43 protein-coding genes and 1 tRNA gene are annotated in these 46,698 nt (G+C 73.0%); 12 read left to right on the top strand and 32 right to left on the bottom strand.

The window, feature by feature from the left end; genetic code table 11:
• Positions 1–59: 59 nt before the first annotated feature.
• From thrC to argS, 8 genes are all read right to left on the bottom strand, one after another.
• Positions 60–1,463 (bottom strand): threonine synthase, encoded by a 1,404-nt coding sequence (gene thrC / locus NHL53_RS12640; protein WP_433777227.1) that lies wholly within the window; start codon positions 1,461–1,463, stop codon positions 60–62.
• A gap of 76 nt (positions 1,464–1,539) precedes the next feature.
• Positions 1,540–2,613 carry a peptide chain release factor 1 gene (gene prfA / locus NHL53_RS12635; protein WP_433777225.1) on the bottom strand — a complete coding sequence of 358 codons (1,074 nt, stop codon included), beginning with the start codon at positions 2,611–2,613 and terminating at the stop codon, positions 1,540–1,542.
• Positions 2,614–2,629: 16 nt separating this feature from the next.
• Positions 2,630–4,651, bottom strand: coding sequence for a transcription termination factor Rho (rho, locus tag NHL53_RS12630; protein ID WP_433777226.1), 2,022 nt, complete (start codon positions 4,649–4,651; stop codon positions 2,630–2,632).
• A gap of 425 nt (positions 4,652–5,076) precedes the next feature.
• Positions 5,077–6,024, bottom strand: coding sequence for a homoserine kinase (thrB, locus tag NHL53_RS12625; protein ID WP_433777224.1), 948 nt, complete (start codon positions 6,022–6,024; stop codon positions 5,077–5,079).
• Between the two features lie 40 nt (positions 6,025–6,064).
• Positions 6,065–7,375, bottom strand: a complete 1,311-nt coding sequence (locus tag NHL53_RS12620) for a homoserine dehydrogenase (RefSeq protein ID WP_433777223.1) — start codon at positions 7,373–7,375, stop codon at positions 6,065–6,067.
• Positions 7,372–8,814: a diaminopimelate decarboxylase gene (lysA, locus tag NHL53_RS12615; RefSeq protein ID WP_433777222.1), complete on the bottom strand. Its 1,443-nt coding sequence runs from the start codon at positions 8,812–8,814 to the stop codon at positions 7,372–7,374. Before lysA ends, NHL53_RS12620 begins: the two co-directional genes overlap by 4 nt.
• A 131-nt stretch (positions 8,815–8,945) precedes the next feature.
• On the bottom strand, positions 8,946–9,713 hold the full coding sequence (locus NHL53_RS12610; protein ID WP_433777221.1) for an LmeA family phospholipid-binding protein: 768 nt from the start codon (positions 9,711–9,713) through the stop codon (positions 8,946–8,948).
• An 11-nt stretch (positions 9,714–9,724) separates the two neighbouring features.
• Positions 9,725–11,380, bottom strand: a complete 1,656-nt coding sequence (gene argS, locus NHL53_RS12605; RefSeq protein ID WP_433777220.1) for an arginine--tRNA ligase — start codon at positions 11,378–11,380, stop codon at positions 9,725–9,727.
• Positions 11,381–11,578: 198 nt separating this feature from the next.
• Here argS and NHL53_RS12600 point away from each other — a divergent pair, with 198 nt between their 5' ends.
• Entirely contained in the window at positions 11,579–12,418 is an 840-nt protein-coding gene (locus tag NHL53_RS12600; protein ID WP_433777219.1) for an SGNH/GDSL hydrolase family protein, read from the top strand.
• 216 nt (positions 12,419–12,634) lie between these two features.
• Here the strand turns inward: NHL53_RS12600 and NHL53_RS12595 are convergent, their stop codons facing one another.
• Entirely contained in the window at positions 12,635–13,387 is a 753-nt protein-coding gene (locus tag NHL53_RS12595) for a class I SAM-dependent methyltransferase (RefSeq protein ID WP_433777218.1), read from the bottom strand.
• Between the two features lie 65 nt (positions 13,388–13,452).
• On the opposite strand from NHL53_RS12595, the gene NHL53_RS12590 reads away from it, so the two are divergent.
• Positions 13,453–14,568 carry a magnesium and cobalt transport protein CorA gene (locus NHL53_RS12590; protein ID WP_433777217.1) on the top strand — a complete coding sequence of 372 codons (1,116 nt, stop codon included), beginning with the start codon at positions 13,453–13,455 and terminating at the stop codon, positions 14,566–14,568.
• 53 nt (positions 14,569–14,621) lie between these two features.
• On the opposite strand, the gene NHL53_RS12585 is transcribed toward NHL53_RS12590, so the two are convergent.
• The 4 genes from NHL53_RS12585 to NHL53_RS12570 form a co-directional block, all read right to left on the bottom strand.
• The gene (locus tag NHL53_RS12585; RefSeq protein WP_433777216.1) at positions 14,622–15,281 is read right to left on the bottom strand and encodes a Pr6Pr family membrane protein; all 660 of its coding nucleotides are present in this window, start codon (positions 15,279–15,281) and stop codon (positions 14,622–14,624) included.
• An 88-nt stretch (positions 15,282–15,369) separates the two neighbouring features.
• Positions 15,370–15,445 (bottom strand) — tRNA-Arg (locus tag NHL53_RS12580).
• Between the two features lie 71 nt (positions 15,446–15,516).
• Positions 15,517–16,239, bottom strand: coding sequence for a tRNA (guanosine(46)-N7)-methyltransferase TrmB (trmB, locus tag NHL53_RS12575; RefSeq protein WP_433777215.1), 723 nt, complete (start codon positions 16,237–16,239; stop codon positions 15,517–15,519).
• 42 nt (positions 16,240–16,281) lie between these two features.
• Positions 16,282–17,121, bottom strand: a complete 840-nt coding sequence (locus tag NHL53_RS12570) for a DUF3097 family protein (RefSeq protein WP_433777214.1) — start codon at positions 17,119–17,121, stop codon at positions 16,282–16,284.
• A 135-nt stretch (positions 17,122–17,256) separates the two neighbouring features.
• Between NHL53_RS12570 and NHL53_RS12565 the strand changes: the two genes are divergently transcribed.
• The 3 genes from NHL53_RS12565 (at position 17,257) to NHL53_RS12555 (ending at position 20,992) form a co-directional block, all read left to right on the top strand.
• Positions 17,257–19,293: a TPM domain-containing protein gene (locus tag NHL53_RS12565; RefSeq protein WP_433777213.1), complete on the top strand. Its 2,037-nt coding sequence runs from the start codon at positions 17,257–17,259 to the stop codon at positions 19,291–19,293.
• A 57-nt stretch (positions 19,294–19,350) separates the two neighbouring features.
• A complete protein-coding gene (locus NHL53_RS12560; protein ID WP_433777212.1) occupies positions 19,351–20,091 on the top strand; it encodes a PspA/IM30 family protein in 741 nt (246 codons plus the stop codon).
• Positions 20,092–20,173: 82 nt separating this feature from the next.
• A complete protein-coding gene (locus NHL53_RS12555) occupies positions 20,174–20,992 on the top strand; it encodes an arginase family protein (RefSeq protein ID WP_433777211.1) in 819 nt (272 codons plus the stop codon).
• 17 nt (positions 20,993–21,009) lie between these two features.
• On the opposite strand, the gene NHL53_RS12550 is transcribed toward NHL53_RS12555, so the two are convergent.
• The gene (locus NHL53_RS12550) at positions 21,010–21,483 is read right to left on the bottom strand and encodes an SIP domain-containing protein (RefSeq protein ID WP_433777210.1); all 474 of its coding nucleotides are present in this window, start codon (positions 21,481–21,483) and stop codon (positions 21,010–21,012) included.
• 249 nt (positions 21,484–21,732) lie between these two features.
• Here NHL53_RS12550 and NHL53_RS12545 point away from each other — a divergent pair, with 249 nt between their 5' ends.
• The 6 genes from NHL53_RS12545 to NHL53_RS12520 are packed head-to-tail and all read left to right on the top strand — an operon-like array spanning position 21,733 to position 27,590.
• Positions 21,733–22,623, top strand: coding sequence for an alpha/beta fold hydrolase (locus NHL53_RS12545; RefSeq protein ID WP_433777209.1), 891 nt, complete (start codon positions 21,733–21,735; stop codon positions 22,621–22,623).
• A 23-nt stretch (positions 22,624–22,646) separates the two neighbouring features.
• The gene (locus NHL53_RS12540) at positions 22,647–24,173 is read left to right on the top strand and encodes an ABC transporter substrate-binding protein (RefSeq protein ID WP_433777208.1); all 1,527 of its coding nucleotides are present in this window, start codon (positions 22,647–22,649) and stop codon (positions 24,171–24,173) included.
• Between the two features lie 19 nt (positions 24,174–24,192).
• Positions 24,193–25,143: an ABC transporter permease gene (locus NHL53_RS12535; RefSeq protein ID WP_433777207.1), complete on the top strand. Its 951-nt coding sequence runs from the start codon at positions 24,193–24,195 to the stop codon at positions 25,141–25,143.
• Positions 25,140–26,018 carry an ABC transporter permease gene (locus NHL53_RS12530; RefSeq protein WP_433777206.1) on the top strand — a complete coding sequence of 293 codons (879 nt, stop codon included), beginning with the start codon at positions 25,140–25,142 and terminating at the stop codon, positions 26,016–26,018. Before NHL53_RS12535 ends, NHL53_RS12530 begins: the two co-directional genes overlap by 4 nt.
• Positions 26,015–26,806: an ABC transporter ATP-binding protein gene (locus tag NHL53_RS12525; RefSeq protein ID WP_433777205.1), complete on the top strand. Its 792-nt coding sequence runs from the start codon at positions 26,015–26,017 to the stop codon at positions 26,804–26,806. The genes NHL53_RS12530 and NHL53_RS12525 overlap by 4 nt, the downstream gene beginning before the upstream one ends.
• Entirely contained in the window at positions 26,799–27,590 is a 792-nt protein-coding gene (locus tag NHL53_RS12520) for an ABC transporter ATP-binding protein (RefSeq protein ID WP_433777204.1), read from the top strand. The genes NHL53_RS12525 and NHL53_RS12520 overlap by 8 nt, the downstream gene beginning before the upstream one ends.
• A 192-nt stretch (positions 27,591–27,782) precedes the next feature.
• Here NHL53_RS12520 and NHL53_RS12515 read toward each other — a convergent pair whose 3' ends face one another.
• The 18 genes from NHL53_RS12515 to NHL53_RS12430 all read right to left on the bottom strand — a co-directional run bounded on the left by NHL53_RS12515 (position 27,783) and on the right by NHL53_RS12430 (position 45,553).
• Positions 27,783–29,099 (bottom strand): LLM class flavin-dependent oxidoreductase, encoded by a 1,317-nt coding sequence (locus tag NHL53_RS12515; RefSeq protein WP_433777203.1) that lies wholly within the window; start codon positions 29,097–29,099, stop codon positions 27,783–27,785.
• Positions 29,096–30,424, bottom strand: a complete 1,329-nt coding sequence (locus NHL53_RS12510; RefSeq protein WP_433777202.1) for an O-acetylhomoserine aminocarboxypropyltransferase/cysteine synthase family protein — start codon at positions 30,422–30,424, stop codon at positions 29,096–29,098. The genes NHL53_RS12515 and NHL53_RS12510 overlap by 4 nt, the downstream gene beginning before the upstream one ends.
• A gap of 223 nt (positions 30,425–30,647) precedes the next feature.
• Positions 30,648–31,598 carry an endonuclease domain-containing protein gene (locus tag NHL53_RS12505; RefSeq protein WP_433777201.1) on the bottom strand — a complete coding sequence of 317 codons (951 nt, stop codon included), beginning with the start codon at positions 31,596–31,598 and terminating at the stop codon, positions 30,648–30,650.
• 127 nt (positions 31,599–31,725) lie between these two features.
• Complete coding sequence (gene phnN / locus NHL53_RS12500) at positions 31,726–32,274, bottom strand: phosphonate metabolism protein/1,5-bisphosphokinase (PRPP-forming) PhnN (protein WP_433777200.1); 549 nt, start codon at positions 32,272–32,274, stop codon at positions 31,726–31,728.
• A complete protein-coding gene (locus NHL53_RS12495) occupies positions 32,271–33,431 on the bottom strand; it encodes an alpha-D-ribose 1-methylphosphonate 5-triphosphate diphosphatase (protein WP_433777199.1) in 1,161 nt (386 codons plus the stop codon). The genes phnN and NHL53_RS12495 overlap by 4 nt, the downstream gene beginning before the upstream one ends.
• Positions 33,428–34,126, bottom strand: coding sequence for a DUF1045 domain-containing protein (locus NHL53_RS12490; protein ID WP_433777198.1), 699 nt, complete (start codon positions 34,124–34,126; stop codon positions 33,428–33,430). The genes NHL53_RS12495 and NHL53_RS12490 overlap by 4 nt, the downstream gene beginning before the upstream one ends.
• The gene (phnL, locus tag NHL53_RS12485; protein WP_433777197.1) at positions 34,123–34,854 is read right to left on the bottom strand and encodes a phosphonate C-P lyase system protein PhnL; all 732 of its coding nucleotides are present in this window, start codon (positions 34,852–34,854) and stop codon (positions 34,123–34,125) included. The genes NHL53_RS12490 and phnL overlap by 4 nt, the downstream gene beginning before the upstream one ends.
• Before the next feature lie 5 nt (positions 34,855–34,859).
• Positions 34,860–35,642: a phosphonate C-P lyase system protein PhnK gene (phnK, locus tag NHL53_RS12480; RefSeq protein WP_433777196.1), complete on the bottom strand. Its 783-nt coding sequence runs from the start codon at positions 35,640–35,642 to the stop codon at positions 34,860–34,862.
• On the bottom strand, positions 35,639–36,538 hold the full coding sequence (locus NHL53_RS12475; RefSeq protein ID WP_433777195.1) for an alpha-D-ribose 1-methylphosphonate 5-phosphate C-P-lyase PhnJ: 900 nt from the start codon (positions 36,536–36,538) through the stop codon (positions 35,639–35,641). The genes phnK and NHL53_RS12475 overlap by 4 nt, the downstream gene beginning before the upstream one ends.
• Positions 36,535–37,659, bottom strand: coding sequence for a carbon-phosphorus lyase complex subunit PhnI (locus tag NHL53_RS12470; protein WP_433777194.1), 1,125 nt, complete (start codon positions 37,657–37,659; stop codon positions 36,535–36,537). Before NHL53_RS12470 ends, NHL53_RS12475 begins: the two co-directional genes overlap by 4 nt.
• On the bottom strand, positions 37,659–38,267 hold the full coding sequence (gene phnH, locus NHL53_RS12465; protein ID WP_433777193.1) for a phosphonate C-P lyase system protein PhnH: 609 nt from the start codon (positions 38,265–38,267) through the stop codon (positions 37,659–37,661). Before phnH ends, NHL53_RS12470 begins: the two co-directional genes overlap by 1 nt.
• Positions 38,264–38,749, bottom strand: a complete 486-nt coding sequence (phnG, locus tag NHL53_RS12460; protein ID WP_433777192.1) for a phosphonate C-P lyase system protein PhnG — start codon at positions 38,747–38,749, stop codon at positions 38,264–38,266. The genes phnH and phnG overlap by 4 nt, the downstream gene beginning before the upstream one ends.
• Positions 38,750–39,116: 367 nt before the next feature.
• A complete protein-coding gene (locus NHL53_RS12455) occupies positions 39,117–39,776 on the bottom strand; it encodes a ribulose-phosphate 3-epimerase (protein ID WP_433777191.1) in 660 nt (219 codons plus the stop codon).
• Positions 39,777–39,786: 10 nt separating this feature from the next.
• Positions 39,787–41,268: a xylulokinase gene (xylB, locus tag NHL53_RS12450; protein WP_433777190.1), complete on the bottom strand. Its 1,482-nt coding sequence runs from the start codon at positions 41,266–41,268 to the stop codon at positions 39,787–39,789.
• Positions 41,265–41,888, bottom strand: a complete 624-nt coding sequence (locus tag NHL53_RS12445) for an SIS domain-containing protein (protein ID WP_433777189.1) — start codon at positions 41,886–41,888, stop codon at positions 41,265–41,267. Before NHL53_RS12445 ends, xylB begins: the two co-directional genes overlap by 4 nt.
• 25 nt (positions 41,889–41,913) lie before the next feature.
• Positions 41,914–43,452 (bottom strand): sugar ABC transporter ATP-binding protein, encoded by a 1,539-nt coding sequence (locus NHL53_RS12440; RefSeq protein ID WP_433777188.1) that lies wholly within the window; start codon positions 43,450–43,452, stop codon positions 41,914–41,916.
• 4 nt (positions 43,453–43,456) lie between these two features.
• On the bottom strand, positions 43,457–44,464 hold the full coding sequence (locus NHL53_RS12435; RefSeq protein WP_433777187.1) for a substrate-binding domain-containing protein: 1,008 nt from the start codon (positions 44,462–44,464) through the stop codon (positions 43,457–43,459).
• Positions 44,465–44,506: 42 nt separating this feature from the next.
• On the bottom strand, positions 44,507–45,553 hold the full coding sequence (locus NHL53_RS12430; protein WP_433777186.1) for an ABC transporter permease: 1,047 nt from the start codon (positions 45,551–45,553) through the stop codon (positions 44,507–44,509).
• A 178-nt stretch (positions 45,554–45,731) separates the two neighbouring features.
• Here NHL53_RS12430 and NHL53_RS12425 point away from each other — a divergent pair.
• Positions 45,732–46,698 (top strand): sugar-binding transcriptional regulator (locus NHL53_RS12425; protein WP_433777185.1); only part of this gene is annotated, 967 nt, incomplete at its 3' end.

Genomic DNA, 46,698 nt, shown 5'->3' with positions numbered 1-46,698 from the left:
AGGACGAGCCCGACCGAGGTCTGGACGCGCGATGCGTCCGGCCCCTCTCGCCTGCACGCTCAGCGCAGCGCGTTCGCCTCGATGAAGGCGCGGAGCGCGTCGGCGTCGTCCGCCATGTCGACGACGTGCTGCGGCGCGTCGAGCATCTCCCGCAGCTCGGGCGCGTACTCGAGCTCCACGCCGATCGCCTCGCGGATCGTCTCCGCGAACTTCTGCGGCTTCGCCGTCTCGAGCACGAGCATCGGCACGCCCTCCTCGAGGTGCTCGCGGGCGACCTTCACGCCGTCGGCCGTGTGCGGGTCGATGATCTCGCCCGCCGTCTCATGGACCGCGCGGATCGTCGCCAGGCGGTCGGCGTGCGTCGAGGATCCGCTGAGGAACCCGAACTCGTCGACGAACCGCGGCTGGTCGGCCGTGAAGTCGATCGCGCCCGTCTCGTCGAGCTCGCCGAACGCGCGGACGACGCGGGATGCGTCGCGCCCCACGAGCTCGAAGAGGAAGCGCTCGAGGTTGGAGGCCTTCGAGATGTCCATCGACGGGCTCGACGTCGCGAGCGTCTCCGCCGCGGCGCGCGGACGGTAGAGGCCCGTGCGGAAGAACTCGTCGAGCACGTTGTTCTCGTTGGTCGCCAGCACGAGGCGGCGGATCGGCAGGCCCATCTGCTTCGCGAAGAAGCCCGAGAGGATGTTGCCGAAGTTGCCAGAGGGCACCGTGACCGACACCTCGCGGGCGCCCTCGCGGTCCGTCGCGCGCAGCCAGGCCCAGAAGTAGTAGACGACCTGCGCGGTGATGCGGGCGAGGTTGATCGAGTTGACCGCGCCGAGGTGCTGCGCGCGCTTGAACTCCAGGTCGCCGGCCAGCCGCTTGACGAGGTTCTGGCAGTCGTCGAACACCCCGTCGATCGCGATGTTGTGGATGTTCGGGTCGTCGAGGGAGAACATCTGCGCGCGCTGGAACGTGCTCATCCGCCCCTGCGGCGAGAGCATGAACACCGAGATGCGCTCCTTGCCGACGAGCGCGTGCTCAGCCGCGGATCCCGTGTCGCCCGAGGTCGCGCCGAGCACGTTGAGCACGGATCCCGTGCGCGCGAGCGCGTACTCGACGACCTGGCCGAGGAACTGCATGGCCATGTCCTTGAAGGCGAGGGTCGGCCCCTCGCTCAGCCCCACGAGGGAGATCCCCCCGCCGATCGAGCGCAGAGGCACGACCTCGTCCGGGAAGGACGCGTACGCCGCGGCGCACATCCGGGCGAGGTCGTCGCGCGGGATGTCGGTCGCGAACAGCGCCAGCACCTCGGTCGCGAGCTCGGGGTACGTCAGACCGCGCCAGCTCTCGAGGAGATCGGCGCCGACCGCCGGCATCGTCTCGGGCACGGCGAGACCGCCGTCGGGAGCGAGCCCCTCGAGCAGCGCCTCGCAATACGTCAGCGGCTCCGCGCCGCCTCGCGTAGAGATGTACTGCACTTCGAGCTCCTCGGTTCGGGGGATCACACGGGCGGTTCGATTCTCGCACGGGAGGCCCGCCGCCCGCGCGGCGGCCTCAGTCGCCGAGGGCCGCGAGGCGCTCGGCCTCGTCGGCCTCGACGCAGCTCGCGATGACGGGCTCCAGAGCGCCGTCCATCACGGCGTCGAGGTTGTACGCCTTGAAGCCCGTGCGGTGATCGGCGATGCGGTTCTCGGGGAAGTTGTAGGTGCGGATCCGCTCCGAGCGGTCCATGCCCCGGATCTGCGAGCGGCGCGCGTCGGAGGCCGCCGCGGCGCGCTCCTCCTGCTGCCGCGCGAGCAGGCGCGCGCGGAGCACGCGCATCGCCGCCTCGCGGTTCTGCAGCTGCGACTTCTCGTTCTGCATCGACACGACGATGCCCGTCGGGACGTGCGTGATGCGCACGGCCGAGTCGGTCGTGTTCACCGACTGCCCTCCGGGCCCCGACGAGCGGTACACGTCGATCTTCAGGTCGTTCTGACTGATCTCGACCTCGTCGGGCTCGTCGACCTCGGGGAAGACGAGCACGCCCGTCGTCGACGTGTGGATCCGCCCCTGCGACTCGGTCGCCGGCACCCGCTGCACGCGGTGCACGCCGCCCTCGTACTTCAGGTGCGCCCAGACGCCCTGCGCGGGGTCGTTCGAGGATCCCTTGATCGCGACCTGCACGTTCTTGTAGCCGCCGAGATCCGAGGCGTCCGACTCGAGCAGCTCGGTCTTCCAGCCGCGCGACGCCGCGTAGTGGGTGTACATGCGCAGGAGGTCGGCCGCGAACAGCGCGCTCTCCGCGCCGCCCTCGCCCGCTTTGATCTCCATGATCACGTCGCGGGCGTCGTCGGGATCGCGCGGGATGAGGAGGCGGCGCAGGCGCTCCTGCGCCTCGGCGAGGCGCTCCTCGAGCGCGGGCACCTCCTCGGCGAACGCCTCGTCCTCGCGGGCGAGCTCGCGGGCCGCCTCCAGGTCATCCCCCGCCGCGGTCCACTCCTCGTGGGCGCGCACGATGCGGGACAGCTCGGCGAAGCGGCGGTTGACGCGCTTCGCACGCGCGGCGTCGGCGTGCACCGCCGGGTCGGAGAGCTCCTCCTGCACCCGGCGGTGCTCGTCGATCAGCGTGTGAACGGACTCGAACACTCGCGGTCCGTCCGGCTCAGCGGATCTCGTTGTCGCCGCGACCGCCCGTCGCGGGGCTGCTCTTCTGCATCTGCACGAGGAACTCGACGTTCGACGTCGTCTCCTTGAGCTTGTCGAGGATGACGCCGAGCGCGTGCTGCGGGTCGAGGCCGGCGAGGGCGCGACGCAGCTTCCACGTGATCTTGACCTCGTCGGACGACAGCAGCATCTCCTCGCGGCGCGTGGACGACGCGTTCACGTCGACGGCAGGGAAGATGCGCTTGTCGGCGAGCTGGCGCGACAGGCGCAGCTCCATGTTGCCCGTGCCCTTGAACTCCTCGAAGATGACCTCGTCCATCTTGGATCCGGTCTCGACGAGTGCCGTGGCGAGGATCGTGAGGGATCCGCCGTTCTCGATGTTGCGCGCCGCGCCGAAGAACTTCTTCGGCGGGTAGAGCGCCGCGGCGTCGACCCCGCCCGAGAGCACGCGGCCCGACGCGGGGGCCGACACGTTGTACGCGCGGCCGAGGCGGGTGATCGAGTCGAGCAGCACGACGACGTCGCGGCCCAGCTCGACGAGGCGCTTCGCGCGCTCGATCGCGAGCTCGGCGACTGTCGTGTGGTCCTCGGCGGGACGGTCGAAGGTCGAGGCGACGACCTCGCCCTTGACCGAGCGCTCCATGTCGGTGACCTCCTCGGGGCGCTCGTCGACGAGCACCACCATGAGGTGCGCCTCGGGGTTGTTCTGCGCGATCGCGTTCGCGATCTGCTGCAGCACGATCGTCTTGCCCGCCTTCGGGGGCGCGACGATGAGGCCCCGCTGTCCCTTGCCGATCGGCGCGACGAGGTCGATGATGCGCTGCGTCAGCTTCTCGGGAGCCGTCTCGAGGCGCAGGCGCTCCTGCGGGTAGAGCGGCGTGAGCTTCGAGAACTCGACGCGGTCGGCCGCGTCGTCGCTCGAGAGGCCGTTGACCGAGTCGACGCGCACGAGCGCGTTGTACTTCTGCCGGCCGGAGGACTCGCCCTCGCGCGGCTGCTTGATCGCGCCGACGATCGCGTCGCCCTTGCGCAGGTGGTACTTCTTCACCTGGCCGAGCGAGACGTAGACGTCCTGCTGACCGGGGAGGTAGCCCGTCGTGCGCACGAAGGCGTAGTTGTCGAGCACGTCGAGGATGCCGGCGACGGGGATGAGCACGTCGTCCTCGCCGATCTCCGGCTCGAACTCGTCGTCCGCGCCGCGGCCGCGGCCGCGCTTGCTGCGCCCGCGTCCGTTCTGCTGGTCCCGGCCGCCCTTCTGGTCGCGGCCGTTCTGCTGGCCGCCGCGCCCGGATCCGCCCTTGGCGTCGGAGGAGCCCTTCTGGCCCTGGTCGCCCTGATCGGCGTCCTGACCGCCCTGGTCGGCGTCGCCGCCCTTCTTGCGGCGTCCGCGCGAGCGGCTGCGGCGGCTGCGGCCCGACCCCTGCTCGGAGTCGTCGCCGTCCTGGCCGTCGCCGGAGTCCGAGGACGACGCGGCGTCGGAGGAGTCGCTCTTCGCCGCCTCGTCGGCCTTCCCTGCCTCATCCGCTGCCGCGGCGGCCGGGGCGTCGCCGCCCTTCTTCTCCTCCGGAGCGGACGACTTCTCGGCCGCCGCCTCGTCGGCGGGCTTCTCCTCCGCGGCCTTCGCCTTCGCCGCACGCGGGGCGCGCTTCTTCGCCGCCGGCTTCTCGTCGGCGGCGTCCGCTGCAGCGGCCTCGGCCGGAGCCGCCGCCTCGTCCGAGGCGCCCTCGGCCTTCTCGGCCTCGTCTGCGGCCTTCTTCGCCGGGGCGCGGCGCGCGCGGGTCGTCTTCTTCGCGGGCGCCTCCTCGGCGGGGGCGTCCGCCGAAGCCGTCTCCGCGGCCGGCGCGTCATCCGAGGCGGCGTCGGCCTTCTCGTCGGCGGCCTTCTTCGCCGGAGCCTTCCGGGCGCGCGGCGCACGCGCCGGCTTCTTCTCGGTCGCCTCGTCGGCCGCGCCGTCCGCGGCGGGCGCCGTCTCGCCGGACTCGGCCTTGGCGGCCTCCTCGGCGGCCCGGTCGGCCTCGATCTGCGCCTTGGTGCGGCGCGGGGCGCGCTTCTTCGGCGCCGGCTTCTCCTCGGCAGGCGCCTCCGCCTCCTGCTGCGGGGCGGCAGCCTCGGCGCTCTGCTCGGCCTGCGGGGCCGTCGACGCCGACGTCGCACGGCGCGGCGCGCGCTTGCGGGGCGCCTTCGCGCCCTTCGCCCGCTCGTCGGCGGCGGCGATCGCCGCGTCGATCTCGGCCTCGATGGTGCCCCGCTGCGAGGCGTCGGCGTTCTCGTTCGTGGATGCCACGAGCACTCCTTGTGTCGTTCAGTGGATCAGAGCCGATCCGCACACGGATGTCGGTGTCTCGCGCAGGGGCGCGATGATCGCCCGGTCTGCCGATGCGACCCGGAGGGCGCGCACGCGGCTGTCGGGATCAGTGCGGGGCTTCGCAGAATTGCGACGGAGATTCAGATGTCGTGCTCGAGAGCACCCTCCGCTGGTGCCTTCACTGTACCACCCTTGAAGTCGACGGCGGGCATGTGGGCGCGCCAGGATCCCTCGGCGCTCTCCTCCACCACGCGCGCGGCGTCGAGGCGTCCGCCGGGGCCGTCGACGAGCACGAGCACGCTCGGCCCCGCCCCCGACACGACGGCCGCGAACCCCGCGTCGCGCAGGACGCGGACGAGTCGGTAGGTCTCGGGCATCGCGATCGCGCGGCTGTCCTGGTGCAGCTTGTCCTCCGTCGCGGCCATGAGCAGCTCGGGGCTCTGCGTGAGCGCCGCGATGAGCAGCGCGGAGCGGGAGACGTTGAACACCGCGTCCTCGCGCGACACCTCCGGCAGCAGCACGCTCCGCGCGGCGGAGGTCGACATCGTGCGGTCGGGCACGAAGACGACGGGCGCGACGCCGCGGTGCACGAGCAGCTTCTTGTGCTGCGGGCCGCTCTCGTCCATCCAGGCGATCGTGAGGCCGCCGAACAGCGCCGGCGCGACGTTGTCGGGGTGCCCCTCGATCTCCGTGGCGAGGCGCAGCAGGTCGGCGTCGCCGAGCTCGGCCTCCCCGGCGAGCAGCCCCTTGGCCGCGAGCAGCCCCGCCGCCACCGCGGCGCCGGACGACCCGAGACCGCGCCCGTGGGGGATCCCGTTGCGCGCGCGGATCATCAGTCCGGGCGCGGGGCGGCCGACGGCCTCGTAGGCGTATCGGACGGTGCGGGCGATGAGGTTCGACGCATCGGTCGGGATCTCGTCCGCTCCCGTGCCCTCGACGCGAATGTCGAGCTCGCCCGGCGCGAGCGCGGCGACGGTCAGCTCGTCGTAGATGCTCAGGGCGAGGCCCAGGGTGTCGAACCCCGGCCCGAGGTTCGCGCTCGTCGCCGGCACGCGCACCTCGACGGCGCGCCCGCCCGGCGTCGTCACGCGCGTGCTCCGCTCGGCGCGGGACGGCGTCGCGCCATCGTCACTCCCCCTCGACGCGCAGCACCGAGGCCACGCGCTCCACGACGTCGCTCTCGGCGAGGCGCCGCACGGTGTCGCTCAGCGCCTGCTCCTTCGCGCGGTGGGTGCCGATCACGAGCTGCGCGCGTCCCGCGCCCTCGCCCGACTCGATCGTCGTCTGCTCGAGCGCGGCGACGGACACGCCGCCCTCCCTGACCACCCGGGCGACGGTCTCGAGCACGCCCGGCTGATCGGCGACCTCGAGGCGGATCTGATAGCGCGTCTCGATGCGCCCGATGGGGGCGACGGGGACCGTGCCGCGGGGCGACTCGCCCACGCCGACGCCGCCGGCGATGTGGCGCCTGGCGGCCGACACGACGTCGCCCATGATGGCGGAGGCCGTCTCGATGCCGCCTGCGCCCGCCCCGTAGAACATGAGCGCGCCCGCCGCCTCGGCCTCGACGAAGACCGCGTTGTTGCCGCCGTGCACGCTCGCGAGCGGGTGCTCGCGGCTGATGAGCGCCGGGTAGACGCGCACCGAGATCGACTCCTCGCCGTCCTCCTGCAGCCGCTCGCACACGGCGAGCAGCTTCACGACGTAGCCCGCGCGACGCGCGCTCTCGATCATCTCGGCGGTGACGCTCCCGATCCCCTCGCGGTGCACGTCGTCGATCGAGACCTTCGTGTGGAAGGCGAGGCTCGCGAGGATCGCGGCCTTCTGCGCGGCGTCGAAGCCCTCGACGTCGAGGGTCGGGTCGGCCTCGAGGTAGCCCAGCTCGGCCGCGATCCGCATCGCCTCGTCGGCGGCGAGGCCGTCGCGGTCCATGCGGTCGAGGATGTAGTTCGTCGAGCCGTTGACGATGCCGAAGATGCGCGTGACGCGATCGCCCGCGAGCGAGTCCTTGAGCGGCCGGATGATCGGGATCGCCCCCGCGACGGCCGCCTCGTACGACACCGACGCGCCGACCTGGTCGGCGACGTCGAAGATCTCCGCGCCGTGGGTCGCGAGGAGCGCCTTGTTGCCGGTGACGACGTCGGCGCCGGATCCCAGAGCCTCGAGGATGAAGGTGCGCGCCGGCTCGATGCCGCCCATCAGCTCGATCACGATGTCGCTGCCGACGATGAGCTCGCTCGCGTCGGTCGTGAGCAGCTCGCGCGGCAGCTCGACGTCGCGCGGCGCGTCGAGGTCGCGCACGGCGATCCCGGCGAGCTCGAGGCGGGCGCCCGTGCGCTCCGCGAGTTCGTCGGCGCGTTCGAGCAGCAGGTTCGCGACCTGGGATCCGACGGATCCGGCCCCCAGCAGAGCGACGCGCAGCGTGCGGTGATCGGTCATTCTTCTCCCTCGTTCGTGGCGGGGCGGGCGGGAGCGATCCCGGGGTCGCGGGCGAGGAGATCGTCGATCGTCTCCCCGCGCAGCACGACGCGGGCCTCTCCCTCGCGCACCGCCACGACGGGCGGGCGCGGGACGTGGTTGTAGTTGCTCGCCAGCGCGGCGGTGTAGGCGCCGCACGACGGCACCGCCAGCAGGTCGCCCGGCGTGACGTCGCCGGGCAGGAACTCGTGGTCGACGACGATGTCGCCCGACTCGCAGTGCATGCCCACGACCCGCACGAGGGCCGGCGCCTCGTCGCTCGTGCGGGAGGCGATCCGCGCCGAGAACTGCGCGCCGTAGAGCGCGGGGCGGGCGTTGTCGCTCATGCCGCCGTCGACCGACACGTACAGCCGGGTCGCGGCGCCGGTCTCGGTCTCGACCGAGACCGGCTTCGTGGTGCCGACCTCGTAGAGGGTGACGCCGGCGGGGCCGATGATGCTGCGTCCGGGCTCGAACGCGAGGACCGGCAGGGGGATCCCCCTGGCCTGGCACTCGTCGGCGACGGCGTCGACGATGCCGCGGGCGAGGTCGTCGATGTCGGCCGGGTCGTCGGCCCGCGTGTAGGCGATGCCGAACCCGCCGCCGAGGTTGAGCAGCGGCACGGGGCCGCCGTCGAGCAGGCGCTCGTGCAGCTCGAGCACGCGCGATGCCGACTCCCGGAACCCGTCGACGCCGAAGATCTGCGAGCCGATGTGGCAGTGCAGCCCGACGAAGTCGACGAGCTCGAGCTCGCGGATCCGCGCCACCGCGCTCTCGGCCTCGTCGAGCGAGAAGCCGAACTTCTGGTCCTCGTGCGCGGTCGCGAGGAAGTCGTGGGTGTCGGCGTGCACGCCGCTGCGCACCCGCACGAGCACGCGCTGGGACAGGCCGGAGCGCTGCGTGATGGCGGAGAGCCGCTCGATCTCGATGGCGGAATCGACGATGATCGTGCCGACGCGCGCGTCGACCGCCCGCTCCAGCTCGCTCACGCGCTTGCTGTTGCCGTGGTAGCCGATGAGGTCGGGGGCGACGCCGGCTGCGAGGGCCGTCTCGAGCTCGCCGCGGGAGCAGACGTCGATGCCGAGCCCTGCCGACGTCATCCAGCGGGCGACCTCGGTCGTGAGGAGCGCCTTGCCGGCGTAGTAGACGCGGGCGACGCCGTCGTGGCGGGCGGTCGCCTCGGCGAAGGCGCGGTGGGTGCGCGCCGCCCGGTCGCGGGCGTCCTGCTCGTCGAGGGCGAGCACCGGCGTGCCGAAGCGGGCGACGATCTCGTCGGCGCGCAGCCCGCCGATGACGAGCATGCCGTCGTCGTCGCGGAGCGCGGAGGAGGGCCAGACACGGTCGGCGAGGTCGTTCGCGTCGTCAGGCCGCGCCAGCCATGCGGGCGCCAGGGGGTGGGCGGAGGCGGACTCGGAGACCATCGGGCGTGCGGGACCTCGGGATCGGGGGCGGGGAGCACGGCGCGCTGCGGATTCTCCCGCGCGTCGCGTCGTGCGCTCGATGCCACCGAGTCTAGGCGAAACCCCGAGCGGCCCGCGGACGGGCGGATCCGTCAGGCGCAGCCGCCCTCGAGCGGCGCGGCCGGGTCGTCGACGAACCCGTCGTCGAGGCGCAGCTCGACCGCGAGATGCTCGGCGCGGATCCCCACGGAGGCGACGGAGATCCCCGCGGGCAGCGCGTCGCCGCGGCAGACCGTCACGGGCGCCGAGATGCCGCTCAGGTCGACGGGCGCCTGGGCGAGGTCGTCGGCCGTGAGCTCGAGCCCGCCCACCCGGAACGCCTCGGGCGTGACGACGACGTCTCCTCCGTCGAGGCTCGGGACCGCGTCGAGCTCGAGCGGCACGGTCTGCCCGAAGACCGAGAACCCGCCGGACAGCACGGCCTCCGGTCCCGGCAGCGCGATCTCGACGTCGACCAGCTCGCCCCAGGATCCGCTCGCCGCGGCGAGCAGCGTCTCGACGTCGCCGGCGTCCAGCCCGATGCGGGCGTCGCCGCCGAGGGCGCTCGTGTCGTCGCCGCGCGCGGGCACGCCGTGGAGGCGCACGGACGCGTCGCCCGTCAGCCCCGCGACGGCGAGGTCGGGCGCGTCGATCGCGACGTCGTCCAGCCGGCCCGCGATCAGCTGCGGGATGACGATGCCGCCGACGGCGACGTCGATCCGCTGCGTCTCGGGCAGGTCGAGCGCGTCGGCGACGATGCCGCGCACCCGGTCCTGCACGACGCCGCGCAGCACCGCCTCGGCCGCGATGAGCGCGCCGCCCGCGAGCACGAGGACGAGCGCCGCGATGATCAGCCCGCGGAACCGGCGGCGCCTCGCCATCTTCCGCTCCGTCACATCCGCTCGGGCGCGCTGACGCCGAGCAGCGTCAGCCCGTTGCGCAGCACCTGGCCGGTCGCGTCGTTCAGCCACAGGCGCGTGCCGTGCACGGGCTCGATCTGATCGTCGCCGCGCGGCGTGACGCGGCAGCTGTCGTACCAGCGGTGGTAGAGGCCCGCGAGCTCCTCGAGGTAGCGGGCGACGCGGTGCGGCTCGCGCTGCGCCGCGGCGAACGCGACGATACGGGGGAACTCCTGCAGCGCGCCGAGCAGGGCGGCCTCGGTCTCGTGATCCAGCAGCTCGGGCTGGAACGCGTCGCGCGTCACCCCGGCGTCGGCGGCGTTGCGCGCGACGTTGTGGGTGCGGGCGTGCGCGTACTGCACGTAGAAGACGGGGTTGTCGTTCGTGCGCTTGCGCAGCAGCTCGGGGTCGAGGTCGAGCGGCGAGTCGGCGGGCGAGCGTTCGAGCGAGTAGCGCAGGGCGTCGGTGCCGATCCACTCGATGATGTCGTCCATCTCGATGATGTTCCCCGCGCGCTTCGACAGGCGCGCGCCGTTGATCGACACCATCTGGCCGATCAGGACCTCGATGTTCTTCTCCGGGTCGTCGCCGGCCGCGCCCGCGAGCGCCTTCAGGCGGTGCACGTAACCGTGGTGGTCGGCCCCGAGCAGGTAGATCTTCTTCTCCCAGCCGCGGTCGCCCTTGTCGAGGTAGTACGCGGCGTCGGCGGCGAAGTAGGTGTAGACGCCGTTGCCGCGGCGGATGACGCGGTCCTTGTCGTCGCCGAACGCCGTCGTGCGCACCCAGATCGCGTCGTCGGACTCGTACACGTATCCCTGCTCGCGCAGGCGCTCGACGGCGCGGTCGATCAGGCTCGGGTCGCCCTCGTGCAGGGTGCGCTCCGAGAACCACACGTCGAAGTCGACGTTGAACGCGGCGAGCGACGCCTTGATCTCGTCGAGCTGGTGGGGATACGCGAGATCCCGGGCGAGCACGATCTGCTCGTCGCGCGGGAGGTCGAGGAGGTCGGGGCGCTCCGCGAGGACCGTCTGCCCCAGCGCGTCGATGTAGGCGCCGGCGTAGCCGCCCTCCGGCTTCTCCTCGCCGTGGAGCGACGCGACGATCGAGGCGCCGAAGCGATCCATCTGCGCGCCGGCGTCGTTGATGTAGTACTCGCGGGCGACCTTCGCGCCCGAGGCCTCGAGCAGGCGCGCGATCGCGTCGCCGAGCGCCGCCCAGCGCGTGTGCGCGATGTGCAGCGGGCCGACGGGGTTGGCGCTGACGAACTCGACGTCGACCGTGGCCCTCGCCTGCGAGTCGTTCCGGCCGTACGCCTCCCCCGCGTCGACGATCGTCTTCGCGAGCGCGCCCGCCGCCGCCGCCTCGAGGCGGATGTTGATGAAGCCCGGGCCGGCGACCTCGACGGAGGCGACGCCGTCGGTCTCGACGAGCCGATCCGCGATCTCCTGTGCGAGCTCGCGGGGGTTCTGACCGAGGCGCTTCGCGAACTTCATCGCGGCGTTGGTCGACCAGTCGCCGTGATCCCGGTTCTTCGGGCGCTCGACCGTGATGTCGCCGGTCTCGATGCCGAGGGGCTGGTCGGGTCGGCGCCGCTCGGCGATCGCGGTGAGGACGTCGAGCAGAGCGGAGGCAAGGGCATCAGGACTCATAGGGACACGATTCTATGGCCATGCGGATGACGATCCGATCGGTCTCTCGACAGGCGACTCGGATGGCGATCCGATCGTTCTCCCGGAAAGCGACGCGAACGGCGACCCGATCGAGCTCGCGGGGCGTCCGGATGACGATCCGATGACGATGCGATGTCCGCCCGGGGAGCGTCCACCGCGGGTGCCTACGCTGTTCCCATGCCCACCCTCCTCCGCCGCGCGGCGGCTCCGACGCTGCTCGTCGCGCTCGCGCTCGCCGGATGCGCCTCGGCCCCGACCGGCGTCGACGTCTCGTCTCCCTGGATCGACGGCCCGGAGGATCGGACCGCCGGGTCCGGCGGGGCGCCCGCATCGGAGAGCGCGAGCGCCGACGTCGCCGCCCCCGACGAGACAGGCGGCCCGACCGACCTGCTGATCTTCGGCGACTCGTGGACCGTGGGCCTCGCCTCCACGAACGAGCAGGGCGGCTACGCCTACCTGACGGGGCGCATCCTCGGCTGGGAGACGACCGTCGCCGGCGAGAGCGGCAGCGGCTACCTCCGTCCCGGCAGAGACGGAGGGGTGTACGCGCCGCGCATCGCCGCGCTCGACCCCGCCCTCTCCCCCGACGTGGTCGTGCTGCAGGGATCCATCAACGACCGCCTGGTCGACCTCTCGGGGTACGACGACGCGGTCGCGCAGGCGTGGTCGGCGATGCAGACGCGCTTCCCCGACGCCGACCTCGTGATCCTCGGGCCCGCCCCGCACGTGCTGCCGGTCGGCGACGACACGGCGCTCATCGACCAGCGCCTCGACGCCCTCGCGGAGGCGCGGAGCCTGCCCTACATCTCCCCCGTGCAGGAGGGCTGGATCACCGAGTCGAACTACGACGCCGTGATCGACGCGTCGAAGACCGGCGGACGGCACCCGTCGGACGACGGGCACGCCTACCTCGCGGGTCTCGTCGCCGCCCACCTCGCGCAGCTCGTCCCCGACGACGGCGCCCCCGCCGAGACCCCGACCGAGACGACAGACGCCTCCGCTCCCGTCGAGGGGTGAGCGAGGCGGGGTTCTCTCCCGGCGGGAGGGATCCGTGCCGTCCGGGATGCGCCCCACGTGCGAGCACCGTGTCTCACTTCCGGCGGGAATGAACCCGCCACACCCGCACCTTTCGAGACACGCCCCCAGACAAGCCACACCGTGTCTCACTTCCGGCGGGAATGGATCCTCCGTACCCGCACTTTTCGAGACACGCCTCTTCGGCCGCGCCTCACGTCAGCGGCGCCGCGCCTCGATGAGGTGCGGCGACGAGAAGGCCGTGAACGGATCGCCCGCGCGCAGCCGCGCGTCGAGGCGCTCGAGGTCGGCGCGGTAGCGGTCGACCGAGAGGTCGGGGATCCACCAGGGGCACTTGCGGAGGATCCAGACGACCGCGCCGATGTCGGAGAACTCCATGCGACAGCGCGCCGTGCGGAGGCTCTCGACGGCGAGGCCCGCCCGCTCCGCCTCGGCGGCCTCCGCGTCGTGGTGGCGCCCCTTCCGCTCGGCGGGCAGGGGGCCGAGGAAGAACTCGATCAGCTCGAACGCGGAGGCGGGGCCGACGTGCTGCGCGACGTAGCGCCCTCCCGGCCGCAGCACCCGGGCGATCTCGCCCCAGGGCGGCACGACGGGGTGGCGCGCGGTGACGAGGTCGAACGACGCGTCGGGGAACGGCAGGAGCGCGCCGGGCTCGGTCTCGACGATCTCGACGCCGCGCGGCCCCAGAAGCGCCCGCCCGCGCTCGGCGTTCGGCGCCCACGACTCGGTCGCGGCCATCCGGGGCGGCAGCGTCGGCGCCTCGCCGAGCACCTCCCCGCCGCCCGTGTCGATGTCGAGCGCCGACGGCACCCGGGCGAGGCGGTCGGCGAGGATCCGGTGGTATCCCCACGGCGGGCGCTCCTCCGTCGCGCGCCCGTCGAGGAAGGAGAAGCCCCACCCGGTCACGTCGGCCGCCAGGGCCTCGCCCACGAGTTCGTCGAAGGAGCGCATGGGGTCCTTCTCTCGCGGCAACCGTCGCCTACGCTTCAACGGGACCACGGACGAGAGGGGCGCCCATGACACCGTCGCGACTGCCGGCCGGAGCGGCCGGGCTCGGACGTCGGATCCGCCGCGAGCGCACGACGGCGGATCCGCTCGAGCAGGTGCCGCTGATCCTCACCCGCCACATCGTCGACGGCGTGCCGCAGGAGATGGCGACCGACGAGTCGATCGCCGACGCCCTCGCGTTCGGACGGGCCACGCCGGGCGGGATGGCGCTCACGGTGCTGCCGAGCCCGACGCCGGAGAGCATCGCCGAGCTCGCGTCGGCGTGGGAGCTGCACCCGCTGCTCACGGAGGACCTCCTGCACGCGGGGCAGCGCCCGAAACTCGAGCGCTACGACGACGTGCTGTTCCTCGTCGTGCGCTCCGCGCGGTACCTCGACGAGAGCGAGGAGGTGGAGTTCAGCGAGTTCCACCTGCTCGTGCGGCCGGGCGCGCTCGTCATCGTCTGCCAGGACGGGCGGCTCATCGACGGCACGGTCGTGACGCCCGAGGTCGCGACGGCCGAGAACGCGCCGCTCGGCATCGGCGCGCCCCTGCTGCAGAACCCGGATCTGCTGCGCATCGGGCCGGAGGCGATGGTCTACCAGCTGCTCGACGCGATCGTGGACGGCTGCTTCCCCGTGCTCGACGGCCTGCAGGTCGACAAGGATCAGATCGAACGGCAGGTCTTCAGCGGCGATGCCGCGGCCGCGGAGCGCATCTACCGCCTGAGCCAGGAGGTCATCGACCTGCTGCAGGCGAACACGGCGCTCGCGAAGATCCTCGCGAGCCTCCAGCAGGGCGCGGACAAGTACGAGATCCCGCACGACCTCCAGGCGTATCTGCAGGACGTCGCCGACCACCTCACCCGGGTCGTGGGCGAGACCGTCGAGCTGCGCGACGCGCTCTCGCAGATCCTCAGCGTGAACTCGACGCTCGTCGCCCAACGGCAGAACGAGGACATGAAGAAGATCTCGGGCTGGGCCGCGATCCTCTTCGCCCCGACCCTCGTGGGCGCGATCTACGGCATGAACTTCGACGTGATGCCCGAGCTGCACTGGGCATTCGGCTACCCGCTCGCGCTGGGCCTGATGCTCGCCCTCGCGGTCGCGCTGTACGTCGTGTTCCGCGTCAGGAAGTGGATGTAGGAGCGCCGCGTCTGGCCAGACCGTCGCGGTCGCGCTGTACGTCGTGTTCCGCGTCAGGAAGTGGATGTAGGAGCGCCGCGTCTGGCCAGACCGTCGCGGGGACGGAGAGGCCGTCGCCGACTCGCGGCCCACACGAGCGCTCCGGCGGCGACGAGCGCCGCGAACAGGCCCGCGACGTGCAGCGCGAGGGAGAGGGCGCCGCGCTCCGGCAGCAGGAAGCCGTACGGCACCCAGCCGTCGGTCGCACCGCGGACGAGGACGCCGACGAGCCACAGCGCGGGATACGGGATCACGACCCAGAGCCGACGCCACGGGAGCGGCGGCCGGTCCCCGACGAGAAGCCAGTCGAGCGTCACGAGGATCGGCAGCGCGATGTGCAGCGTGACGCTCACCCAGAGCGCGGCGGATCCGGTGCCCGGGACGAGCACGTTGTAGACGACGCCCACGACGATCATGCAGGCCGTCGCCGTGCCGCGCGCGAGGGAGAGCCCGTCGGGCATCGCGAGGCCCCGCAGCGAGAGGACGCCCGCGACGACGAGCACCGCCGCCGTGAGGAGGCTCGTCTGGTTGGTGAAGTACCCGAAGAAGTCGAACGGGCTCGGATCGCCCTCCGCGATGCGGGCGCCGTAGGCCACGCCGAGCGTCACGAGCACCGCGACGCCCGCACCGATCCGGAGGGCGCCGACGGCGCGCGGCGTTCGCAAGGCGGTCACCCGCTCAGACTACGCAGGGGCGCGCGACGGGACCGTCCGGACACGAAGCGGCCCGGGATCCGCATCGTTCTGCGGATCCCGGGCCGGGTGGCGCCCCCAACAGGATTCGAACCTGCGACCTTTGGTACCGGAAACCAACGCTCTATCCCCTGAGCTATGGAGGCTCGACGAGCTTACCAGCAGGGAGGGCGTGCTCCCGCCTCGGGCGGGACCGGCGGGAGTGTCGCGCGGCGGGTCAGCGGGGGACGCGCGTGTACGCGAGGTCGCGGATGTCGCGGCCCTTGTCGATGCCCTTGCGCTCGAAGGCCGTCATGACGCGCCCCTCGAAGCGCTCGGCCCAGTCGCCCGCGAAGGCGCGCTGGAACTCGGGCTCGGCGTCGAGGACCTCGCGCATCTGCAGCGCGTAGTCCTCCCAGTCCGTCGCGAGGCGCAGCACCCCGCCGTCGCGCAGGGCGCGCCCCGCGATCCGGCCGAAGCCCGGGCTGATCATGCGGCGCTTGTGGTGCCGCTTCTTGTGCCAGGGGTCGGGGAAGAAGATCCAGATCTCGTCGGCCGACCCCTCGGGCAGCAGCGTCTCGAGCACCTCGGGGGCGTTCGCCTCGATGAGGCGGAGGTTCGTCACGTCGGCCTTGTACGCCTCGAGCATCGTGCGGGCGAGACCGCCGTGATACACCTCGACGGCGAGGAAGTCGACGTCGCGCCGGGTCGTGGAGGCGTGGATGATCGCGTGCCCCTGGCCGGATCCGATCTCGACGACCAGCGGCGCGCTCCTGCCGTATTCCTCTTCGGGAATGAACCGCGCGTCGGGGTGCACGGAGGTGTGCGCGGCGTCCCGCGGCACGTCGTGGACGTAGGTCGGCGCGAGCTCGCGCCACGCCCGCTCCTGGGCATCGGACATGCGTCCGCCCCTGCGGACGAACGAGACGGGCGCCTGGCGGCGCGTTCCGGGTTCAGCCATGCCCACCAGGGTACGGGCGACGGCTGGCAATCCCGTCGCCCGTCAGGGCCCGACGGTCACGAAGTCGATGAGCTCCTCGACGCGGCCGAGCAGCGCGGGCTCGAGATCGCGGTAGGTGCGCACGCGCCCGAGGATCCGCTTCCAGGCGCGCGCGATGTCGGCCTGCGTCTCCGCCGGCCAGCCGAGGCCGCGGCAGACGCCGGTCTTCCAGTCGGTCCCCCGGGGCACGACGGGCCACCGCTCGATGCCCATCGCGCGCGGCGTGACGCACTGCCACACGTCGACGAACGGGTGGCCGACGATCTTCACGTGCGCGCCGTGCGGGCCCCGCGCGATCGCGTCGGCGATCCGCTGCTCCTTGGTTCCCGGCACGAGATGGTCGACGAGCACCCCGTATCGACGGGTCGCGCTCGGCGGCTCGTCGCGCAGCAGGTCGTCCAGGAGGTCGACGCCCTCGAGGTACTCGACGGCGACGCCCTCGGCGCGCAGGTCGTCGCCCCACACCCGCTCGACGAGCTCCGCGTCGTGGCGGCCCTCCACGAGGATCCGGCTCGGCAGCGCCACCCGCGCCCGCTGGTCGTCGACGGCGAACGACCCGGACGCCGTGCGTCGGCGCCCCTGCGCGGCGGGTCCTGGCTTCGTGAGGATCACCGGCTCGCCCTCGAGGAGGAAGCCCGCGCCGAGCGGGAACGCCCTCCGACGTCCCTTCCAGTCCTCCAGCTCGACGTTCCCCGCCTCGACGCCGGTGATCGCCCCGCACCACCCGTCGCCGGCGACCTCCACCACGAGGTCGAGCTCGGCGGGGACGGGGCGCGAGACCTTCCGCCCCTTCTCCCGCCACCCGGACGCGAGCACGTCGGATCCGTACCTGTCTTCGCACATCTCCGCCAGCGTATGCGCCGCGGCGCCGCCCCGCGGAAGCGACCCGCGCCGGACGGATCCGTCCGGGGCTGTTCGTCTGTCGCAGGGGGTCCGTAGGATCGGGGGCACCACGTCTCCTCCAGAAAGGGAGCGCGCATGCGTCGTCTCCGTGCTCGGGTCCTCTCCGCCCTCGTCGCTGCGGCGGCCCTCGTCGCCGCGCCGATCGCCGCGGCCTCCGCGGCGGACCCGCCGCAGCTCGGCAGCTCGTACGTCCACGACGAGGCCGACGTGCTCACCGATGCGGAGGAGCAGGAGGCCGACGCGCGCCTGTCCGCGCTGTACGACGACGCCGATCTCGAGCTGTGGGTCGTGTACGTCGACGCCTTCGAGAACCCGTCCGAGGCCGCCGACTGGGCCAACGAGACCGCCGATCTCAACCTGCTCGGCCGCGACCAGTACCTCCTCGCGATCGCGGTGGACACGCGGCAGATGTTCCTCTCGCCGCCCGTCGAGGGCGCGCTGAGCGAGAGCAAGCTGATCGAGGTGGAGCAGGCGGCGGGGCGGGCGCTCGGCTCGGACGACTGGGCGGGCGCCGTCGACGCCGCCGCCTCCGAGCTCGAGGGCCAGGCCGCGCCCGACCACACCCTCACCTGGATCTTCGGCATCGTCATCGCGGGCGTGGGCATCTTCTTCGCCGTGCGCACCCTCGTGCGATCGCGGAGGGGGCGCGCCGACGCGGCCGCCGCGCGCGAGAAGCGCCTCGCCGAGCTGGCCGAGCTCGAGAAGCGCGCGGCGGGCGCGATCATCGAGATGGACGACGCCGTGCGCACGAGCCGCCAGGAGATCGGGTTCGCGGCCGCGCAGTTCGGAGACGACGCCGTCGCGGACTACGGCAGGGCGATCGAGCACGCAGCGGGTCGTCTCTCCCAGGCGTTCGAGCTGCAGCAGCGCGTCGACGCCGCCCCCGCCGAGGCGATCGACGACCGCACCGCCCTCACCCGGCAGATCCTCGAAGCGCTCGACGACGCCGACAGCGTGCTCGACGCCGAGGCCGCGTCGTTCGACGAGCTGCGCCGCATCGAGCAGAACGCCCCGCAGATGCTGACCGAGCTGCGCGGGCGCCGCGACGCGCTCGCCCCCGCGCCCGAGCGCGCAGACGCCGAGATCGCCCGGCTGCGCGAGACCTACGCCTCCCCCGCGCTCGACGACATCGACGACAACCCCGAGCAGGCGCGCCAGCGCCTCGCCTTCGTCGACGCCGAGCTCGCCGAGGCCGAGCGGCAGATCGCCGAGGAGCGCACGGGCGAGGCCGCGCTCACGCTGCAGGAGGCCGAGCGGGCGATCGCCCAGACCGACGAGCTCGTCGAGGCCGTGCTGTCACTCGACAGGAGCTTCTCGGAGGCCGAGACGCAGGCGCGCGCGATCATCGCCGATCTCGAGAACGACATCCGCCAGGCGGTCTCGCTCGCCGATCCCGAGGGGCGGGTCGCGCAGGCCGTGCAGGAGACGCAGCGCCACATCGACACCGCGGTCGCGAACCTGCAGAGCTCCGAGCGCACGCCCTTCCTCGTCGTCGAGTCGCTCGAACGCGCCAACAGCGCGATCGACAGCGTCGTCGCGGGCGCCCGCGAGGCCGAGGAGGCCAGGCGTCGCGTCGCGCAGAGGCTCGAGCAGACCCTCGGCCAGGCGCAGGCGAAGATCTCCTCGACCGACAGCTTCATCGGCACGCGGCGCGGAGCCGTCGGCTCGGGGCCCCGCACCACGCTCGCCGAGGCGAAGGCCACGTTCGACCAGGCCCTCGCCGCCCGCGCGGCCGATCCCTCCCAGGCGCTGGCGCTCGCGCAGCAGGCCCACAGCCTCGCGTCCTCCGCCTCCGACGCCGCGCACCGCGACGTGCAGCAGTACGACGCGGGCTCCGCCTACGGCTACGGCGGGCGCTACACCGATCGCCGCGGGTACGGCCGCTCCTCCTCCGGCCTGGGCGACGCCATCATCGGCGGGCTCATCGGCGGGGCGATCTCGGGCGGATCCCGGCGCTCGTCCTCCGGGTTCGGCGGCGGCTTCGGCGGATCCTCCGGAGGAGCGCGCCGCTCCGGGGGCGGGTTCGGCGGCGGATCCCGGCGCTCGAGCGGACGCTCCGGCGGCATCTCGCGATCCAGCGGAGGCCGCCGCTCCGGCGGGCGCCGGTTCTAGGCTGGCGCATAGGCACGGCACGCAGACTTCCCCCACCCCTCACGAAAGGCACGTCCCATGAGCAAGCAGTCCATCTTCGGACGCATCTCCACCCTCATCCGCGCCAACGTCAACGCGCTGATCGACCAGGCGGAGGACCCCGAGAAGATGATCGATCAGCTCGTCCGCGACTACACGAACAACATCCGCGAGGCCGAGTCGGCGATCGCCGAGACCATCGGCCAGCTGCGGCTGCTCGAGCGCGACGTCGAGGAGGACCGCAAGGCCGCGGCCGAGTGGGGCAACAAGGCCCTCGCCGCGAGCCGCAAGGGCGACGAGCTGCGCGCGGCAGGCGACACGGCCGGCGCCGACAAGTTCGACAGCCTCGCGAAGGTCGCCCTGCAGCGACAGGTGCAGACCGAGGGCGAGATCAAGGCCGTCGAGCCGCAGATCCAGCAGCAGACCGAGGTGGTCGACAAGCTGAAGGACGGCCTCAATGGCATGAAGCAGAAGCTCGAGCAGCTGAAGAGCAAGCGCAACGAGCTCGTCTCGCGCTCGAAGCTCGCCGACGCGCAGAACAAGGTGCACGACGCCGTCAAGTCGGTCGACGTCATGGACCCCACGAGCGAGCTCGGCCGCTTCGAGGAGAAGGTGCGCCGCCAGGAGGCCCTCGCCACCGGCAAGGCCGAGCTGGCCGCCTCGAGCCTCGACGCCCAGTTCGAGAGCCTCGAGGACGTCGGAGAGCTGACCGAGGTCGAGGCGCGCCTCGCGGCCCTCAAGTCGGGCGGCGCGAACGGCGGCTCGCTCACGGCCGGCTGACCCCGACCACGGCCGGCGGCCTCCTCCGGGAGCCGCCGGCCGCCCTCTTCCGCTTCGCCCCGGCAAGGAGCATCATCGTCCCATGGCTCGGTTCGCCGTCATCCCGCAATGGCAGGGCTCTCCCTCCACGCGCGCCATGTCGCTCGTGGACGGCGCGGATGCGATCGCGGGCGACCTGCCTCGCGCCGCCTGCACCCGCATCGACGTGCCCTACGAGGCGGGCGAGACCCTCGACACGGGCGTGCAGCGCGCCAGCACCCTCCGACGCATCCGGCGACGCGTCGACGAGGCGCTCGAGGCCCTGCCCGACGAGCCCCTCATCACAATCGGCGGCGACAGCGGCGTCGCCGTGCCCGCCATCGGGCGTGCGGGAGCGGCGGACGACCTCGCGGTGGTCTGGTTCGACGCGCACGCCGCCCTCCACGACCCCGCGACCTCCCCGTCAGGCGCCTTCAGCGGCATGGCGCTGCGGGCCGTTCTGGGCGACGGGGCCGAGGAGCTCGTCCTCTCCCCCGGCGTCCCCGTCGAGCGCGTGGTGCTGGCCGGGGCCCGCGCCCTCGAGGACGCGGAGAGCGCCTTCATCGAGGAGAGCGGTCTCGCGCACCTCAATCCGCTGCCTGCCGCCTCCGGCGTCGCCGACGCCGTCTCGGCGACGGGCGCCTCGCGGGTGTTCATCCACGTCGATCTCGACGTGCTGGATCCCGCGCAGATCGCGGGCGTCTCCGGCGCTCAGCCGTTCGGCGTCGACGGAGACGAGCTGATCGAGGCGATCGCGGCGATCCGGGAGCGGCTGCCGCTCGCCGGAGCCTCCCTCGCGGGCTTCGCACCGCACGCGCCCGGCGACGCCGTGGACGACCTCGGCACGATCCTGCGGATCATCGGCGCGCTCGCGCGGGCCTGACCTTCCCGCGGGCCGGCTCAGACGTAGGCGGCGAAGGCGTCCGGCACCGTGATCGCGTCGCGCCGGAGCCCCCGGCGGCGCGTCAGGTGCTCGACGATGTCGGCCGACGACGAGAATCCGCCGAGCAGCGAGATGGACGTGCCGCAGGCCGACTCGTTCTCGCAGAGCGCCTCGTCGGCGTACGCGGTGACGGCCCGCGTCAGCGCCTCGCCCGCGGCGCACATGCGCGCCGATCCGGGGGCGCCGCTGCGCGCCGAGCGCGCGAGCCACGTCACGGTCATCCGCGACGGAGCCGCCAGGGGACGGACCCATCCCGCGTCGGGAATCTCGATGAACACGCGCCCCGTCGCGCACATCGGGAGCGTCGCGAGCAGCACCTCGAGCTCGAGGAGCGCGTGCTCGTCGGCGGCGATGAGGTGCTGGGCGCGAGCATGCCGACGACCGCGGCACGCATCCGCGTCATGTGCGGGGGAGATCGAGGCGTGCGTCATGATGCACCCCATGATACTCCGAGGTAAGCCTTACCTCATCCTGTCGGAGGAATCGCAACCCTGGCCCGGGGCGCTCACGCCGCCCCAAAAATCACTCTGCACGCGAAATCATGAGATGTGTCATCGATTCGATGAATTATGATGATCCAAACTGAGCAGATCTTCGATGGATTTCTCTGCGGACTCGTTTCCCCTCCACAATGGTGACGTTCTCGCGCGCTCCGCGCACCCGCTCATCCGAGGAACATCGTGACTCTCACGCACGTCGGCTTCGACGAGTTCGGCTTCCTGCCCGCACAGGCGCGGGATCAGGGCCGCCCCGCGCCCTCCGCGCGACGGGAGACGCTGTCGCTGTCCGATGGGCGCGCGCTGTCCGGGATCCGCTACGGCGACGACCCCGCCCGCACGGTCCTCCTGCACGGCGCCGGCCTCAACGCGCACACGTGGGACCGCACGGTCATCGCCCTCGACGCCCCAGCGATCGCCGTCGACCTCCCCGGTCACGGCGAATCCGACTGGCGAGGAGACGCCGACTACTCCCCCGCGCTCCTCGCCGCCGACGTCATCGCCGCCATCGAGGCCTGGGCGGATGCGCCCGTGGTTCTCGTCGGCCAGTCGCTCGGCGGCCTCACGGCGCTCCACGTCGCCGCCAGCCGCCCCGACCTCGTCCGCGCGCTGACGATCGTCGACATCGTGCCCGGCGCGAGCAGCGGCGGGGCCTCCGGCCTCGCCGCGTTCTACGCGCGGCTCGAGTTCTCCGATGTCGAAGACGTCCTCGACCACGCGCTGTCCTTCGGGCTCGGCGGCGGCCGGGGGGCGGCCCGCGCGGGCGTGCTCCTCAACACCCGCCCGCGGCCCGACGGCGGCGTCGAGTGGAAGCACCACGTCGCGCGGCTCCTGCACGACGGCAGGTTCCTCGCACCCGACGTCGACGCCCTGTGGCGCGCCCTCGACGCCGTCGCGGCGCCCCTGACGCTCGTGCGTGGATCCCACGGCTACCTCGACGACGCCGACGTCGCGGCGTTCTCCGCGCGCGCCCCCGAGGTGACCGTCGTCGAGCTCGACGCCCCGCACAACGTGCAGGAGATCGCCTTCGCCGACCTGGCGCGGATCATCCGCTCCGCTCCTCCCCGCGTCTGAGACGCAGCTCGAAAGGACATCCGATGGCCTCGTCGCTGTCACGCCGCTCCCGCCTCGCCGGGGCGGCCATCGCCCTGGTCTCCGCCGTCGCCCTCGCCTCCTGCGGCGGCGCGGAGCAGCCGGGCGCCGGATCAGGATCCCCCGATCCCGACGCCTCGCTCGCCGTGGGCCTCGTGCTCGAGCCCACCAACCTCGACATCCGGCGCACCTCGGGAGCCGCCCTCGAGCAGGCTCTCATCGGCAACGTCTACGAGGGCCTCGTCGCCCGCGGCGGCGAGGACGAGGACATCGTCACGGCGCTCGCATCCGAGTGGACCGTCTCGGACGACGGCCTCGCCTACACCTTCACGCTGCACGAGGGCGTGACCTTCCACGACGGCGCGACGCTCGAGGCCTCGGACGTCGTCGCCTCCCTCACCGCCGTGCAGGACGACGAGCAGCTGCTCGGCCACGACGACCTGCAGGTGATCGAGAGCATCTCCGCCCCCGACGACCTCACCGTCGAGATCACGCTGAGCCGCCCCGACCAGAACCTCCTGTTCGCCCTCACGGGCCCCGCGGGCCTCGTCTTCGACGAGGACGACGACACCGACATGAAGACGGACGCCAACGGCACGGGGCCCTTCTCGATCGGCGCCTGGCGACAGGGCGACAGCCTCGCCCTCGCGCGCTTCGACGACTACTGGGGCGACCCCGCCGGCGTCGCCGAGGCCGTCCTCACCTACATCCCCGACCAGAACGCGCTCGTCAGCGCCGGCCTCGACGGATCCTTGGACGCGGTGACCGCGGTCGACGCCGACCTCGCCCCGCAGCTCGAGGGGTCGTTCGAGCTCAGCGAGGCCCCGACGACCGACAAGTTCGTCCTGGCCTTCAACCTCGACGTGCCGCCCCTCGACGACATCCGGGTGCGCGAGGCCCTGAGGCTCGCGATCGACCACGACGCGATCCTCGAGGTCGTCGGCGCGGGCTCGTCCCTGTTCGGCCCGATCCCCGAGCCGGACCCCGGCTACGAGGACCTCTCCGACGTCGCACCCCACGACCCGGAGCGCGCCCGCGAGCTGCTCGCGGACGCCGGAGCGGAGGACCTCTCGCTCACCCTGACGATCCCCTCGCCCTACGGCAACCGCGTCTCGACCCTGCTGGCCTCCCAGCTGCAGGAGGTCGGCGTGACCCTCGACGTGCAGCCCGTCGAGTTCTCCACCTGGCTGCAGGACGTCTACGCGAACGGCGACTACGAGCTCAGCTACGTCAACCACGTCGAGCCGCGCGACTTCGCCTCCTGGGCCGACCCCGACTACTACTACGGCGTCGACGAGGAGACCCTGCCGGAGGTGCAGGACCTCTACGAGCAGGCGATGTCGGCCACCGACGCGGACGCGTCGGCCGAGCTGCTCGCCGAGGCCGCGCGCCTCGTGAGCGAGAACCACCCGGTCGACTGGCTCTACGCCCGCGAGGACATCGTCGCGGTCGCCCCCGGGATCGAGGGCTTCCCCCGCACGTCGACGTCCACGCGCCTGCCGCTCGCGGGCGTGACCGTCGAGGCGCCCTGACCCTGCACCGCCGCTCACCGTGATCCGCTACGCGCTCACGAGGATCCTGCTCCTCGCGCTCGGCCTCCTGGTCGCGAGCGTCCTCATCTTCGCGACGCTGCGGGTGCTGCCAGGCGACGTCGCGCAGATGATCGCCGGCACGGAGGGCACGCCCGCCCAGGTGGAGGCGCTGCGCGCCGAGCTCGGCCTCGACCGGCCGCTCGCCACCCAGTACCTCGACTGGATCGGCGGGGTGCTCACGGGCGACCTCGGCGCCTCCATGCTGACCGGGGCGCCCGTGCTCGGCGAGCTCGCCGAGAAGGCGCGGGTGACCGTCCCGCTCGGGATCGGCGCGCTCGTCATCGCCCTCGCGCTCGCCCTGCCCCTCGGCGTCGTCGCGGCCCTGCGCCGCGACCGCGCCTCCGGGGCGGCGCTCGCGATGGGGTCGCAGCTCGTCGCCGCGATCCCCGTCGTGTGGGCCGGGATGATGCTCGTCGTCGTGTTCGCGGTGGGGCTCGGCTGGTTCCCCGCGCAGGGCTTCCCCCGCGGAGGATGGCAGCAGCCGGGCGCCGCCCTCGCCGCGCTCGCGCTGCCCGCCCTCACGATCGGCGTCGTGGAGGGCGCGATGCTCATGCGCTTCGTGCGCAGCGCCACGCTCGCCGCGCTCGGGCAGGACTACGTGCGCACCGCGGCCGCGAAGGGGCTCACGCGCACGCAGGCTCTGCTGCGCCACGGCCTCCCGAACGTCGGCATGTCGGTCGTGACGGTGCTCGGGATCCAGATCGCGGGGATCCTCGTGGGCGCCGTCGTCATCGAGCAGGTCTTCAACCTGCCCGGCATCGGGCGCATGCTCGTCGCCGACGTGGGCGCGCGCGACCTCGTGAAGGTGCAGGGCGAGCTGCTCGCGCTCACGGGCTTCGTGCTCGTCGTCGGGTTCCTCGTCGACCTCGCCCACCACGCCGTCGACCCGCGGCAGAGGGAGCGCGCATGAGACCCGGATCCTGGCTCGCCCGCCTGTGGCGCATGCCGATCGGCCGCACGGCGCTCGTCATCGTCGCGGCGATCCTCGCGGTCGCGCTCCTGTCCCTCGTCTGGACGCCCTTCGACCCGCGGCACGCCGACGCCGCCGCGCGGTGGAGCGGCCCCGGCTGGCCGCACCTGCTCGGCACCGACGCGACCGGGCGCGACATCCTCTCGCTGCTCATCGCCGGATCCCGCGTGACCGTGCTCGTCGCCGCGGGCGCCGGGATCGTCGCGACGATCCTGGGCGTGCTGCTGGCCGCGCTCGGCGCGCTCACGGCGCGCCCCGTGCGAGAAGCGGTCGCGGTGCTCGTCGACATCCTCATCGCCTTCCCCGTCCTCATCATCGCGATGATGATCTCGGCCGTGTGGGGCGGCTCCCTGTGGGTCGTCGTGTGGTCGGTCGGCATCGGCTACGGCGTGAACATCGCCCGCGTGGCTCGCGGGGAGCTGCGCCGCGTGGGGCAGGCCGACTTCGTGCTCGCCGCCCGCGCGTCCGGCCTCTCGGGCGGGCAGATCCTCGTGCGCCACCTGCTACCGAACGCCGCGCCCGTGTTCATCGTGCAGCTGTCGTGGTCGATGGCGGCCGCGGTGCTCGCCGAGGCCGGCCTGTCGTATCTCGGGTTCGGCGCCCCCGTCACGCAGCCCAGCTGGGGCCTGCTGCTCGCCGACCTGCAGCAGGCCGTCACGATCCATCCGCTCAGCGCCCTGTGGCCGGGACTCGCGATCACCGCGACCGTGTTCTCGTTCAATCTGCTGGGCGACGCGCTGCGCGAGGCGACGGACCCCACGCTCATCCGGCGCGACCGGCGCCCGCCGACCCACACCCCGGGGGTGGTCGCATGAGCCTCGAGGTCGAGGGACTCTCGATCGAGATCGGCGGCGCGACGCTCGTCGAGGACGTCTCGTTCTCCGTCCCGGACGGCGCGCGGTTCGGCCTGATCGGCGAGTCCGGGTCGGGCAAGTCGCTCACCTCGCTCGCGCTGCTCGGTCTGCTGCCGGACGGCGCGCGGGCGATCGGCTCGATCCGCTGGGACGGGCGGGAGCTGCTCGGCCGCCCCGACCGCGAGCTGGCCGCACTGCGGGGCAGCGAGATCGGCATGGTCTTCCAGGAGCCGCGCACGGCCCTCAACCCCATCCGCACGGCGGGCAGGCAGATCGCGGAGGCGGCGAGGATCCACCGCGGCGCCTCCCGCGACGAGGCCGCGCGGCTCGCCGTCTCGCTCGCGGAGCGGGTGCGGCTCCCGGATCCCGAGGCGATCGTGCGCCGCTACCCCCACCAGCTCTCCGGCGGACAGCGGCAGCGCGTCGCGATCGCGGCGGCGCTCGCCGGCCGCCCCCGGCTGCTCGTCGCCGACGAGCCGACGACGGCGCTCGACGTGACGATCCAGGCCGAGATCCTCGATCTGCTGGGGCGCCTCGTCGCCGACGAGGGCATGTCGCTCGTGTTCATCACCCACGACCTCGCGGTGCTCGGCCAGGTCGCCGAGCACGCCGCCGTGCTCGAGCGGGGGCGGATCGTCGAGCGCGGCCCGGTGCGTCGCCTCCTCGCCGCGCCCGAGCACCCCGTCACGCAGGGGCTGCTGCGCGACGCGACGGCCACCCTGTGGCGTCCGGGAGGATCCGATGACTGACCCGATCATCCGCGCGCGCGGCCTCTCCCGGTCCTTCGCGCTCCCCCGCCGCTCGCTCTTCGAGCGCCGGCGGGAGACGGTCGCGCTGCACCCGACCGATCTCGACGTGCGCGCGGGCGACGCGGTCGGCATCATCGGCGAGTCCGGTTCCGGCAAGTCGACGCTCGTCCGGCTGCTGCTCGGCCTCGACCGGCCCACGGCGGGCTCCGTGGAGGTCGACGGCCGGGGCGTCGACGCCGGAGGACGGGCGCGCTCCCTGCGCTGGCTGCGGCGACGCACGGGGCTCGTGTTCCAGGATCCGTACGCCTCGCTCGACCCGCGGATGAGCGTGGGGCGCAGCATCGCCGAGCCGCTCTGGGCCCTCGGCGTCGAGGGCGACCGCCGCGACCGCGTGGCCGAGGTGCTGGAGCAGGTGGGGCTGCCGCGCGATGCCGGCGACCGCTATCCGCACGAGTTCTCGGGCGGCCAGAGGCAGCGCATCGCCATCGCGCGGGCGATCGCGCACCGGCCCGCGATCCTCGTCGGCGACGAGCCCCTGTCGGCGCTCGACGTGACCGTGCGGGCGCAGATCCTCGATCTCCTGCGCCGGCTGCGGCGCGAGGAGGGGCTCACGCTGCTGATGGTCAGCCACGACATCGGCGTGGTGCAGAGCCTCGCCGACGAGGTCGTCGTGATGAGCGAGGGCCGGCTCGTGGAGCACGGCCCGACGACGCAGGTGCTGCTGCACCCGCGCGAGGACTACACGCGCCGCTTGCTCGCCTCGATCCCCACGATCGAGCGCTGAGCGGGGCACCCATGTCTCACCTTCCGCGGGAATGAGCCCCCGATTCCCGCACCAATCGAGACACGCCGAACACCACACCCCACCATGTCTCACCTTCCGCGGGAATGGGCCCCGGATTCCCACCCCAATCGAGACACGCCGGGCAGAGGGCGCGCCGGATCCCCGGGAGCGCCCGACGGACCCCGGCCCGCCTCAGAACGCCGAGAGGTTGGCGCGGAGGCCCGCGTCGTCGAGCTCCGTGCGGAGGATGCCGCGGCGGCGCAGGATCGGCACGAGCTCGTCGAGCATGCGGTGCACGGTGACGGGGTGCAGGTCGCCCCACAGCAGGATGCCGTCGTTGCCCCAGTCGCCCAGCTCCTCGATGCGGTCGGCGAACTCGTCGGCCGTGCCGACGAACCCCGTGCCGTCGCTCAGCCGCCCGAGGCGCGCGTGCGCGGCGAGGATCGTGCGCAGCGGCGTGGTCTCCGGGTCGTGCTTCCCGATGAGGCGACGGAGGGATCCCTGCGACACGTGCTCGCCGAACGCGCCCAGGTCGAGGGGCGCGTCGAGGTCGAGCGCCGTGAGGTCGGTCTCGAGGTCGCTCGACTGCCGCTCGGCGATCCACCGCAGCGCGGCGTCGTCGGGGTCAGCCGAGGCGGCGACGATCCGGTCGGCCTCCTCGGGCGACGAGACGATCACGGGCTGGATCGCGAACATGATCGTGATGTCGTCTGCTCGGCGCCCGGCGACGATCGCGGCGTCGTGGATCCGCTGCCGGTACGCCCGGATCGACGCCTCGTCGAGCGGGGCGAGCGCGAGCTGGATGTCGGAGTTCGCCCCGGCGAAGCCGAGGCCGCGGCCGGATCCGCCCGGCGAGGCGATGATCGGCTCGCCGGCCGTGAACGGCACCGCGTTGAGGGGGCCGTCGAACGCGAAGTGCTCGCCGCGGTGGCGCGCGTGATCCAGCAGCGTGCCGTCGGCGTAGCGCCCGCGGGCGGGGTCGGCGATGAGCGCGTCGTCCGGCCAGCTGCGCCACAGCGCCCGGATGCCGGCGAGCCACTCCTCCGCGCGGTCGTACGCGGCATCGTGACCCAGCGGCGGGGCGTCCGAGAAGTGCCGGGCGCTGCCCGTGTCGGTCACGACGTTGAGCCCGAGCCGGTGCCCCGACAGGTGCTGCAGCGACGCGAACTGCCGCGCGGCCGTGTACGGGAGCATCGCGGCGGGGTTGACGGTGGGGAGCACGCCGAGCGCCCGCGTGGCCTGGAAGAGGTAGGGCGCGAGCATGAGGGGGTCGTGCTTGGGGCCGCCGAACGCCTGGCGCACGCGCAGGTCGATCGTCTCCGGGGATCCGAGCGAGGGCGAATCCTCGATGAGCAGCAGGTCGAAGCCCGCCTGCTCGAGGGTGCGCGCCGACTCCTGGTAGAGCGCGGGCTCGGTCCAGCGGTATCCCCAGTCGAGGTACGGGTGCCCCCAGCCGTGCGGCCCGAAGCCGCGGGCGAGGAACCAGCCGAAGTGCTGCAGGCGGCTCACGCGAGCGCGCCCTCCCGCGCATCGGACGTCGCGGCGCGCGCGGCGGCGAGGCCGCGGTCGAGGTCGGCGAGGATGTCGGAGACGTCCTCGATGCCGATCGAGACGCGCAGCGTGCCGGGGAAGACGCCGAGCGCCTCGCGCTCGGGGATCGTGCGGAACACGTGGCTCGTCGACGCCGGGTGCAGCACGAGGGAGCGCGTGTCGCCGAGGTGGGCCATGTGCGCGAACAGCTCGACCGCCTCGACGAACGCGGCCGCGGCCTCCCGGCCGCCCGTCAGCGTGAACGTGAAGACGGATCCGCTGCCGCCCCGGAGATAGCGCTCGCCCAGGGCGTGGTGCGGGTGCGCGTCGAGGCCGACGTAGTCGACGGACGCGACCTCGGGCCGCTCGTCGAGCCACCGCGCCACGGCGAGCGCGTTCTGCGACTGGCGCTCCACGCGGAGGCTGAGGGTCTCGATCCCCTGCCCGATGAAGAAGGCGTTGAGGGCAGACGGCGTCGGGCCGAGGCGCGGCGCCTCGCTGTCGCGCAGGTACACGGCGCGGGCGCGGGGGCCGTGCAGCTCCCAGAGGCTCGGGGCTCCGGGGGCGGCCGGCTCGGTCAGGTGCGGGAAGCGGTCGCCGGCCCGGGCGGCGTCGAAGCGGCCGCTGTCGACGATCACGCCGCCGAGCGCCGTGCCGTGCCCCGAGAGGAACTTGCTCGCCGAGTGCACGACGACCGCGGCGCCGTGCTCGATGGGCCGCACGAGGTACGGCGTCGCGAACGTGTTGTCGACGATCAGGGGGATCCCGTGCTCGTCGGCGACCGCGGAGATCGCGGCGATGTCGAGGATGTCGTTGCGGGCGTTCGAGATCGACTCGGCGAACAGCGCCCGGGTGTTCGGGCGGATCGCGGCGCGCCACGCGTCGGGGTCGGCGACGTCGTCGACGAAGTCGCTCGTCACGCCCGCGCGCGGGAGGTTCTGGGTGAGCAGGCCGCGGGTGCCCTCGTAGATGTGGTTCGAGCTGACGATGTGCCCGCCCGCGTCGATGAGACCCAGCAGCGCGACGACGACCGCCGCCTGCCCGCTCGCGAGGAGCACCGCGTCGGATCCCGACTCGAGCGACGCGAGCCGCTTCTCGACGGCCGCGACGGTCGGGTTGCCCGTGCGGCTGTAGCCGAAGCCCTGTCCGCCGCCGAAGTGCGCCTCCGCCTCGTCGAGGCTCTCGAAGGTGAATCCGGCGCTGAAGTGGATCGGGAGCGCGCGCGGAGACGCCTCGGGCACCGCCGAGCCGACGTGCACCTGCCTCGTGCTGAAACCCGACTCCCCGGCTGCGAACGCGCTCATCCTCGACTCCTTACGAACGTCTGCGTGCGTCCAGCGAACCAGGTGACCGCGCGTCGGGGCGAAATGTGCGTCGTTGTGTTACCTCGGCGGCACCGGGTCAGGTGTCGAGCAGGCGGAGGCGGTCGAAGGCGCCACCGTCCGTCCGGACGCCCTCCCCACCCGTCCAGATGACGCGAACGGTCCTTCCTGGAGCGAATGACGGGGCATTCGCGTCATCTGGACGTCAGGCGGGGAGGCCGCGGGACCGGAGCGCGCGGGAGACGCGGCGCACCAGCTCGTGCGGGCGGGCCAGAAGCTCCGCCGTGACCTCGATGACGATCCACCCCGCCGCCCGCATCCGCTCCAGGCGCTCGACGTCGCGTGCGTAGCGGGCCGCGTGGTGACGGCCCTGATACTCGATCGCGATCTTCGCCTCCGGGTAGCAGAGGTCGACGCAGCCGAGGAAGCGTCCCTCGCCCGTCCAGATGTCGACGTTGAGCGCCGGCTCCGGAAGCCCCGCGTCGCCGAGCGCGCACCGGACCAGCGACTCGCGCGGCGACCACGAATCGGTGCGGATCCGCGCCAGCGCCTCGCGCAGTCGGGGTGCGCCGAGGCGCCGCCCCGCGCCGAGCGCCGAGGCGAGCTGCGCCGGGGTCGCGAGCGGTGCGCGACCGGGAGGCGGGCGCCCGACGCCGTCCCGCCACACGCGGCAGAGGACGTCCCCCAGGACGACGAGGTCGCGCACCGGAAGCGCGCCGAGCATCGCCCAGGTCGACGCCGGCGAGGTCACGGGAAGCCCCTCCCGCCGCCGCACCGTCGCCAGGTCGCGCCGCACGCGGTGTCCGCAGATGCCTGCCGTGCGCGGGAGGCTCCCGTCCTCCCAGACCGTCACGTGAATCCGCTCGTCCGCCAGAGGAACGGGTGCGCCCCACAGCACGGCGGCCGTCTGGTGGCTGAGGAACTGATCGGATGAGAGAAGCGGGATCGCGGCCTGAGCCGCTCGTCGGATCCGCTCCCGACGCGCGTCGTCCGCGCCCGCGTCCGGATCCTCGGGTTCCCCGGCTCGCACCCGGATGCCGTGGAACGGGCGTTGGAGGTCCGCCCCGCGCAGCCGCGATCTGCTGATGCCCGCCCCTCGGGCGTCGGCCACGCGGGACGCGGCGGGCAGGTCGCCGGGAAGCGGGAGGCGCGGCATGTCTCCCACCGTGCCCTCCGCGGCGAACGCCCGCTTCGTTATCCACAGGCCGGATCCGGGCCCCGCCCGGATGACGCGAACGCCCCTTCCCCAGGCCGGTGAAGGGGCGTTCGCGTCATCCGGAGCGTCAGGCGGGGAGGCGGAGGGACTCCACGAGGGCGACGAGGCGGGCGCCAGCGGTCGAGAGCGCCGCGTCGTTGACGATCTCCAGGTCGACGGGGAAGTCGGGGGCCGGATCGGGGCGGCTCAGCCGCGCCTCGGCGGCGGCGGATCCCTCGCGTCCGCGGGCGAGGATCCGCTCGCGCCGCACCTCCTCCGGCACCGTCACCCGCACGACGCGCACGCGCCCGAAGACATCCGCGAGGCTCGGGAGCACGCCGCGGGAGACGTTGACGACCGCGACGCCGCCGTCCGCGACGTGGCGGGCGACGGAGGCGGGCACCCCGTAGCTCAGCCCGTGCGCCTCCCAGCGCACCGCGAACTCGCCGCGGTCGGCGCGCGCGGCGAAGTCGTCCGGCGCGCACGGCTCGTGCTCCTCCCCCGGGCCAGCCGGCCGGGTGACGACGCGGCGCGGGAAGAGCGCGTGCGCCTCCGCGAGCCGCTCGCGCGCCCAGCCGAGCACCGCGTCCTTGCCGGATCCCGACGGCCCGACGACCGCGACGAGGCAGCCGGTCATGCCACCCGGCTCCCTTCGCGCCACACGCCGCGCACGATCGGCACGAGCGCGCCCTCGGGGAGGTTCCCCACGATCGGCCGGTGGGCGCGCACGCGCACGAGGTCGGCGCGCCGCCCGGCCGCGATCTCGCCCCGGTCGTCGAGCCCGATCGCGCGCGCGGGGTTGCCGCTCACGAGAGCCGCCGCCTGCGGCAGGGTCACGAGATCGCGCCCGAAGAGGCTGAACGCCGCCTGCAGGGGGCTGGCGGGCACGTAGTCGCTCGAGAGGATGTCGAGCAGCCCCTCGACGAGGAGATCCTGCGCCGCGACGTTGCCCGAGTGCGAGCCGCCGCGGACGATGTTCGGGGCGCCCATGACGATGAGCTGGCCGGCCGCGCGCGCCGCGCGGGCAGCCGTCTCGGTCGTCGGGAACTCCGAGATGCGCACGCCGAGGTCGGTCGACTCGGCGACGTGCAGGGCCGTCGCGTCGTCGTGCGCGGCCATCGTGATGCCCCGCTCGCGGGCGCGACGCGCCATCTCGCGGCGGTTGACGTCGGAGTACTTCTCGGCGCGCACGTGCAGCTCGGCGACGTGCGCCTCGAACTCCTCGTCGGTGAAGCGGTGCTTGCCGCGCATGTAGGTGCGGAACGCCGACACGTCGGCGTACTGGCGCTGGCCGGGGGTGTGATCCATGAGCGAGACGAGGCGCACCCGGTCGTGTCCGCCGACCTCCTCGAACGCCTCGATCACGTCGTCGGTCGCGACCTCGCAGCGCAGGTGCACGAGGTGGTCGGCGCGCAGCAGCCCCTCCTCGGCGGCGTGCACGATCGCCTCGATGAGGGTGCCGGCGCTCTGCGACACCGTGCGGTCGCCTGGCCCCGATCCGATCCGCAGGGCGTCGAAGACCGTCGTGATGCCGGAGGCGGCCATCTGCGCGTCGTGCGAGATGACGGCCGTCAGCGGATCCCAGAAGCGGCGCGGGCGCGGCTGGTAGTGCGACTCGACCTGGTCGGTGTGCAGCTCGACGAGGCCGGGCAGCAGGTAGTCGCCCGCCATGTCCTCCCCTGACGCGTCGGGGGCGCCGAGGCCGATGATCCGGTCGCCGTCGATCTCGACGGACGCGTGCACGACCTCGTCGGGCAGGACGACGCGGGCGTTGGCGAGGGTGGTCGTTGTCATGAGTCTGCGTGCTCCGGGGTCGTGGCGGGCATGGCGGGCATGGCGCCGAGCGGGTGGGTGGAGAGGAGGCGGAAGGGCGCGCCGGGCGCCGGCTCGACGCTCACCGCGAGCGCCGTCAGCGGGATGTCGGCGCCGAGGAGCCCCGCGAAGTGGTCGGCGATCGCCTGGTCGATCCGCGCCGCCTCGCTCTCGGGGACGGGATCGGTGAGCGTCATGTGGAAGCGGAACTCGTCGAGCACGTACGGATAGCCGTAGGCGTCGAGCAGCTCGCTCTGCCGGTCGGTGAGGCGCTCGGGCCGGCGGCGCGCGATCTCGTCGGGCGTCAGCGCGGCGCGCTGCGGCTCGAACGCGGCCACGACGTCCGCGGCGAGCGCCGCGAGGTCGCGGTGCCGCTCGCCGGGGACGAGCGCGCGGAACCGGCCGATCGCGGCGGGGCGGATCGCGGGGATCCGCACCGCCTGCGCGCCCGCCGCGAAGTGGGAGACCGCGCCCTGCAGGTCGGCCTCGGTCACCCCGTCGGCCAGGCGGAAGGGCGCCTTGAGCGTGGCGTGGAACCCGTAGCGGACGGGATCCGTCACGAGATCCCGCACGTCGTCGCGGGCGTACCAGGCGAGGGCGGCGTCGCGCAGGCGCCGGGCGACCCCGGGGGCGGCGTCGTCCGCTCCCGGGATCGCGTAGACGGCGTAGCGCGTCATGCGGCGACCGGCTCCTTCGCGGGGGTGAAGCGCTGCACGTCGACGACCTCGTCGCCGACGGCCTCGCGCACGTCCGCGTCGTGGAAGATCGCGATGATCCCCGTGCCCTGGGCGAGCCGCTCGCGGATCATCTCGATGACGACGACGCGGTTGCGGGCGTCGAGCGACGCGGTGGGCTCGTCGAGCAGCATGAGGGGGCGCTCGGTCGCGAAGCCGCGGGCGATGTTCACGCGCTGCTGCTCGCCGCCGGAGAACGTCGCGGGCGGCAGGTTCCAGAGCCGCTCGGGGATGCTGAGCCGGGCGAGCAGCCCGCCCGCGCGCTCGCGCGCCTCGTCGCGGGAGACGCCGCGCTCGATGAGGGGCTCCGCGACGACGTCGAGCGCCGCGACGCGCGGCACCGCGCGCAGGAACTGGCTGACGTAGCCCATCGTGTCGCGGCGGGCGGCGAGCACCTGCCGCGGGGCGGCGCGCACGAGGTCGAGCTCTCCCCCGTCGTGCCGGAGGAGGATGCGGCCCCCGTCGGCGGCGTAGCTGCCGAACACCATCTTCATGATGGTGCTCTTGCCCGCGCCCGACTCGCCGCCGAGCACGACGCACCGACCCCGCGGCACGTCGAAGGAGACGTCACGCAGCACGGGCAGCCGCTGGGATCCCTGCAGGTGCAGGGTGAAGGTCTTCGAGACTCCGACGAGCGAGAGGACGGCGCCTGCGGGATCGGTGTGGGTCATGCGGATCACCCCTGGAGGATCGAGGAGACGAGCAGCTGCGTGTAGGCGGCCTGGGGGTCGTCGAGCACGCGGTCGGTGAGACCCTGCTCGATGACCCGGCCGTCCTTCATCACCAGCGTGCGGTGGGAGATGAGGCGCGCGACCGCGAGGTCGTGCGTGACGACGACCACGGCGAGGCCGAGGTCGGCGACGAGGCGCCGGATGAGGTCGAGCAGGCGCGCCTGCACCGACACGTCGAGGCCGCTCGTGGGCTCGTCCATGAACACGAGCCGGGGGCCGAAGACGAGGTTGCGGGCGATCTGCACGCGCTGGCGCATGCCGCCGGAGAACTCCGCGGGGGCGTCGTCCATGCGGTCGCGCGGGATCTCGACCCGCTCGAGCCACTCGGCCGCCTGCGCGCGGATGCGCCCGTAGTGCCGCAGTCCGTTCGCCATGAGCGGCTCGCCGACGTTGCCCCCGGCGGAGACGTGCATGCGCAGCCCGTCGGCGGCGTTCTGGTGCACGAAGCCCCACTCGGTGCGCCACAGCCGCCGCACCTCGCGCTCGGAGAGCGTAGAGAGGTCGACGAGGTCGTCGCCGTCGCCCGCGCGATAGCGCACCTGGCCGACGTCGATCGAGAGGCGCTGGGAGAGCATGCCGAGCAGCGTCGACTTGCCGGATCCCGACTCGCCGACGACGGCGAGCACCTCACCCGGCCACAGGTCGAACGACACGTCGCGGCAGCCGAAGCGGTCGCCGTAGCGGTGCCCGGCGTCTGCGACGCTGAGCAGGGGCAGCTCGGGGTTCATGCGCGCACCTCGGTCTTCTTCTCATCGCGCCGGGCGATCGCCGCCTGGCGCTCGCAGTGGTCGGTGTCGCTGCACACGTACATCGCGCTGCCCTGGTCGTCGACGATGACCTCGTCGAGGTAGACGCCCTCCGACCCGCAGATCTCGCACGGCGACGAGAAGGTCTGCGGCTCGAACGGGACGTCCTCGAAGCCGAGGCTCTCGACGTCGGTGTACGGCGGGATGGCGTAGATGCGCTTCTCGCGGCCCGCGCCGAACAGCTGCAGCGCGGGGCTCTGGTGCATCTTGGGGTTGTCGAAGCTGGGGATCGGCGAGGGCGCGGTCACGTAGCGGCCGTTCACGAGCACCGGATAGTCGTAGGTGCGCGCCACGTGCCCGTATCGCGAGATGTCCTCGTAGAGCTTCACGTACATGAGGCCGTACTCCTCGAGCGCGTGCAGGCGGCGGGTCTCCGTCTCGCGGGGCTCGAGCATGCGCAGCGGCTCGGGCATCGGCACCTGGTAGACGATGATCTGCCCGTCGGCGAGCGGCGTCTCGGGAATCCGGTGCCTGGTCTGGATGATCGACGCGAGGTCGGTGCGGGTCGTCGTCGCAGACCCCGCGACGCGCTCGAAGAACTGCCGGATCGAGACGGCGTTGGTCGTGTCGTCCGCACCCTGGTCGATGACCTTGAGGGTGTCGTCCTCGCCGATCACCGACGCCGTCACCTGCACGCCGCCCGTGCCCCAGCCGCGGGGCATCGGCACCTCGCGCGACGCGAACGGCACCTGGAAGCCGGGCACCGCGACGCCCTTCAGCAGGGCGCGGCGCACGACGCGCTTGGTCTGCTCGTCGAGGTAGCCCTCGTTGTAGACGATGCGGGGGCCCGTGCTCGTCGCGGCGGGATCCGTGGTCATCGTGCGTCCTCCTTCTCGCGGGCCGTCTCGGGGTCCGCCTCCTCCGGGGCTCCTGCGGCCGCGCGGCGCGCGCGGAACTCCTCGTTCAGCGTGCGGATGAGCACGAGCTCGGCCTGGAAGTCGACGTAGTGGGGCAGCTTGAGGTGCTCGACGAAGCCCGCCGCCTGCACGCTGTCGGCGTGCTCGATGACGAACTCCTCGTCCTGCGCGGGGCTCACCTCGCGCTCGCCGAACTCGTCGCGGCGCAGCGCGCGGTCGACGAGCGACATCGACATGGCCTTGCGCTCGCCTCGGCCGAACACGAGCCCGTAGCCGCGGGTGAACTGCGGGGGCCGGTCGGCGGATCCCGTGAACTGGTTGACCATCTGGCACTCGGTGACCTCGATGCGCCCGATGGGGATCTCGTGCCCGATCTCGGGAGCGTCGAAGACGACCTCGACCTCGCCGACGCGCACCTCGCCCACGAAGGGGTGGGTGTTGCCGAAGCCGCGCTGCGTGGAGTAGCCGAGCGAGAGGAGGAAGCCCTCGTCGCCGCGGGCGAGCGCCTGCAGCCGCTCGGCGCGCGTCATCGGGAACGTCGTCGGCTCGCGCGTGAGGTCGCCGGGGTCGGGGTCGGTCCACCCCTCGGGGCGGTCGGGCTCGATGAGCGCGCCGGCGCCGAGCAGGTCGGTGACGCGCGGCATCGGCTCGTCGACGTCCGCCTCCGGAGCGGGCACCTCGGGAACGGCGAGCTCATCGACGAGCAGGCGGTGCGTGTAGTCGAACGTCGCGCCGAGCTGCTGGCCGCCGGGGATGTCCTTGAACGTCGCCGACACGCGCCGCTCGGACGGGAGGGATCCCGTGTCGAGCGGAGCCGTCGTGCCGAACCGCGGCAGGGTCGTGCGGTAGGAGCGCACGAGGGTGATCGCCTCGAGCACGTCGCCCTGCGCCTGCAGGAGAGCCTTCGCGGCGAGGTCGGGGTCGTAGAGCGACCCCTCGGACATGACGCGGGCGACGAGTACGCCCATCTGGTCGCGCACCTGCTCGAGCAGGATCCGCTCGTGCGCGCCCTCTCCGCGCTTCGCGAGCAGCGCGTGCGCGTTGGCGATCGCCTTCTCCCCGCCCTTCACAGCCACGTACATCAGCGCGCCTCCGCGTTCTCGAGTCGGGTCGTCCGGGGCAGGCCGACGATGCCGTCACGCCCCGCGAGCAGCACGTCGACGCCGCGCGGGAAGCGCTGGCCGTTCTCCCGCCACTGCGGGAGGAACCCGGCGGGCAGCCCCGCGCCGTCCCAGGCGAGGGATCCGTCGACGCCCGGCCCCGTCGCGACGAGGTCGCCGGTCGGCCGCGCGTCGGAGGCGTCGATGACGAGGGTGGCCGACAGGTGCGGCTCCTCGTCGGTGCCGGCGGAGAGCTCGTCGAGGCGCGGCGCCGCCGACGGGCAGGAGGCGATCGCGAACGCGGCGTCCCACGCGTCTGCGACGATCGGCGCGCCTGTGTGGAAGCGGATCCATCGCGCCGCCGCCTCGTCGCGGGTGAGGGCGGGATCGAGCCAGACGGGCGTCTGCGCGTCGGCGAGGGCCAGGACGATGGCGCCCGCGAGGGGCCCGAGGGGCGCGGGCGGCGCGACGCCGGGATCCACGGGGTGGGGCCGCGCGGGCCGCGACATCGCCTCGAGCACGGCGCGGAACACGCGCTGCGCGTCGCGGACGGGGGCGGAGAAGCCCGGGGTGTGCAGGGCCTCAGTCATTCGTCGTCCTCGTCGTCTCCGTCGTTCTCGCGGGCCACGGTGAAGAAGTCGACGACCGTGCTGCGGGCGTCGCGCCGACGCTCGGCGTCGCGCTCCGCCTGCTCCCTCTCGAGGGGCTCGATGACGCGCTCGATGACGCGCTCGCGGTGCGCGGACCCCAGCAGGCCGTCGAAGATCGCGACGAGCGCCGCGTGCTCGGGGCTGCTGCCCAGCACGTAGCCGGTGCCGAGGGCCTCGTCGCCGGCGCCGCGCACGGCGACGGTCGCCCGCGTCGCGGTCGCCTCGCCGAGGTGGAACCGGTCGCCCGTCCCCCCGGTGCGCGCCTGGACCATCACGAGGCCCTGCTCGGGCCCGCGGATGTACTCGATTTCGGGGCGATCCGGCCAGTCGGCCCACAGCCGAGCCAGCTGCCCCTCGTCCGCCCCGGAGAGCACGCGCGCCGTGCGCCGCCTCTCCTCGGGGGTGCGTGTCGTCGTCTCCATGCCGCTCAGCTTCGGCGGCCGACGTGGCGCGCTCCCTCCCCCGAGGTGACGCGGAGGTGAACCCGCAGGTAAACCGCGCGTGGCTTGTCGCGGTCGCGGGGTGCGGGGCCGGGGCGGCCCGGCGCGGGGGCGGGCTGGCGCGCGGTCGTGCCGCGCGGCATGTCTCACGAACGGCTGATATGCCGCGCCCTTTCCCACCATTCGCGAGACACGCGAAGGTCCCCCCTCGGAGCGTGTCTCACCTTCTGCGGGAAAGCGGGCGGCATTCCCGCAGAAGGGGAGACACGCTCGAGTGACGACGTCTCACCGCCGCACGTGGACGATCCCGCCGGCGGGGCGTCTCGGCCCCGCGAGGGATCGGCGCGGTTCAGGGTGCGCTCGGCGCCGCCGCGATCTCCCTCAGCGCGGACAGGCGCGCAGACGGATCCCTCCCCGCGAAGAGATGCGTCCCGACGACCGCGCTCCGCGCGCCGGCCGCGACGAGATCCGCCAGGTTGTCGGCGGAGACGCTCCCGTCCACCCCGACGACGACCTCCCGCGGCTCCCGCGCGACGAGCGACGCCGCCCGGCGGACGCGATCGGCGGTTCCCGGGAGCATCCCCGTCCCGCCCCGCCCCGGCTCCACGCCCATGACGAGCACGAGGTCGACGCCGCCCGCGAGCGCGGTCAGCCGCTCGATCGGGGTGCCGGGCGACACCGCGATGCCGGGGCTCGAGCCGCGCTCGCGGATCCGGTCCGCGAGGTCTCGCGGTCGCTCCGTCGCCTCGACGTGGAAGACGACGCGATCGCATCCCGCATCGCTCGCGGCGTCGACCCACCAGTCGAGGTCGGCCGCCATCAGGTGGGCCTCCACCGGCAGGGCGCTCTCGGCCGTGAGAGCCCGGAGGGTGTGGGGCCCCCAGGTCGCTCCCGCGACGAAGTCCCCGCCGAAGATGTCCACGTGGAGGAAGTCGGCCTCCGCGACCCGCGCCACCTCCTCGCGAAGCGCGAGAGGGTCGGCGGCGAGCAGGGAGGGGCCGATCCTCACCGTCCGCCGCTCACGCGACGACATCGGCCGCACTCGTCTCCGCGGCGGCACGGCACGCTCGCTCGTACCCCGCGCGGAGGCCCTCCCACTGAGCGCGGTCGACGCGCGGCGCGGCGGCGATCTCGACCGCGGGCGCGAGGAGGCGCCCGGTCTCCGCCACGTCGCGTCGCTCCAGGACGGCGAGGGCCTGCACGCAGGCTCCCCGCGCGGTGGCCTCCGGCTCGTCGATCACGCTCACGACGCCTCCGATGAGATCGGCCAGGAGCTGCGTGTACGCCGCGGAGCGGGCGCCTCCGCCCACCGCGATGACCCGCCCGTCGACAGGGACCCCGCAGTCGGCGATCGCATCGCGTCCGCGCATGAGCCCCATCAGCACGCCCTGGAAGGCGGCGCGCGCGACGGTCTCCCGTGTGTCGGCCCCGACGATCCCGCACAGGAGGGCCCTCGCATCCGGCAGCGACGGCGAGCGCTCCCCGTCGAGGTACGCCGCCAGGATCGGCCCGCTGCCGGCTCCGGCGGACAGCGCGAGCTCTCCGAGGCCGACGACGTCCACACCGAGGAGCCTCGCCATCCAGTCGGTCACCTTCGTCGCGTTGAGCGTGCAGACCAGGGGCAGCCAGCCGCCGACCGCGTTCGCCACGCCGTCGACCCAGCCGCTCGGATCCATGACGGGGCGGGCGGACGAGGCGAACACGACCCCCGACGTTCCGAGGCTGAAGGCGACGTCCCGCTCTCGGATCCCGAGCCCCAGCGCCGCGACGTGCTGGTCGCCCCCGCCGACGGCGACAGGGATCCCGGAGCGGAGGCCGAGCGCCTCCGCCGCATCGCGGGTCACCTGCCCCGCCGTCTCCGAGGGGCCGCGCACCTCGGGGAAGAGCCCCTCCCACGCCAGCGCGGATCCGAAGCACTCGCGGAGGAGATCGTGGTCGTACCGCATCCGCACCGCGTCGAAGTAGCCGGTTCCCGAGGCCTCCGAGCGGTCCGTCGCGAACTCGCCCGTCAGCCGATAGGTGAGGTAGTCGTGCGGGAGGACGACGCGGGCGAGACGGGCGATGGTCTCCGGCTCCTCCTCCAGGAGCCACGCGAGCTTGCCGATCGTGAACGCCGCGGTCGGGACGGACCCGACGCGCCGGGCGAACTCCTCCCGGCCGACGCGATCGAGAAGGCGGCTCGTCTGCGGGGACGACGTGGTGTCGTTCCACAGCTTCACCGGGCGGATCGCCTCTCCCGCGCCGTCCAGCGGGACCAGGCCGTGGCACTGACCGGCGACGGACACGGCGGCGATGTCGCCGAGCTCCACGCCCTGCGCGCGCAGGGACGCCGTGCACCGGCGGAGGGCCTCCCACCAGTCGCCCGCCCGCTGCTCGGACACGGGCGGCGCGGTGGGGGCGAGGGGCTCCCTCGCCGTCCCCACCACGGCGAAGGACGCCGCGTCGCGGACCTCGGCCGTGCACGCCTGGGTGGAGAGGTCGACTCCGAGGACGAGGGTCATCGCCGTTCGGCGTCGCTCGCGCCGATCTTCCCCACGTAGCCCGCGGGGTGGATCCCGATGGAGTCCCCGGTCTCCCAGTCGCGCATCCTCATGAGCGTCCGAGCGAGCGCGTCTCCCCAGGTGGCGGCCACGAGGGTCGACCCCATCGCGAGGATCCCGCCGGGGTCGGCGCCCTCGGCGGTGCGCAGCGGCACGAAGACGTCGGAGAGGCGCGCGAGGGTCGACTCCGGCCGTTCGCCGATCCCGACGACGACCGTCCCCTTCTCGCCCACCATCCGGCAGAGCTGGTTGATCTCGTCCGACTCCCCGCCCTTGGACAGCGCGATCAGCAGGTCGTCCGGCTCGATCGCGCCCATCGTGCCGTGGAGGGCGTCCATGGCGTGCACGAAGAGCGACGGCGTCCCCGACACCGACAGCAGGTGCGCCATCCGGCGGGCGATCGTCGACGAGGTCCCGCCTCCCGTGACGAGCACCTTCCCCTTCAGCGCCGTGATGATCTCGATCACGGCCACGAGGCTCTCGTCGATCTGCTCGGCGACGCCCTGGATGGCGGCGGCCTCCGCCGAGGCGGCCTCCCGCGCGGCGGCGAGCATCTGCTCGGGGGTCATCGTTGTCGACACGTGGTCCTCCTTCTGCGCGCCCCGCTCACGCGGCCTGCGCGTCCTCGTTCCAAGCCAGTGTGCGCAGCTGCGCGATGTCCAGGTCCTCGGCGGGGGTCGGCCCCGCCACGACGCGCCCGCCCGCGAAGACGAGCACGCGATCCGCGACGTCGAGGATCTCCTCCTCCTCGGAGGAGACCATCACGACCGCGATGCCCTCCTCGTGCGCGAGCCGTCGCATGATCGCGTGGATCTCGCTCTTCGCGCCGATGTCGACGCCCTTCGAGGGCTCGTCGAGCAGGAGGATCTCCGGGCGCTGGATGAGCGCGCGCGCGATCAGAGCCTTCTGCTGGTTGCCGCCCGAGAGCGACGAGATCGGCTCGCGCGGGTCGCCGCGGAGGCCGAGGCCCGTGAGCAGCTCGGACGCCTCCGACCGCAGCGCCCGGCGGTCGAGCACGCCGGCTCGGCTGAAGCGCCGCAGCACCGGGAGCGCGGTGTTCATGAGGGAGTCCATCAGCGGGACGATGCCGTCGTGCTTGCGCTCCTCCGTGAGGAACGCGATGCCGCGCTTCTTCGCGTCGCCGGGGCGACGCGGCCGTATCTCCGCCCCCGTGCGGTCGCAGATGCTCCCCGACGCGACCGGCTGGACGCCCGCGATGGCGCGCAGCGTCTCGCTGCGTCCGGATCCGCCCAGACCGTAGATGCCGAGGACCTCCGCGCTCCGCGCGCGGAACGTGATCCCGTTCATGCCCTTCCCCCGCAGGTCGTCGACGCGCAGCACCTCCTCTCGCGGGAGGTCGGTCGTGCTCCGCGTCCGCGCGGCGGTCGTGAAGTGGTCGGCGCCCGCGATCGCCTGGACGACCTCGCGGCGGTCGATCGTCGCCGCCGGGGCGTCCAGCAGGATCCGTCCGTTCATGAGGGCGGCGATGCGATCCGCGACGCCGTACAGCTCGTCCAGCTTGTGGTTGATGATCAGCACCCCGATGCCGCGTTCGTCCGCGAGCGCGCGGATCCGGGACAGGAGGGTGCCGACCTGCTCGCCCTCGAGCGACGTCGTCGGCTCGTCGAGCAGGAGGTACCTCGTGTCGCGGCTGGAGGCGATGGCGATCTCGAGGAGCTGGCGCGTGGCGACGGGGTGGTCGCCGACCAGCGAGTCGGGGTCGACCGCGAGACCGAAGTCTCCGAGGAGGTCTCGGGCTTCCCGCCTCATCCGCCTCCGGTCGAGCGCGATGCCGCCGCGGGACTTCTCCCGCCCCAGCCAGATGTTCTCGGCGACCGTGAGGTTCGGCAGCAGCGACAGCTCCTGGTAGACGGTCGAGATGCCGTGGGCGATCGCGTCGGAGGGCGAGGACAGCGAGGTCGGCTCCCCGTCGATGAGGAGGTCTCCGCCGGATTCGCGGTGCGCGCCGGAGAGCACCTTGAGCAGCGTCGACTTGCCTGCCCCGTTGTGCCCGACGAGTCCCACGACCTCACCGGGGCTCACCGAGAGGGACACGCCCAAGAGCACGGGCACGCCCGAGTAGTCCTTCGTGATCTCCTTCGCCTCGAGTCGCCGCGCGCTCGAGGGCGTGTCCCTGGTGGTCATGGGGTCAGCCGACCTCTCCCGGCGCCGGCGTCTCGCCGTCCGAGAACATCTTCAGCGGGCGGAGGATCTCGGGATCCACGCTCTCGCCGTCGACGAAGAGCGCGATCTGCTCGACGACCCGGGCGCCGTAGTCGGCGGGCTCCTGGGCGACGCACGCCGGGTAGGAATCGGTCGTCTGCACCTCCGGTGCGCAGAACCCGTAGACCTTCACGTCGCGCCCCGAGGCGATGACCGCTTCGAGAGCGCCCTGGGCCGCGGGCCCCGTCGACGCGAAGATCGCGTTCATGTCGGGGTTGCCCTGGAGCATCGCGCCCGTGACGTCCAGGGAGTCCGTCGCCTTCACGTTGCCGTCGACCTCGGCGACGATCTCCGCGTCCGGATGCGACGAGATCGCCTCCTCGAAGCCCTCGTCGCGGATGACCACGGGGACCTCGTCCGGCTCCGTGACGAGGCCGACGCGCAGCGCGTCGTCTCCGAAGTCCTCCGCGGCCTTCTCGCCCACCTGGGCGCCACCTGCCTTGTTGTCCGCGCCGAGGTACTGGACGATCGACGCGCCCTGTGCGGCCAGCGCGTCCTCGTCGACGATCACGTTGACGGTGAAGACGGGCACGCCCGCGTCGTTGGCGGCGCGGACGATCGCCGCCGCCGGCTCGGACTTGACGGGGTTGAGCGCCAGCGCGCACGGGCTCTTCTGGAGCGCCGCCTCCGCCTGCGCCAGCTGCTGCGCGTCGTCGTCGTCGGCGATCTGCACCTCGGCCGTCATCCCGTGCTCCGCGGCCGCCTCCTCGAAGCCCTCCTTCATCGCCACGTAGTAGGGGTTGACCTGGTTCGGGAGGAGGACGGAGATCATCGCCCCGTCCTCGGAGCACGACTCGGGGACCTGGGCCTCCGCGGGCGCTCCTCCCTCGGACGCGCCGCCGGCGCCGGTGTCGATGGCTCCGCTGCAGCCGCTCAGGACGAGGGCGAGGCCCGCGAGCGCCGCGGCGCCCGCGAGGGTGTGTCGAATGGACATCATTGTCTTTCCTTCTCGTGGTGTCGGACCGGGGTGGGGGTGTCAGCTGGAGGCCGGCGGCTGCGGAGGCGGGCTCGCGAGCTCTGCCGGCGGGGCAGGAGGACGCTGTCCGTCCGGGCGCGTCTGCTGCTTCAGAAGCCGCTGACGCAGCCCGCGCAGGCCGCCCTTGTTCGTGTCGAGGAGCACGCCGATCAGGATGATCGCGCCGATGACGAGCGGCTGCCAGTAGGAGTCCACGCCGATCACGTTCATGCCGTTCGAGACCTCGGCGATGAGGAGCGCCCCGATGAACGCCCCGACGACCGTGCCGACGCCGCCGAACAGCGACACCCCTCCGACCACCGAGGCCGCGATCGAGTAGAACTGCTCGTTCCCGGAGCCGGCCGTGGGGTATCCGACCATCAGGCGCGAGGCCGTGATGATCCCGCCGAAGGCCGCGCAGATCCCGGAGATGACGTACACGAGGATCGTCGTCCTGGCGATGTTGATGCCGGCGAGACGAGCCGTCTCCTTGTTCCCGCCGACCGCGTAGATGTGCGTTCCCGTGGCCGTGCCCTTGAGCAGGAACCAGATGACCAGGGCGGCGAGGATCACGAGCAGGATCGGCACGGGGATGCCGAACACGCTGCCCCGTCCGAAGAACGCGAACATCGGGTCGGTCACCGTGACCGACTTGGCCTGGGTCAGCACGTTCGGGATGGACGCCGTGATCCCGAACGTCGCGAACGTGACGATGAACGGAGGCATCCGCCCGTAGTGCACCATCACGCCGTTGAACACGCCGACGAGGACGCCCGTCGCGATCGCGAGCAGCGCCGCTCCCCACCACGGCACTCCCGCCGCCATCGACATCGCCGCGATCACTCCGGTGAGCGCGATGTTCGATCCGACGGAGAGGTCGATGCCGCCCGTCAGCAGAACGCACGTCTGCCCGAGCGCGAGGAAGGTGACGACCGCTCCGTTGAGCAGGAGCACGCTCAGGTTGCCCGGCGTGCGGAACTCCGGCGACATCGCGCCGAGGATGACCGCGACGATGACGACGACGAGCAGCACACCGAGTTCCTGCGGAAGACGCCTGCGCCTTTGCATAGATAAGCCCCTTTGCTCATTTGAGCGAATAATTCGCTCGTGTGCTCAGAATGCTAGCAGGGCAATCAGACGAGCGCCAGTGTCGGATATATGCTCTAATGAGCGACCGGTGGGCCGAAAGGCCCGGAGAACTATGCTCATCCGAGCAGCAGCACGTCACGCCACGGCAGGAGCACCCATGTCCTCTCTCGCGTCCTCGCGACCCCCCGGTGCCGACGACGCCGCACGAGACCTCCTCTCCGAGGTCGCGACGCGCTTCTACCTCGACGACGAGTCGAAGGTCAGCATCGCGAACGACATGGGACTGTCGCGGTTCAAGGTCGCGCGCCTCCTCCAGGAAGCGCGCGCGCAGGGGATCGTCGAGATCGTCGTCCACGACACCCGCGACGACGCGGCTCGCCTCGCCGAGGAGCTCCGCACCCGCTTCCGCCTCCGCGCCGTCCGGCTCGCGCCCCCCGACGACGACCCGGAGGTCGAACGCGACGGGCTGGGCCGCGCGGCGGCGGCGCTGCTCGCCGAGCGGGTGCGCGAAGGGCAGCGGATCGGGCTCTCCTGGGGCCGCACGCTCCTGTCCATCCCCTCCCACCTCGGGGAGCTCCCCCGAGCGGAGTTCATCCAGCTGACCGGCGTCGTCGGCAACGACCCGTCGCAGTCGCCCGTCGCGTTCCTCGACCACCTCTCGCGGAAGTCCCGGTCGACGGGCAAGGCCCTCTTCGCGCCGCTCTTCTGCGGCTCGCCCGAGTCGGCCGCAGCGCAGCGCGCGGAGCCCGCGGTCGCCGAGGTGATGTCGCTGTACGACCGGCTCGACATCGCCCTGCTGTCGGTCGGATCCTGGTCGCCCCGCGTGACGCAGCTCGGTCAGCACATCTCCCCCGCCGACGCGAAGCTCCTCGACGAGAAGGGAGCCGTCGCGGATTTCGGCGGGATGTTCCTCGACGAGCACGGGCGCTATCTCGACGTCCCGCTGAACGCCTGCCGCCTGTCCGTCGGCGTCGAGCACCTCGCGCGCACCCCGGTCGTCATCGCGGTCGCGGGTCAGCGCGAGAAGACGCGGGCGATCTCCGCCGTCGCCCGGTCGGGGCTGATCAGCGACCTCGTCACGACCACGGAGGTCGCCCGCGAGCTGCTCGCCCTCCCGGCCCCCT

This window comes from Microbacterium sp. gxy059, assembly GCF_050958665.1.
Taxonomy (GTDB): domain Bacteria; phylum Actinomycetota; class Actinomycetes; order Actinomycetales; family Microbacteriaceae; genus Microbacterium.
This window is presented reverse-complemented; position numbering and strand designations above follow the sequence as displayed.

Excerpts from the sequence above, each read along its gene's own strand:
- NHL53_RS12505 (WP_433777201.1), bottom strand. The coding sequence starts at position 31,598 with ATGCCGCGCCTCCCGCTTCCCGGCGACCTGCCCGCCGCGTCCCGCGTG.
- phnG (WP_433777192.1), bottom strand. The coding sequence starts at position 38,749 with ATGGAGACGACGACACGCACCCCCGAGGAGAGGCGGCGCACGGCGCGC.
- NHL53_RS12570 (WP_433777214.1), bottom strand. The coding sequence starts at position 17,121 with ATGTGCGAAGACAGGTACGGATCCGACGTGCTCGCGTCCGGGTGGCGG.
- NHL53_RS12490 (WP_433777198.1), bottom strand. The coding sequence starts at position 34,126 with ATGACGCGCTACGCCGTCTACGCGATCCCGGGAGCGGACGACGCCGCC.
- NHL53_RS12440 (WP_433777188.1), bottom strand. The coding sequence starts at position 43,452 with ATGACCACCAGGGACACGCCCTCGAGCGCGCGGCGACTCGAGGCGAAG.
- NHL53_RS12620 (WP_433777223.1), bottom strand. The coding sequence starts at position 7,375 with ATGACCGATCACCGCACGCTGCGCGTCGCTCTGCTGGGGGCCGGATCC.
- NHL53_RS12495 (WP_433777199.1), bottom strand. The coding sequence starts at position 33,431 with ATGACAACGACCACCCTCGCCAACGCCCGCGTCGTCCTGCCCGACGAG.
- NHL53_RS12530 (WP_433777206.1), top strand. The coding sequence starts at position 25,140 with ATGAGACCCGGATCCTGGCTCGCCCGCCTGTGGCGCATGCCGATCGGC.
- phnK (WP_433777196.1), bottom strand. The coding sequence starts at position 35,642 with ATGAACCCCGAGCTGCCCCTGCTCAGCGTCGCAGACGCCGGGCACCGC.
- NHL53_RS12565 (WP_433777213.1), top strand. The coding sequence starts at position 17,257 with ATGCGTCGTCTCCGTGCTCGGGTCCTCTCCGCCCTCGTCGCTGCGGCG.
- NHL53_RS12595 (WP_433777218.1), bottom strand. The coding sequence starts at position 13,387 with ATGCGCTCCTTCGACGAACTCGTGGGCGAGGCCCTGGCGGCCGACGTG.
- argS (WP_433777220.1), bottom strand. The coding sequence starts at position 11,380 with ATGAGTCCTGATGCCCTTGCCTCCGCTCTGCTCGACGTCCTCACCGCG.
- phnL (WP_433777197.1), bottom strand. The coding sequence starts at position 34,854 with ATGACCCACACCGATCCCGCAGGCGCCGTCCTCTCGCTCGTCGGAGTC.
- NHL53_RS12470 (WP_433777194.1), bottom strand. The coding sequence starts at position 37,659 with ATGTACGTGGCTGTGAAGGGCGGGGAGAAGGCGATCGCCAACGCGCAC.
- NHL53_RS12555 (WP_433777211.1), top strand. The coding sequence starts at position 20,174 with ATGGCTCGGTTCGCCGTCATCCCGCAATGGCAGGGCTCTCCCTCCACG.
- NHL53_RS12540 (WP_433777208.1), top strand. The coding sequence starts at position 22,647 with ATGGCCTCGTCGCTGTCACGCCGCTCCCGCCTCGCCGGGGCGGCCATC.
- NHL53_RS12560 (WP_433777212.1), top strand. The coding sequence starts at position 19,351 with ATGAGCAAGCAGTCCATCTTCGGACGCATCTCCACCCTCATCCGCGCC.
- NHL53_RS12600 (WP_433777219.1), top strand. The coding sequence starts at position 11,579 with ATGCCCACCCTCCTCCGCCGCGCGGCGGCTCCGACGCTGCTCGTCGCG.
- NHL53_RS12590 (WP_433777217.1), top strand. The coding sequence starts at position 13,453 with ATGACACCGTCGCGACTGCCGGCCGGAGCGGCCGGGCTCGGACGTCGG.
- NHL53_RS12475 (WP_433777195.1), bottom strand. The coding sequence starts at position 36,538 with ATGACCACGGATCCCGCCGCGACGAGCACGGGCCCCCGCATCGTCTAC.
- lysA (WP_433777222.1), bottom strand. The coding sequence starts at position 8,814 with ATGGTCTCCGAGTCCGCCTCCGCCCACCCCCTGGCGCCCGCATGGCTG.
- NHL53_RS12435 (WP_433777187.1), bottom strand. The coding sequence starts at position 44,464 with ATGTCCATTCGACACACCCTCGCGGGCGCCGCGGCGCTCGCGGGCCTC.
- NHL53_RS12520 (WP_433777204.1), top strand. The coding sequence starts at position 26,799 with ATGACTGACCCGATCATCCGCGCGCGCGGCCTCTCCCGGTCCTTCGCG.
- phnN (WP_433777200.1), bottom strand. The coding sequence starts at position 32,274 with ATGACCGGCTGCCTCGTCGCGGTCGTCGGGCCGTCGGGATCCGGCAAG.
- NHL53_RS12550 (WP_433777210.1), bottom strand. The coding sequence starts at position 21,483 with ATGACGCACGCCTCGATCTCCCCCGCACATGACGCGGATGCGTGCCGC.
- NHL53_RS12525 (WP_433777205.1), top strand. The coding sequence starts at position 26,015 with ATGAGCCTCGAGGTCGAGGGACTCTCGATCGAGATCGGCGGCGCGACG.
- trmB (WP_433777215.1), bottom strand. The coding sequence starts at position 16,239 with ATGGCTGAACCCGGAACGCGCCGCCAGGCGCCCGTCTCGTTCGTCCGC.
- NHL53_RS12610 (WP_433777221.1), bottom strand. The coding sequence starts at position 9,713 with ATGGCGAGGCGCCGCCGGTTCCGCGGGCTGATCATCGCGGCGCTCGTC.
- xylB (WP_433777190.1), bottom strand. The coding sequence starts at position 41,268 with ATGACCCTCGTCCTCGGAGTCGACCTCTCCACCCAGGCGTGCACGGCC.
- NHL53_RS12430 (WP_433777186.1), bottom strand. The coding sequence starts at position 45,553 with ATGCAAAGGCGCAGGCGTCTTCCGCAGGAACTCGGTGTGCTGCTCGTC.
- NHL53_RS12510 (WP_433777202.1), bottom strand. The coding sequence starts at position 30,424 with ATGAGCGCGTTCGCAGCCGGGGAGTCGGGTTTCAGCACGAGGCAGGTG.
- phnH (WP_433777193.1), bottom strand. The coding sequence starts at position 38,267 with ATGACTGAGGCCCTGCACACCCCGGGCTTCTCCGCCCCCGTCCGCGAC.